The organism is Pseudomonas sp. MUP55 (assembly GCF_034043515.1).
GTDB lineage: Bacteria > Pseudomonadota > Gammaproteobacteria > Pseudomonadales > Pseudomonadaceae > Aquipseudomonas.
In genome coordinates, this window is the sequence record NZ_CP138214.1 from 5,483,885 (window position 1) to 5,540,084 (window position 56,200).

Below are 56,200 nucleotides of genomic sequence, written 5' to 3' on the forward strand. Positions count from 1 at the left end.
GGATTCGAAACATCACTGCCGATCTGATCGAAATCTGGCCCAAAAAAAACCGCATTGCTGCGGGTTTTCCTTAGGCGACGAAAGAACAAAGAATCCCGCGCCCTTATTCCTGAACAGGCAATGTGAACTTGGCAGGCCCCTTTGAGTTCATCAGCTCAAAAGCACAGTCCGTGACTTTGCTATTTTCACACTCTTTATTCTCATTCCAACCAGAACCTTTAGCCACGGGGGGCAAGACAAACCGCTGAGACAACCTCAAATAATCGTCCTTGCCTTTCCCACTGTAATTACAGATTACATAGTGATAAGGCAATTTCGTTTCGCTGTCTGCACCTTGCTTGATCGCTGCGCCCAGGAACTTGAACCCCTCAGCTCCAGAATAATCGTCAACCAGCTGTTCGCCGTTCCATTGCTGCTCTTGCTCTCCACCTGAAAACTGAATGTTCACAACCTTGATAGTCGAAGAGTCCGGACAAGACAACTGCGCCGCCTGCCCATTCCCCATCAGCAACCACGCACCCGCAGCCGTAAAAAACCGACGCCACTTAAGAGTTGAATGTGACATAGCGTGTTCCCCTTCTTGGATGAGTGAGCCAAGAATGCGAAAGATGGGTAACTGGCGATACCGTCAACATTGACAGTTTTTAATACAATTAACTCAATCGCAAGATTTCGAGCCCTATCTGTCTATCTACCGCCACTTACCTTCAATTCCAAAATAGTATAAGACACTGTCATACTTCACAGGTTTCATGCAGACCAACTATCTATAGCCTTACAAAAACGGCAAAACTAAAAATGCGCCGTTTTAAACTTGTCCTTTATCAAACATAATAGGGAATATTATCATGGCAAAGACACCTACCATCAATCCCGTCAACACCGACGCCTATCCTCCTCCACTTGGCGCACACCCACGAATCTGGGGAACGGCAGAGCCCAATTACAGCGTTGAGATCGTTGATGCTAATGCTACGAAAACTGTCTATGGGAAAGGCGTCGCTGGCCCAGATGGGCAATGGGTTAGCGACTTGACCGTTCCAACAGATAGGAATGTAAAAGTTAAAGCTCGGTGTTACGTCAGCCCAGGCGACAGCACAACGTCAGCCTGGAGTAACTCTATAGATATACAAAACAAATGACGGTCTTATTTCAACGATGTAAAGCTCACTGCTTTGCTGTTTGATTAAGCAAATGTCCGCACCCTGAGGCGCGGGCATTTTTTATAATGAAGAAGGGTCTATTTATTGCTGATAAAAATAACCATGTCCGCTATGACGGACACTTCAAACGCCTTACGTTCGCTGGATGCGCATCCAAAAAAAAGCCCGCATCGCTGCAGGCTTCTTTTTAAACACCCAAGATTCAGTTGACCTTAGCGTTCAACTCACCCTTCAAATACCGCTGATACATCGCTTCCAACGAGATCGGCTTGATCTTCGAAGCATTACCGGCAGTACCAAACGCTTCATAACGTGCAATACACACATCACGCATCGCGGTCACGGTGGCGCCGAAGAATTTGCGCGGGTCGAACTCGCTCGGGTTGGTTGCCATCAGGCGACGCATCGCACCGGTGGAGGCCAGGCGCAGGTCGGTGTCGATGTTGACCTTGCGCACGCCGTGCTTGATGCCTTCGACGATTTCTTCAACCGGTACGCCGTAGGTTTCTTTGATGTCGCCGCCGTACTGGTTGATGATCGCCAGCCACTCCTGCGGTACCGAGGAAGAACCGTGCATCACCAGGTGGGTGTTGGGGATGCGTTTGTGGATTTCCTTGATGCGGTCAATGGCCAGTACGTCGCCGGTCGGTGGCTTGGTGAACTTGTAGGCGCCGTGGCTGGTGCCGATGGCGATGGCCAGGGCGTCCACTTGGGTCTTCTTGACGAAGTCGGCGGCTTCTTCCGGGTCGGTCAGCATCTGGCTGTGATCCAGCACGCCTTCGGCGCCGATGCCGTCTTCTTCACCGGCCATGCCGGTTTCCAGGGAGCCCAGGCAACCCAGTTCGCCTTCAACCGACACGCCGCAGGCGTGAGCCATGGCCACGGTTTGCTGGGTAACACGTACGTTGTATTCGTAGTCGGTTGGGGTCTTGCCGTCTTCGCCGAGGGAACCGTCCATCATCACCGAGCTGAAGCCCAACTGGATGGAGCGCTGGCACACGTCAGGGCTGGTGCCGTGGTCCTGGTGCATGCACACCGGGATGTGCGGGAATTCTTCGATGGCCGCGAGAATCAGGTGACGCAGGAACGGCGCGCCGGCGTATTTGCGGGCACCGGCCGAAGCCTGGACGATCACTGGGGAGTCGGTCTTGTCAGCGGCTTCCATGATGGCGCGCATCTGCTCAAGGTTGTTGACGTTAAAGGCTGGGACGCCGTAGCCGAACTCGGCTGCGTGGTCCAGCATTTGACGCATGCTGATAAGTGCCATTGTGTTGTCTCTCCCGGTCGAGGGTCGTTAATCGTGCAAGCCTGCCGTAGCGGCGGCTGCTATTCAAGTTATTGCAGATCAAGGGGTTGAGCCTTGTGCTGCTGAATCGTTATTGCTGATGTAGCCGACTCAAATTCCAAGTTGAAACCGAATCAATGTGGGAGGGGGCTTGCCCCCGATAGCGGTCATCCTGACACCCATGTGCCGGCTGACCCACTGCAATCGGGGGCAAGCCCCTCCCACATTTGGATCTCATCTCATGACAGATCTCAGTTGGCCTTACAGCCACGCCCGATCAAATCATCCGTGGCCGTCCAGTAAATCAGGCCTTCCTCGCCTTTTGTGTGAAACGCCAATTGGTCGTTGGCATACAGCACACCCGAAGCCGCCACGTCCTGCTTGAGTCGATAAACCTGGTCCGAGCCGCCAAGGCGCACATCCACCTCGGAGCGGGCCGCATTGGCAAAGCGCCAGTTGACCTCGGCCTTGCTGTCGCAGGTCCAGGTTGTCCATTTACCTTCCGGCTCTGCCTTGTCGAACATGTTCATGCTGCTGCAACCGGCCAACAAGGCCAGTGCTGCCAGGGCGATAACGCCTTTCATTGCCAATCCTCGCAGGGCGACCTCGGGCCGCCGTTGCTGTGGGTTAGTGGATCAGACCCGTCAAGGGCAACCCTGTTCCTGACCGTTGGGCGCGGAGTCGTATTTCTCCAGCCGCTCGTTGCCAATGCGCTTGTTGATCACCGGCATGGTCTCGGCTTGCCAGTCAGCCTGGTAGCAGCTTTTTTTCAGCGGCGCCGAGGCTTTATCCGCCTCGGGCGCCGCGTTCGGCGTGCTGCCGCAGCCGGCCAGCAGGCCCACTGCAATCACCAGTGCCAACGACTTGATCATGGGATGCTCCTTTTTCCTGATCACGCGCGCCTTAACCTTTGGCTCGGGTTTCCAGCACTTCCACGGCCGGCAGTACCTTGCCCTCGACGAATTCGAGGAACGCACCGCCACCGGTAGAAATGTAGGAGATCTGGTCGGCAACGCCATATTTATCGATAGCCGCCAGGGTGTCGCCGCCGCCGGCGATGGAGAACGCCGAGCTTTCGGCGATGGCTTTGGCCAGCACTTTTGTACCGTTGCCGAACTGGTCGAACTCGAATACGCCGACCGGGCCGTTCCACAGGATGGTCTGCGAAGCTTTGAGCAGCTCAGCGAAGTTGGCCGCGGTTTGCGGGCCGATATCCAGAATCATGTCGTCGGCGGCCACGTCAGCGATGAGCTTGACGGTGGCTTCGGCGCTTTCGGCGAATTCCTTGGCAACGACCACGTCCACCGGCAACGGCACGCTGACTTTGGCGGCGATGGCGCGGGCGGTGTCGAGCAGGTCCGGCTCGTACAGGGACTTGCCCACCGGGTGGCCGGCGGCAGCCAGGAAGGTGTTGGCAATGCCGCCGCCAACGATCAACTGGTTGCAGATCTGGCTCAGGCTGTTGAGGACGTCCAGCTTGGTGGACACCTTGGAACCGGCCACGATGGCCGCCATCGGTTGTGCCGGAGCGCCCAGGGCCTTGCCCAGTGCATCCAGCTCGGCCGCCAGCAGCGGGCCGGCGGCAGCGACCTTGGCGAACTTGGCCACGCCATGGGTCGAGCCTTCGGCGCGGTGAGCGGTGCCAAAGGCGTCCATCACGAACACGTCGCACAGCGCAGCGTATTGCTGGGCCAGCTCGTCACTGTTTTTCTTCTCGCCCTTGTTGAAGCGCACGTTTTCGAACAGCACGATGTCGCCGGCTTTCACCTCGACGCCGCCCAGGTAGTCAGCCACCAACGGCACTTCGCGGCCCAAGGCCTTGCTCAGGTATTCGGCCACCGGCTTGAGGCTGTTTTCAGCCGAGAACTCGCCTTCGGTCGGGCGACCCAGGTGGGAGCAGACCATCACGGCCGCGCCTTTTTCCAGGGCCAGCTTGATGGTCGGCAGCGAGGCCAGGATTCGCGCATCGCTGGTGACAACACCGTCCTTGACTGGGACGTTGAGGTCTTCGCGAATCAGTACGCGCTTACCTTGCAGATCGAGGTCGGACATCTTCAACACGGTCATGGGTCGCAGTTCCTGAATTACTGTTGAGGTTGTTTTGAAGCCACTTGCAGATAGTGTTCCGCAACGTCGAGCATTCGGTTGGCAAAGCCCCATTCGTTGTCGAACCAGGCCAGGATGTTCACCAGCCTCGGGCCGGAAACGCGGGTCTGGCTGGCATCGACAATCGCCGAATGCGGGTCATGGTTGAAATCGCAGCTGGCGTGGGGCAACTCGGTGTAGGCCAGCAAGCCTTTGAGCGGGCCGCTGGTGGCGGCGTCGCGCAGGATCCGGTTGACCTCCACGGCATCGGTGTCGCTCACGGTTTGCATGGTGATGTCCAGACAGGACACGTTCACCGTCGGCACCCGTACCGCTTTGGCCTGGATTCGCCCGGCAAGTTCCGGCAGCAGGCGTTCGATGCCCCGCGCCAGGCCGGTGGACACCGGAATCACTGACTGGAACGCCGAGCGTGTGCGGCGCAGGTCTTCGTGATGATAGGCGTCAATCACCGGCTGGTCGTTCATGGCCGAGTGAATCGTGGTGATCGACACGTAGTCCAGGCCGATTGCCTGATCCAGCAGGCGCAACAGCGGCACGCTGCAGTTGGTGGTGCAGGAGGCGTTGGACACCAGCAGTTCATCGCCGGTCAGGCAATCCTGGTTGATGCCGTAGACGACGGTGGCGTCCACGTCCGCCTCGCTGGCCATCGGCTGGGAAAACAGCACACGCGGCGCGCCGGCGTCGAGAAAACGCTGGCCATCGGCACGGGTGTTATAGACACCGGAACACTCCAGCACCAGGTCGACGCCCAGTGCTTTCCAGTCGATGCCTTCTGGCGTGGCACTGCGCAAGACGTGCACGCAGTTGCCTTTAATATGCAGACAATCGCCTTCGACCCGCACTTCGCCGGGGAAACGGCCATGGGTGGAGTCAAAACGTGTCAGGTATTCGATGCTGGCCATATCCGCCAGATCGTTGATCGCAACAATTTCAAACCCGGCCGCCGCCCCTCGCTCGAACAGAGCACGCAAGACGCAACGACCAATGCGGCCGTAGCCGTTGAGTGCAACTTTGTAGGGACGCGGTTGGGGCATGGGGTTCTCGCAGTAGGGGCGACACAAACCACTGTAGGAGCGAGCTTGCTCGCGAAGAACTTGAGAGCGCCGCGTCAAACCAGAAACGCTGCGTTATCGTTAACGATCTTCGCGAGCAAGCTCGCTCCTACAGTAGAGGCGGTGGTCAGTGGGCCACCGCGTTAGCGCCTTAGTCTTCCAGCAGCTCTTCAGCCTGGCCCAGGATGTTTTCCAGGGTGAAACCGAACTCTTCGAACAAGGCTGGCGCCGGCGCCGACTCACCGTAGGTGGTCATGCCGATCACACGGCCTTCCAGGCCTACGTACTTGTACCAGTAGTCGGCGTGGGCCGCTTCGATGGCGATACGCGCGCTGACCTGCAACGGCAGTACCGATTGCTTGTAGCCGGCGTCCTGGGCTTCGAACACGCTGGTGCACGGCATGGACACAACGCGTACGTTGCGGCCTTGCTCGGTCAGCTTGTCGTAGGCCTGAACGGTCAGGCCCACTTCGGAACCGGTGGAGATCAGGATCAGCTCCGGCTCGCCGATGCAGTCCTTGAGCACGTAGCCGCCACGGCTGATGTCGGCGATCTGCGCGTCGGTACGCACCTGGTGCTGCAGGTTCTGACGCGAGAAGATCAGCGCCGAAGGGCCGTCCTTGCGCTCAATCGCGTGCTTCCAGGCCACGGCGGATTCCACCGCGTCGGCAGGGCGCCAGCAGTCCAGGTTCGGCGTGGTGCGCAGGCTGGTCAATTGCTCGACCGGCTGGTGCGTCGGGCCGTCTTCGCCCAGGCCGATGGAGTCGTGGGTGTAGACGTGGATCACGCGCTTCTTCATCAGCGCCGCCATGCGTACCGCGTTACGCGCATATTCCATGAACATCAGGAAGGTCGCGCCGTAAGGCACCAGGCCGCCGTGCAGGGACACGCCGTTCATGATGGCGCTCATGCCGAACTCGCGTACGCCGTAGTACATGTAGTTGCCGCTGGCGTCTTCGGCCGACACGCCTTTGCAGCCTTTCCACAGGGTCAGGTTGGAACCGGCCAGGTCAGCCGAACCGCCGAGGAACTCAGGCAGCAATGGGCCGAAGGCGTTCAGGGTGTTCTGGCTGGCTTTACGGCTGGCGATGGTCTCGCCCTTGGCCGCGACTTCGGCGATGTAGGCCGAGGCTTTTTCCGAGAAATCGGCAGGCAGGTCACCGGCCAGACGACGCACCAGCTCGTTGGCCAGCTCAGGGAATTCGGCGGAGTAGGCGGCGAAGCGCAGGTCCCACTCGGACTCGGCAGCCAGGCCTTTTTCCTTGGCATCCCACTCGGCGTAGATGTCAGCCGGGATTTCGAACGGGCCGTGGTTCCACTTCAGCGCTTCGCGGGTCAGGGCGATTTCCGCGTCACCCAGTGGGGCGCCGTGGCAGTCTTCCTTGCCTTGCTTGTTCGGCGAGCCGAAGCCGATGGTGGTCTTGCAGCAGATCAGGGTCGGCTGTGCGCTCTTGCGCGCGGTGTCGATGGCGATCTTGATCTCTTCCGGATCGTGGCCGTCGACGTTGCGGATCACCTGCCAGTTGTAGGCTTCGAAACGCTTGGGGGTGTCATCGGTGAACCAGCCTTCGACTTCGCCGTCGATGGAAATGCCGTTGTCATCGTAGAAGGCAATCAGCTTGCCCAGGCCCAGGGTGCCGGCCAGGGAGGCGACTTCGTGGGAAATGCCTTCCATCATGCAGCCGTCGCCCAGGAAGACGTAGGTGTGGTGGTCGACGATGTCGTGGCCAGGGCGGTTGAACTGCGCGCCCAGGACTTTTTCAGCCAGCGCGAAGCCAACGGCGTTGGCCAGGCCTTGGCCCAGGGGACCGGTGGTGGTCTCGACGCCTGGGGTGTAGCCGAATTCCGGGTGGCCCGGGGTGCGGCTGTGCAGCTGGCGGAAGCTCTTGAGGTCATCGATGGTGACGTCGTAGCCGGTCAGGTGCAGCAGCGAATAGATCAGCATCGAGCCGTGGCCGTTGGACAGCACGAAGCGGTCACGGTCGGCGAACGACGGGTTGCTCGGGTTGTGCTTCAGGTAATCACGCCAAAGTACCTCGGCGATATCCGCCATGCCCATCGGGGCACCGGGATGGCCGCTGTTGGCTTTTTGCACGGCATCCATGCTGAGGGCACGAATGGCGTTGGCACGCTCACGACGGCTGGGCATCGCTGATCTCCTGGGGGCTTGAATAAAGAAACGGAAAAAAGGACCGGCATTTTCCCTCAGCCACCGCCTGCGGGCAATGACAGATAGTCACTTGAGCGGTTTTTCCTGTGGTTTGCGCGCCAATCCTTTGCAGAATGCCCACGCGGGTTCGTCTAAAGGTTATAGCGGCTGCTTATAACTGCCACTTATCGATCAATATCAAAACTTTTTGATATTGGCCTTGCAGCGATTCCCACCCGTCACTAGACTGCTGGCCTTATGAACCTACCCGTGCCCTCACTGCGTCCTGACGACGGCGATGAACTGGCAGCCCTTTGCAAGGCTGCGGGTGACCCGTTGCGTCTGAACGTATTGCGCGCACTGGCCAATGACTCTTTTGGTGTGCTGGAACTGGCGCAGATCTTCGCCATCGGCCAGTCCGGCATGAGCCATCACTTGAAGGTACTGGCCCAGGCCGACCTGGTGGCGACGCGCCGCGAAGGCAATGCGATTTTTTACCGTCGCGCCCTGCCCCACACCGAGTTGCTTGGCGGCAAATTGCACGCCGCCCTGCTCGAAGAAGTGGACAACCTGGCCCTGCCGAGCGACGTACAGTCGCGCGTCAGCCAGGTGCACGGGCAACGCGCCGCCGCCAGCCAGGATTTCTTCGCGCGGGTTGCCGAGAAATTTCGTGCCCAGCAAGACCTGATCGCCAGCCTGCCCCAGTACCGCGAAAGCGTGCTGGCGCTGCTGGACAAGCTGAGCTTCAGTCAGGGGGCCACGGCCCTGGAAGTCGGCCCTGGCGACGGCGGTTTCCTGCCGGACCTGGCGCGACGCTTTGGCCAGGTCACCGCGCTGGACAACAGCCCTGCGATGCTTGAACTGGCGCGCCAGCTGTGCGAGCGCGAAGCGTTGGGCAACGTCCACCTGCAACTGGCCGATGCCCTGAGTGACACCAGCCTGCAGGCCGATTGCGTGGTGCTGAACATGGTCTTGCACCATTTTGCCGCTCCCGCCGACGCGCTCAAGCAAATGGCCGGGTTGCTGCATCCCGGCGGTAGCCTGCTGGTGACGGATTTATGCAGCCACAACCAGAATTGGGCCAAGGAGGCCTGCGGTGATCTCTGGTTGGGTTTTGAACAGGACGATTTGGCCCGTTGGGCCACCGCTGCGGGACTCGTTCCCGGGGAAAGCCTCTATGTAGGTTTACGTAATGGTTTCCAGATCCAGGTCCGCCATTTTCAGCGGCCGGCTGGCGACACTCACCATCGGTAAATATCAGGAAAACATCGAGATGAGCGAATACTCCCTTTTCACCTCCGAGTCCGTGTCTGAAGGGCATCCGGACAAAATCGCCGACCAGATTTCTGACGCGGTGCTGGACGCCATCATTGCTGAAGACAAGTTCGCCCGTGTGGCGTGCGAGACTCTGGTGAAAACGGGCGTGGCGATCATCGCCGGCGAAGTCACCACCACTGCCTGGGTCGACCTGGAGCAGATCGTGCGTGACGTGATCACCGACATCGGCTACACCAGCTCCGACGTCGGCTTCGACGGCGCGACCTGCGGCGTGATGAACATCATCGGCAAGCAGTCCCCCGACATCAACCAGGGCGTCGACCGCGCCAAGCCTGAAGATCAAGGCGCTGGCGACCAGGGCCTGATGTTCGGCTACGCCAGCAACGAAACCGACGTGCTGATGCCTGCGCCGATCACCTTCTCTCACCAGCTGGTGCAGCGCCAGGCCGAAGCGCGTAAGTCGGGGCTGCTGCCATGGCTGCGCCCGGACGCCAAGTCTCAGGTCACCTGCCGCTATGAAGGCGGCAAAGTGGTGGGTATCGACGCCGTTGTACTGTCTACCCAGCACAACCCGGACGTCTCCAACAAAGACTTGCGCGAAGGCGTGATGGAGCTGATCGTCAAGCACGTGCTGCCTGCCGAACTGCTGAGCAAGGACACCCAGTTCCACATCAACCCGACCGGCCAGTTCATCATCGGCGGCCCGGTGGGCGATTGCGGCCTGACCGGTCGCAAGATCATCGTCGACAGCTACGGCGGCATGGCCCGTCACGGCGGTGGCGCGTTCTCCGGCAAGGACCCATCCAAGGTTGACCGTTCCGCCGCCTACGCCGGCCGTTATGTGGCCAAGAACATCGTCGCCGCCGGCCTGGCCGAGCGTTGCGAGATTCAGGTGTCCTACGCCATTGGCGTGGCCCAGCCTACGTCGATCTCGCTGAATACCTTCGGCACCGGCAAGATCAGCGATGACAAGATCGTCAAGCTGGTGCGTGAGATCTTCGACCTGCGCCCTTACGCGATCACCACCATGCTCGACCTGCTGCACCCGATGTACCAGGAAACCGCAGCCTACGGCCACTTCGGTCGTACCCCTGCGCAGAAGACTGTCGGCGACGACACCTTCACCACGTTCACCTGGGAAAAAACCGACCGCGCCGACGACCTGCGTATCGCTGCCGGCCTGTAATCGCTCGCGATGCAGGAAGCCCTGCCGGGTTCGCTCGGCGGGGCTTTTTTACGCGTTGAATTCAGGCCAACAAAAGCAGCAACAAAATCGCTGAAACTCAAGCCGGAATCGACGCGGGCCAGCAAAAGCAGGCGCTTCAGCCTGGAAATCACGACGCGACGCAAGCGTTGGGCGGTCCGTTCAAGCAAGCAGAAACACCTGGTAAAAAGCCCCGCTGAGTCGGGGCTTTTTTGTGGCGGTGCGGATCACTTAGGCTGAGCGCCCTTTTCGAGCAAGGACGCTCACCATGCGCTTGTTAATGGTTCTTCTGGTCGGCTTTCTCCCGTGCTGGGCCTGGGCCGAGGGCTGCCCCGATGATCCCCGATCGCAAATCGACACCTTGGCCAGGCAGGTCAGCCAGTGGGATGACGCCTACCACCGACAGGGCCAAACCCCCGTCAGCGACGAACTTTACGACCAGGCCCACCGACGCCTGGCCCAGTGGCGCAAATGTGCGCACCAAACCACACCCAAAACTGAAAACCCGCTGGCAAGCTCACGCGGCACGCTTCGCCATCCGGTTGCGCATACCGGGCTGGAGAAGCTGCTGGATGCGGCCGAGGTAGGTGACTGGCTCAGCACCCGGCGGGATGTCTGGATTCAGCCAAAGGTCGACGGGGTAGCCGTGACCCTGGTGTATCGGCGAGGCCAGTTGCACCAGGTCATCAGCCGTGGCGACGGCCTGCTCGGTCACGACTGGTCAGTTTCCGCGCGCAAGATTGCCGGTATCGTTCAGCAACTTCCGGAGCCCGTCGATGCAGTGCTGCAAGGCGAGCTCTACTGGCGCCTGGAAGGCCACGTACAGTCTGAAAACGGCGGGCTCAACGCACGCAGCAAAGTGGCCGGCTTGATGAACCGACGGCAACTGAGCGACATCGAGGCCGGTGGCATCGGACTGTTCGTCTGGGCGTGGCCCGAAGGCCCGGCGAGCTTCACCGAGCGCCTGGCCATCCTGGCGCGATGGGGTTTCATCGACAGCCAGCGCTATAGCCAGGCCGTCGGCAGCCTCAGCGAGGCCACGCATTGGCGAGCCCATTGGTACAGCCATCCGCTGCCATTCGCCAGCGATGGCGTGGTGCTTCACCAGGCTGCGCGCGCCCCCGCCAAACGCTGGCAAGCCAACGCACCTTACTGGGCGGTGGCCTGGAAATATCCGGCGACCAAAGCGCTGGCGCTGGTGCGCAAAGTGCAGTTCAGGATCGGGCGCACCGGGCGCATCACGCCGATTCTCGAACTGGACCCCGTCCGCCTGGATGACCGGCAAATCAGCCGTGTCAGCGCCGGCTCACTGAAGAATTGGCAGCGCCTGGACATTCGTCCCGGCGATCAGGTGTCCATCAGCCTTGCCGGCCAGGTCATTCCTCGGCTCGACGAGGTGATCCTGCGCAACGAGACCCGCGTGGAGGTGGCCGTACCCGATTCCCGAGACTTTCACGCCCTGAGCTGTTGGCAACTGGACCCTGGGTGCGAGGAGCAACTGCTCTCGCGCCTCACCTGGCTGAGCAGCAACCAGGGCCTGGCCTTGCCACATATGGGCCGAGAAACCTGGAACGTATTGATCCAGGCCGGTCTAATCGCAGGCTTTCTCGATTGGTTAACCCTGGATGCGGCAGAGCTTGCTAACATTGATGGTTTGGGCGAACGCACCCGCGCGCGAGTGCTCGACAGTATTCAAAGCGCCCGGAAGCGCCCCTTTGCACAATGGCTGAAAGCATTGGGCGTGCCGCCCGCGGCGCGCAACAACCTGGAGGGCGACTGGCATACGCTGGTCGCCAAAGACACCCAAGCCTGGCTGGCCACTGACGGCATCGGCCCGGGACGTGCGGCGCAACTGAGCGCCTTTTTCCGCGACCCGCAGGTACAGGCCTTGGCTGAAACATTACGTGGCGCCGGCATAGACGGTTTTTGAACCCGGCCCCACCCTCTGATTGCTACTCTGGAGCCCGTATATGAAATTGCTTGCCCCTCTTGCCTTACTGACTTTCGCAAGCTTCATGGCCACGCCGCTGCTGGCCGCCGACGAAACATCGCCATTGACAGGCTGCGCTGCCAAGCGCCAAGCCATCAGCATCCAGATCGAACAGGCCAAGGCCCATGGCAACAGCGCCCAACAGGCCGGTCTGGAAAAAGCCCTGAGCGAAGTCACCGCCAACTGCACTGACGCATCGCTGAAGAAAGAGCGCGAAAACAAGGTGCTGGACGCCAAGCACGAAGTCAGCCGCCGTCAGGCCGACCTCGACAAAGCCATGAAAAAAGGCGATGCGGACAAGATCAACAAGCGCAAGGACAAGCTCGCCGAATCGCGCAAAGAGCTGCAGGATGCGGTGGAAGAACTCGACCAGTAAAACCGGTCAGTGGTCCCGGAACTGCTTATGGCAAGCGCTGCACGCATCTTCGACTTTCTGCATCGCCGGTTGAAGGCTGCTGGCCTTATAGGGCTGGGTCTGGCTGGCGATCACCAATTCACCGGTGGCTGCCTCAAGGTCGCGAGCCATTTGCAGAAATTGCGCCTGCTTTTGCCACACCTCGTCCCGGGCGCTGGTGTGATCCTCTTCCCGCACGCTCGGGAAGTGCTGCCAGGGTTGATGGGACAACGTATCCAGCTTGACCGCGCCGTCGGCGAACCGGGCGCCTTCAAAAGGGATGCGCCCGCGCAACATGCCGCCCAGGCCTTCGCTGGTCTGGAGCATTTGTTTGAAGATCGCCTTGCGCTGACCCAAGGGAGAGTTGGGGTCCACACCGCCGCAGGCAGACAAGGCCAGGCAGGCCAGCACTACAACCGAAATGTTTTTGAAAGTCATGGTGGCTCAGGGTCACGGAAAACGGTGGCCAGTATCCTCGCCCCGTCCGCAAAGACCAATAGCCCTATTAATAATAAGGGTTGCCCGAGCGCGTTCAGGCACGGGCAATCGCTTCAGGAATTACGTGCATGAATGTCAATTGGAAACCCTGGAGCCGCCTGGCGTGGGCTCTGCCGATGATCGCGCTGCTGGCCGGTTGCGACCTGGGCAAAGACGCTGGCAAAGAGACTGCCAAAGAAGAACCCGTCAAACCCCATGCCGTCGCCACCTACGTGAGCGCTCCATGGGAAGCGTTGCCAGCCGTTTCCGACAGCGACTTGCTGGCCGGTTTCGAATCCTGGCGCAGTGCCTGTCAGCGCCTCAAGGCCGATCCGATCTGGGGCGCGACCTGCGCTGCGGCAGCCAGCGTACCGGGCGATGCCTTGGCGGTGCGCGGGTTTCTCAAGGAGCGCCTGGATGTGTTTGGCCTGCGCTCAGCCGACAACACACCCAACGGCCTGATCACCGGCTACTACGAGCCGGTCTACCCCGGCAGCCTGACCGAGACCGCCACCGCCCACGTGCCGGTGTACGGTGTGCCGGATGATCTGATTATCGTCAACCTGGAAGCCATCTATCCCGAGCTCAAGGGCAAACGCCTGCGCGGCCGCCTGGAGGGCCGCGTACTCAAGCCGTATGACGATGCCAGCACCATCAACGGCCAGGGCTCGACCGCCAAACCCATCGCCTGGCTGACCGACCCAATGGACCTGCAGTTCCTGCAGATCCAGGGCTCCGGGCGCATTCAACTGGCCGGTGGGCGTCAACTGCGCGTGGGTTATGGCGACCAGAACGGCTATCCCTACCGCCCTATCGGCCGCTGGCTGGTCGAGCAAGGCGAGTTGAAGAAGGAAGAGGTGAGCATGGGCGCCATCAGCGCCTGGGCCAAGGCACATCCGCAGCGCATTCCGGAACTGCTGGCGAGCAACCCCAGCTATGTGTTCTTCAGCGCCCGCCCCGACAGCAATGAAGGGCCGCGCGGTTCGCTGAACGTGCCATTGACTGCGGGTTACAGCGTGGCGGTGGACCGCAAGGTGATTCCGCTGGGGAGTTTGTTGTGGCTGTCGACCACCAAACCTGACGGTTCAGCGCTTACCAGGCCCGTCGCAGCCCAGGACACCGGGGGCGCAATCACCGGCGAAGTGCGCGCAGACTTGTTCTGGGGCACGGGCACCGCAGCGGGCGATCTGGCAGGAAACATGAAGCAACAGGGACAGATCTGGATGCTGTGGCCCAAGGGTATGGCGCTGCCACAAGTGCCGGATGCACCCAGCGGAACCTGACAGATACTGAAGATCACATGTGGGAGGGGGCTTGTCCCTGCCTCATTGATGATCGTTCCATACGCTCTGCGTGGGAATGCGGCCCTGGACGCTCCGCGTCCGCCATAAAAGGCGAGACGCAGAGCGTCTCAGCAGGCATTCCCACGCGGAGCGCGGGAACGATCAGAGAAGGCGCCGTTTTCAGATCGAGACGAAGAAGAAGCTCGCGATCAGCGCCATCCCCACGACCCACACCAGCGAACGCAGCAGCGCCCAGTCCGCCAGGTAGCAAATGATGTAGAGCAGGCGGCTGGTGATGAACAGCACCGCCAGCACATTGATCGTCACCAGATCGGCGGTACCGGCCAGGTGAGCGATGATCACTGCCGCGGCAAAGGCCGGGGTGACTTCAAAGCCGTTGAGTTGCGCGTTGTGGGCGCGCTTGGAGACACCTTCGACCGTTTCCAGGAATGCACGCGGGTCGTGGTTATGTTTGGGCCCGAACTTGCCTTCGCTGAACTTGGCCACACCGGTACACAGGTACGGCAGAAAAATGGCGATCAACACACACCAGAAAGCTACGGTCATCAGTCATTCCCTTTTTTGGTTTTATCAAGGCAGTCAGGGCTTCATTACCCATGTGCCGATCGGCGCGAACCCTCAAGCTATGAGCCGTGTTCGGTTGAAAGGTTCTTTCGCACAAGGGCACCTGTTTATACTAAACAACGTCTCGACGCACGCTGTGCGCCTACATTCCCCCGCCCCAAGGACCCCGGATGCTTGAGCTTGTCGCCGCTTTCATTTGCCTCACCACCCTGCTCACTTATGTCAATTTCCGTTTTATAGGCCTGCCGCCCACCATCGGCGTAATGGTCACTGCGCTGCTGTTTTCGCTGATCCTGCAAGGCCTGAGTTTTATCGGCTATCCCGGTCTGGAAGAGCACATTCAGCAACTGATCGGGCAGATCGACTTCGGCGATTTGCTGATGAACTGGATGCTCTCGTTCCTGCTGTTCGCCGGCGCGTTGCACGTCAACTTGAGCGACCTGCGCAGCTACCGCTGGCCCATCGGACTGCTGGCGACCTTTGGCGTACTGATCGCCACCGTGGTGATCGGCAGCCTGGCGTACTACATCTTCGCCCTGTTCGGCTGGCACGTGAGCTTCCTGTATTGCCTGCTGTTCGGCGCGCTGATCTCGCCGACCGACCCGATTGCGGTGCTGGGCGTGCTGCGTACGGCCAATGCCTCAAAACCGCTTAAAACCACCATCGTCGGCGAATCGCTGTTCAACGACGGCACGGCGGTGGTGGTGTTTACCGTCCTGCTGGGCATCGCGCAGTTGGGTGAAACACCGACGGTGGGCGCCACGGCCATGCTGTTCGCCCACGAGGCGATTGGCGGCGTGGTGTTCGGTGGGCTGATCGGCTACCTCGTGTACCTGATGATCAAGAGCATCGAGCAATACCAGATCGAAGTCATGCTGACCCTGGCGCTGGTGATCGGCGGCTCGGCGATGGCGACCGAATTGCACGTCTCTGCACCGATTGCGATGGTGGTGGCGGGGCTGATCATCGGCAACCTGGGCCGCAAGCTGGCAATGAACGACATGACTCGGCGCTATCTGGACGGTTTCTGGGAGTTGCTCGACGACATGCTCAACGCCCTGCTGTTTGCGCTGATCGGCATGGAACTGCTGCTGTTGCCGTTCAACTGGCTGCACGTACTGGCAGCCAGCTTGCTGGCCGTGGCGATCCTGCTGTCGCGCCTGCTGACCGTGGCCCCGGCGATTCTGCTGCTGCGGCGCTGGCGCACGGTACCCCGTGGCACCATCCGCATCCTGACCTGGGGCGGTTTGCGCGGCGGCGTCTCAGTCGCGCTGGCGCTGGCGTTGCCCCTGGGCCCGGAACGCGACCTGCTGCTGAGCATCACCTATATCGTGGTGCTCTCGTCGATCCTGCTCCAGGGCTTGAGCATCGGCAGGCTGGTCAAGCGCGTGACCCAGGGCGAAACCGAGACCACGCCCGCGACTCACTGATCCTTTTCGCCGGGCTGCGGATGCCTCGGATCCGCAGCTTTGCCCGGCAAGCTGCCCTCGCTGCGGATCTGCGCATGGCTGATCAACGCAAAGATGAAACTGCCACCGATGATATTGCCGGCCAGGGTCGGGCCGGCGAATATCAGCCAGAAGTCATGCCAGGACAGTTCGCCAGCAAACACCAGGTATGACACTTCCGCCGAGCCCACCACGATGTGAGTGAAGTCGCCCAGGGCCATCAGATAAGTGATCAGGATGATGATCCACATCTTGGCGCTTTCCATCGACGGGATCATCCACACCATGGTGGCGATCATCCAGCCGGAGACGATGCCCTTGGCGAACATCTGGCCGGCGTCGTTTTCCATGATCTTGCGCCCGATGTCCAGGAAGGCTATGTCGGTCTTGGTGTCGAAAATCGGCAGGTGCAGCATGACGTAGGCCACCAGCAACGTGCCACACAGGTTGCCGACGAGCACTACCGTCCAGAGCCGCAACAGGCGCCCGGCATTGGCCAGGGTCGGCTTGCTCATCACCGGCAACACGGCGGTGAGGGTGTTTTCGGTAAACAGTTGCTGGCGCGCCAGGATCACCGCCAGAAAACCCGCGCAATAGCCAAAGCTGGCGATGACCTTGAACGCTTCGCCGTCGGGCAAGCGCGAGTTGAGCAGTCCCATGGCCATCAGCGACAAGCCCATGGTCAGCCCGGCAGCCAGGGCCGACCACCACAGCGCCGCGACACTGCGTTCCAGCTCCTGGTCGCCCTGGGTTCGAATGATTTCATGCAGCACCGCCGCACGGGGCGGCTGGTTCTTGTCTACGTCCTTCTGCTCTTCGTGCGACAGATTGGGGGTTTTGCCTGCTTCGTCGGTGGCCATGATGATCCGGAGTCCAAGGGGGGCGTGTAGCTACGACACGCCGCCACAGTGGCTGTTCAGTGGCCAGGCAACTAAACACGCATCTTCCAGGCCTTGGCCATCTCCACCGTGGCTGAGGTCCCAAGGTTTGTTACGCGCCTTTGGTGATCGCACAGCGTGTCTCAATGCCGCTGGCGATCAGCGCTTTGTTACTCGGGAAGGCTGTCGTCCTGGAACTGATCCTTAACGTACTTGATTTCGGTGCGACCATGAGGCGCCGGCAGCCCATCTTCGCCAAGGTTGACGAAGACCATTTTCTCTACGGTCAGGATGCTTTTGCGGGTGATTTTGTTGCGCACTTCGCACGTCAGGGTAATGGAGGTGCGGCCGAACTCGGTGGCGGTGATGCCCAGCTCGATGATGTCGCCCTGGCGCGAGGCACTGACGAAGTTGATTTCGGAAATGTACTTGGTCACCACACGCTGGTTGCCCAACTGGACAATCGCATAGATCGCCGCTTCTTCGTCGATCCAGCGCAGCAGGCTGCCACCGAACAGGGTGCCGTTGGGGTTGAGGTCTTCGGGTTTTACCCACTTACGGGTGTGGAAGTTCATGGCGGCTCCGCGGTTGAGGTGGGTGAACGATAGTGTTGCGCCGCCAGCTTCAAGCTTCAAGCCACAAGCTGCAAGTTAAAAGCAGATTCGCTTTTACTTGCCGCTTGTAGCTTGTCGCTTGCCACTAGCCGGTCATAGACCGTTATAATCGCCCCCGATTCAGAACGGCTACTACCGTTCTCCCGCCACCTGTCCGAGGGGCGCTGCAGCAGGTTCAACCTGTCAGGCTCGGATGGGGCGTTGTCCGGCCCGGTACACCGGCCTGATACTAAACGCACAACGGCGCCCATTCGCACACTACGAATGGAGGCTCTTCATGAGCGCTGTAATCACGCCTGCAGAATTCAACGACTACAAAGTCGCCGACATGTCCCTCGCTGCCTGGGGCCGTCGCGAAACCTTTATCGCCGAATCCGAAATGCCAGCCCTGATGGGCCTGCGTCGCAAATACGCCGCTGAGCAGCCGCTCAAGGGCGCGAAGATTCTCGGCTGCATCCACATGACCATCCAGACTGCCGTGCTGATCGAAACCCTGGTTGCCCTGGGTGCCGAAGTGCGTTGGTCGTCCTGCAACATTTTCTCGACTCAAGACCAGGCCGCTGCCGCTATCGCTGCCGCCGGCATCCCGGTGTTCGCCTGGAAAGGCGAGACCGAAGAAGAGTACGAGTGGTGCCTGGAGCAAACCATCCTGAAAGATGGCGCGCCATGGGATGCCAACATGATCCTCGACGACGGCGGCGACCTGACCGAGCTGCTGCACAAGAAATACCCGCAGATCCTGGACCGCGTCCACGGCGTGACCGAAGAAACCACCACCGGCGTTCACCGTCTGCTGGACATGCTGGCCAAGGGCGAGCTGAAGATCCCGGCCATCAACGTCAACGACTCGGTGACCAAGAGCAAGAACGACAACAAGTACGGCTGCCGTCACAGCCTGAACGATGCCATCAAGCGCGGCACCGACCACCTGCTGTCGGGCAAGCAAGCCCTGGTGATCGGCTACGGTGACGTGGGCAAGGGTTCGTCCCAGTCCCTGCGTCAGGAAGGCATGATCGTCAAAGTCTCCGAAGTTGACCCGATCTGCGCCATGCAAGCCTGCATGGACGGTTTCGAAGTGGTTTCGCCGTTCATCGACGGCGTCAACGACGGCACCGAAGCGAGCATCGACAAAGCCCTGCTGGGCAAGATCGACCTGATCGTCACCACCACCGGTAACGTGAACGTCTGCGATGCGAACATGCTCAAGGCCCTGAAGAAGCGCGCAGTAGTGTGCAACATCGGTCACTTCGATAACGAGATCGACACAGCTTTCATGCGCAAGAACTGGGCATGGGAAGAAGTGAAGCCACAGGTTCACAAGGTACACCGCACCGGTGCAGGTACTTTCGACCCGCAGAACGATGACTACCTGATCCTGCTGGCCGAAGGCCGCCTGGTGAACCTGGGTAACGCGACCGGCCACCCAAGCCGCATCATGGATGGCTCGTTCGCCAACCAGGTACTGGCGCAGATCTTCCTGTTCCAACAGAAGTACGCCGACCTGTCGCCTGCCCAGAAAGCCGAGCGCCTGACCGTGGAAGTACTGCCGAAGAAACTCGACGAAGAAGTGGCCCTGGAAATGGTCCGCGGCTTTGGCGGCGTGGTGACCCAACTGACCAAGACCCAGGCCGACTACATCGGCGTGACCGTTGAAGGTCCGTTCAAGCCGCACGCTTATCGCTACTGATATGCCTGCTGCCCGCTCCCCCTGTGGGGAGTGGGCTTTAAATGTGGGAGGGGGCTTGCCCCCGATGCGGTGGGTCAGTCGATATGTTTACTAACTGACGCTCCGCCATCGGGGGCAAGCCCCCTCCCACATTGACGGTGTACACATTCCGCAATTCCGAGTTTCCAAGGGTATTACTATGTCCCAAGACCGTCGCTACAGCTTCGAGTTCTTCCCGACCAAGACCGATGCTGGGCATGAAAAACTGATGGCCACTGCCAAGCAGTTGGCCGGCTATCAACCCGACTTTTTTTCCTGCACCTACGGCGCCGGCGGTTCGACCCGTGACCGCACGATCAACACCGTGCTGCAGCTCGAAAGTGAAGTCAAAGTTCCCGCCGCTCCGCACTTGTCGTGCGTGGGCGACAGCAAAGCCGACCTGCGCGGCCTGCTGACCCAATACAAGGCCGCTGGCATCAAGCGCATCGTCGCCCTGCGTGGCGACCTGCCATCCGGCATGGGCATGGCCAGCGGCGAGCTGCGCTACGCCAACGATCTGGTGAGCTTCATCCGCGAAGAAAGCGGCGATCACTTCCATATCGAAGTGGCTGCTTACCCGGAGATGCATCCCCAGGCGCGCAATTTCGAAGACGATCTCAAGAATTTCGTGCGCAAGGCCAACGCCGGCGCCGACAGCGCGATCACCCAGTACTTCTTCAACGCCGACAGCTACTTCTACTTCGTCGAGCGGGTACGGGCCATGGGCGTGAACATCCCGATCGTGCCGGGCATCATGCCGATCACCAACTACAGCAAGCTGGCGCGCTTCTCCGACGCCTGCGGTGCCGAGATCCCACGCTGGGTGCGCAAGCAACTGGAAGCCTATGGCGATGACGTCAAAAGCATCCAGGCGTTCGGCGAGCAGGTCATCACCGAGATGTGTGAACAATTGTTGCAAGGTGGCGCGCCAGGGTTGCACTTCTATACCCTGAACCAGGCTGAACCCAGCCTTGCCATCTGGAACAACCTCAAGCTGCCACGCTGAGGCTTGCCCGGTTGTGCCAAGGCCCTCGTTCAGACGAGGGCCTTTGTCGTTTTACATACCCACGGAACCCCGCAGTCCATGAATACAGTGTCTTCCACTTCCCGCCCGCAGCTGGTCTACCTCGTCTTCGGCGCCGAGACGTACCATCAGGAAGCGGTATTCAGCATCGCCAGTGCCCTGGCTTTCCTGCAGGACACCCCCGACGCGGCCGTGGACATCCAGGTGTTCAGCGACAACCCCGAACCCTATCGCCTGCTGCCGGTACGTGTGCGCCCGCTGGACGAGGCCACCCGCAAACGCTGGAGTGAGCCCCACGGTTATCACTTCCGCACCAAACACGTGGTGCTGCGCCAGGTGCTGCAAGAGTCGCCGGTAGCGTTGCTGATCGACACCGACACGTTTTTTCACCGCTCGCCCATGGCCCTCTTCGAGCGCGTGCAGCCAGGCACTCTGCTGTGCAACGCCTTCTACACCAAGTATGGCGACAACCACGAAAGCATCCTCTACACCGCGCTGCGCCAGCGTCTCCTGGAGATGGGCGTGGCCGACGATGACATGATGACCCTCAACTCCGGCGTGATGGGCCTGACCCAGCAGGACGCGCACATCCTCGACCGTTCGATCGAGTTGATGGATGAGCTGTTTCCTCACGCCCAGGGTGCCTACACCCTGGAAGAGTTCTGCCTGTCCATCGCCGCCTACCGCACCGTCAATGTGCGCGAGTGCCCGGACCTGATCCACCATTACTGGAGCCGCAAGCAGCTGTTCCGGGCCAAGGTCAAGGCGTGGATCGCCAAGCACGCCGCCGCGCCCACCAGTGCGCTGGCCCTGGCCGACACCCGCCAGGTCTCGGCCCACCTGCCGCGCCCGCCGCGCTTGCAGCGCACGCTGTACAAGCTCATTACCCTGCTGTTGCCCAAGCACCAGCAGCAGTTCATCCGCGAAATTCTCTACGGCTGCTATGAACACGAAAACGAGTTCGACCAGGCCTGTGGGCCGGTTTGGTGGGACAAGGCTCGGCAAAACCAGGAAGAGCGCCAGAAACGCCCGATTGACGAACACCAGCTCGAACACTGGTTCGCCAACCCGGTGGTGCGCCTGATTCTTGGCGAGCGACGTGCGGCGATTCATGCCCACCTGATGGACGCGCCAGTAAAATAGCACCCGTCGCCAAAGCGCGTGCCAGAGCTTCTCTTTATCCCGGGAGCATCGTAACCTCAGGGAATGCCCGTCATTTCCAAGTTGTTGATTGCTGCGTTTCTCACTTGCCTGAGCCTGGCCGCTTATGGCGAGAAACTGCGCATTGTCACCGAGCCCTGGGCGCCCTACGTCTACGATGACAACGGCAGCATGCGTGGCCTGGACTACGAAACCACGGTGATCGTGTTCCAGCGTCTCGGTGTGGAGGTGCAGTGGCAGTTTCTGCCCTGGAAGCGTTGCCTTGCCATGCTTGACCAAGGCCACGCCGATGGCGCGCTGGATATTTTCCACAGCCACGAGCGCGACGCCTTGCTGCTCTACCCCGCCGAACCCTTGTCGGCGGTCGAGTTCGTGCTGTTCTACGCCAACCAACGTGCGCACCCCGCCGAAACCCTTGACGATCTGCGCGGCCTGACCGTAGGCACCTCCCCTGGTTACCTGTATGGCGAAGCCTTCAGTGGGTCCACCGCCTTCACGCGTGAACCGGCCCCCAGCCACGAAGCCAACTTCGGCAAGCTCATGCTGGGGCGCGTTGATATGGTGGTCACCGATCGTCGCGTGGGGCAGCACCTGATCAAGGAATTGGGGCTTGAGGGCAAAGTCAGCCAGGCGCCATGGGTGGTCAGCCGCCAGCAGCAGTTTCTCGCGGTGCGACGTGGCGCGGGCATGGACCTGCTGGTGCAGCGCTTTGCCGCCGAGCTCAAGCGCTTCAAGCAAGAGCCGGCCTATGCCGCGTTGAGCGCCAAATACGGCGGTAGCCAGGTGCAAACGGGCACTGTCAGCGCGTCCGGATACACCGTTGAGCAGCAGGAAAGCAGCGCGCAGTGATTGCTCTGTTATACTCCGGCCTTTCCGCCAGGCTTACGCCCGGCCGCTGAGGTCTTGAAAAAGGCACCCAACCCCGCTACAGCGCAGCTTTGCAGCCCGCGCGAGCCGGTGGAGTGCCCGCCAGACGCAGCAGGACCGGACGGGATTACGCTCCCCTAAGCGCCATTCACGCCCGGCAAGATTATCCCTTTGGGCCAAGCCCTAACTAAAACAGGATTACTCATGTCCTTTGCTTCCCTCGGTCTCTCCGAGGCTTTAGTCCGCGCCATCGAGGCAGCGGGCTATACCGAGCCTACTCCGGTGCAACAGCGGGCCATTCCCGCCGTGTTGCAAGGTCGCGACCTGATGGTTGCGGCGCAGACAGGTACCGGTAAAACCGGTGGTTTCGCCCTCCCGATTCTGGAGCGGTTGTTCCCCAACGGTCACCCGGACAAATCCCAGCGTCACGGCCCGCGCCAACCGCGCGTACTGGTCCTGACCCCCACCCGCGAACTCGCAGCCCAAGTGCACGACAGCTTCAAGCTGTATGCCCGCGACCTGAAGTTCGTCAGCGCCTGCATCTTCGGCGGCGTCGGCATGAACCCTCAGGTTCAGGCCATGTCCCGCGGTGTTGACGTGCTGGTGGCGTGTCCGGGTCGTTTGCTCGACCTGTGCGGCCAAGGCAGCGTCGATCTGTCCCACGTGGAAATCCTCGTGCTGGACGAAGCCGACCGCATGCTCGACATGGGCTTTGTCCATGACGTGAAAAAAGTCCTCGCCCGCCTGCCGGCCAAACGTCAGAACCTGCTGTTCTCGGCCACGTTCTCCCAGGACATCACTGCCCTGGCCGGCAAGCTGCTGCACAACCCTGAGCGCATCGAAGTCACGCCGCCCAACACCACGGTCGAGCGTATCGAGCAGCGCGTATTCCGCCTGCCCGCCAGCCATAAGCGCTCGCTGCTGGCGCACCTGATCACCCACGGTGCCTGGGAACAGGTGCTGGTGTTCACCCGCACCAAGCACGGTGCCAACCGCCTGGCAGAGTACCTGGACAAGCACGGCCTCACCGCCGTCGCCATCCACGGTAACAAGAGCCAGAACGCGCGCACCAAAGCCCTGGCCGACTTCAAGGCCGGCACTGTGCGCATTCTGGTCGCCACCGATATCGCCGCACGCGGCCTGGATATCGACCAATTGCCGCACGTGGTCAACTTCGAGCTGCCGAACGTCGACGAAGACTATGTGCACCGTATCGGCCGTACCGGCCGTGCCGGTCGTTCAGGCGAGGCCATTTCCCTGGTCGCACCGGACGAAGAAAAACTGCTGAAAAGCATCGAGCGCATGACCAAGCAGAAAATCGCCGACGGCGACCTGATGGGCTTCGATGCCAGCACCGTGGAGGCCGAGAAGCCTGAGGCGCGCGAGCGCCCGGACGTACGCAACCCACGCAACCCACGCGGTCCGAAGGGCGATGGCCCGAACGGCGGCGGTGGTCGTCGCGACAAGGGTAAGGACAAGGGCAAGGAAAAATCCGCCACCAGCAGCCGTGGCGAACGCCCGGCCCGTGAGCAGAAGCCCCGTGAAGGCACCCCGGCCCGCGAACAGCGCCAGCCGAGCCAGCCGCCACGCGCCGCTGCCGATCGCGCTCCGGACGAATTCCTCGACGACGATGTGGATAACTTCGGTAACCGCGTCGACTACGTGCCCCAGGCCAAGCCGGCCCAGGGCCGTGGCCGTCGTCCGGGCGCCCCTGCACAGGGCACTGGCGCCGGTGCCCCACGTGGCGGCCAGCCACAGGGCGCACGTCAGAACGGCCCGCGCAACAGCAGCGGCGGCACCACGGGTACGCCGCCAGCCAAGCGCAACGGCCCACGCAGTGGTGCACCGCGTGACGGTCAGGCCCGTCGCGAGGACTCGCGCAGCAACAACCGCCGCCCGGCCCGTGACGAGCAGCCACGTTCGTCCGAGCCAGCGGTGCAAAACCCGCGCGGTGGCCCGGCGCCGAAGATCATCCACAAGGAGTCGAAAGCGGATCGCTTCCCGACACCCGAGCAGTTGGATCAACTGCCTGGCCGTCCTCGTGGCGAGAAGCCAGCGCTGCTGACCCGCAACCGCTGAGGTTCAAGGCGTCATAAAAAATGCCCCGTATCTTTGGATACGGGGCATTTTTTTGGCTCGTTCAGAGCAAATGTGGGAGGGGGCTTGCTCCCGATAGCAATGGATCAGCCAGCACATGCAGTGGCTGACACACCGCTATCGGGAGCAAGCCCCCTCCCACAAAGGTCCGCGTTGTCAGGCGGACATTACTTCTGCTTCACGCCTTCCAGCGAAATATCCAGGTCCACGGTCTGCGAAGTCGGGCCTGGGCCTTTCACGCCGAAATCGTTCAGGTCGATCGTGGTCTTGGCGTTGAAGCCAGCACGTTCGCCGCCCCATGGATCCTTGCCCTCACCGTTGAAGGTGGCCTTGAAGGTCACAGGCTTGGTCACACCGTGGAATGTCAGGTCGCCGGTCACGTCAGCGGTTTTGTCGCCGGTGGATTTAACCGCGGTGGACACGAACTTGGCGTCGGCAAACTTGGCCACGTCGAGGAAGTCTTTGCTGGCGATGTGCTTGTCACGTTCAGCGTGGTTGGACCACAGGCTGGCGGTTTTCACGTCGACTGCGATTTTGCTGGCTTCCGGCTTAGCCGAATCCCAGCTGAAGGTGCCATCCCAATCCTTGAAGGTACCGTGGATGTAGCTGTAGCCCAGGTGGCTGATTTTCCAATCGATAAAGGCGTGCTGGCCTTCTTTGTCGATCTTGTAGTCAGCGGCCATCGCCGAACCTGCGGACAGCAGGGCCGAACCGATTGCCAGAGCAGCGAGAGTCTTTTTCAACATACTTTCTTTTCCTTGTGAGTCGAGGTTGAACATCAGGCTTTGCGACCCAGCATGCGTGTCAGGGTCACATCACGATCGATAAAGTGGTGTTTCAGTGCCGCCACGCCGTGCAGGCCGGCGAATACAACCAACACCCAGGCCAGATACAAATGAATCCAGCCCGCGGTGTCTGCCTGGTCCGGTAGACCGGAAACCAGGGCAGGTATTTCAAACAAGCCAAACACCGGGATACCGACACCGTCTGCGGTGGAAATCAGGTAGCCGGCAATCATCACGGCGAACAGCCCGAGATACAGGAACACATGACCAAACTTGGCACCGATGCGGGTCAACCGGCTGTAGCTGGCCAACGGCGCAGGCGGCGGGCTGATCAGACGCCAGACAATACGCACCAGCATGACAGCGAACAGCGTGATGCCGATACTCTTGTGCAGGTCCGGCGCGTCTTTGCGCCAGGCGCTGTAGTAATCGAGGCCGACCATCCACAGTCCCAGGGCAAACAATCCAAATACCACCAGGGCCACGCCCCAGTGCAAAACCATGCTGACCCAGCCATAGCGGGCCGGTGAATTGCGTAGCTGCATGTACTTAATCCCGTAAGAACTGTGCCAAGACTAGCGTTTTACCTATCGAATTAAAGCGGAAAAATTCGCTTTCAAATATCGAGAAATGTGATGAAGAGGCTATGCATCATAAATTAACAAGGGATTAAGACTATTCCCAAGAAACGTGACAGACCGTCCTGCATTTACCGCGAATTTCCCCACAATGGCTTGTGACCCGCGCCACCATTGCATAGGCTTGCGCGATTGTTTCGCCCGCGCAGGCTGCGGGACCGCTTCGAGGAAATCACCGATGGGCTTGAATAACCAGTGGATGCAGCGCGACCTCGCGGTGGTGTGGCATCCCTGCACACAGATGAAAGACCACCAGCAGCTGCCTCTTGTGCCCATCAAGCGCGGGGAAGGCGTATGGCTGGAAGACTTCGAAGGCAAGCGCTACCTCGATGCCGTCAGCTCCTGGTGGGTCAACGTGTTCGGCCACGCCAACCCGCGCATCAACCAGCGCATCAAGGATCAGGTCGACCAACTGGAGCACGTGATCCTCGCAGGTTTCAGCCATCAGCCGGTGATCGAGCTGTCCGAGCGCCTGGTCGCCATGACCCCCGAAGGCCTGACTCGCTGCTTCTATGCCGATAACGGCTCATCGTGCATCGAAGTCGCGTTGAAGATGAGCTTCCACTACTGGCTCAACCGTGGCCTGCCGGACAAGAAGCGCTTCGTCACCCTGACCAACAGCTACCACGGCGAAACCATCGCGGCGATGTCGGTGGGCGACGTGCCGCTGTTTACCGAGACCTACAAGGCGTTGCTGCTCGACACCCTCAAAGTGCCGAGCCCTGACTGCTACCTGCGCCCCGAGGGCGTGAGCTGGGAAGAACATTCACGCACGATGTTTCTGGCCATGGAGCAAACCCTGGCCGAGCACCATGACAGCGTCGCCGCCGTCATCGTCGAGCCGCTGATCCAGGGCGCCGGCGGCATGCGCATGTATCACCCGGTGTACCTCAAGCTGCTGCGCGAAGCCTGCGACCGCTATGGCGTGCACCTGATCCACGACGAAATCGCCGTGGGTTTTGGTCGCACGGGCAGCATGTTCGCCTGTGAACAGGCCGGCATCCGACCGGACTTCCTGTGCCTGTCCAAAGCCCTGACCGGCGGCTACCTGCCGCTGGCCGCCGTGGTCACCACCGACGACGTCTACAACGCCTTCTACGACGACTACCCGACCCTGCGTGCCTTCCTTCACTCCCACAGCTACACCGGCAACCCGCTGGCGTGTGCGGCGGCCCTGGCCACCCTGGATATTTTCGAAGAAGACAACGTCATCGAAAACAACAAGGCGCTGGCCCAGCGCATGGCCAGCGCCACGGCGCACCTGGTGGACCACCCGCACGTCTCTGAAGTGCGCCAGACCGGCATGGTGCTGGCCATCGAAATGGTGCAGGACAAAGCCACCAAGGCCCCCTACCCCTGGCAGGAACGCCGTGGCCTTAAGGTATTCGAGCATGCCCTGGAGCGCGGCGCGCTGTTGCGGCCGCTGGGCAGCGTGGTGTACTTCCTGCCGCCGTATGTGATCACGCCGGAGCAGATCGATTTTCTCGCCGAGGTCGCGAGTGAAGGCATCGATATCGCCACCAACAGCAAGGTCAGCGTTGCAGTGCCGAAGGACTTTCACCCAGGCTTTCGCGACCCGGGATAGTGTCCTGAAACCCTGTAGGAGCGAGCTTGCTCGCGAAGGTATTCCAGGCACATCGCGGCGTCGGCTATACGTTTTTCGCGAGCAAGCTCGCCCCTACAGAAAGACAGAAAATGTGTATGCATAACTTTTCCAGAGAAACGCAATGAGACTGTCCCGCTTTTTTACCGACACCCCACTGAGCCTCGGCGACCACGAGCTGCCTGAAGCCCAGGCGCATTACATCAGCCGTGTGTTGCGCATGGTCGAAGGCGACGCCGTGCAACTGTTCGACGGCTCGGGCCAGGAGTTTCTGGGGCAGTTGCTGGAAGTCGGCAAAAAACGCGTCACCGTGCAACTGACCGAAAGCTTCAAGGGCCAGACTGAATCGCCGCTGCATATTCATCTCGGCCAGGGCCTGTCGCGGGGCGAGCGCATGGACTGGGCGATCCAGAAAGCCACCGAACTGGGGGTCAACGCCATCACGCCGATTTTCAGCGAGCGCTGTGAAGTGCGCCTCAAAGACGAACGCGCCGACAAACGCCTGCTGCACTGGCGCCAGGTGGCGATCAGCGCGTGCGAGCAATGCGGGCGGTCGACGGTACCGGTGATTCACCCGCCGCTGTTGTTGGCCGATTGGCTCAAGCAAGCCGAGGCCGACTTGAAGCTGGTGTTGCACCCGGTGGCCGAGCCGATGGTCAGCCATGCCAGGCCTGCCAGCCTGGCGTTTTTGATCGGGCCGGAGGGTGGGCTGACCGACGGCGAAGTCGCAACCGCCCAGGCCGCCGGCTTCCATGCCGCCCGCCTCGGCCCGCGGGTATTGCGCACCGAGACGGCACCAGTGGTGGCGCTGGCCGTCGCACAGCAACTCTGGGGTGACTTCTAACCCCCCCGTTCAAACTCAATCCAAACTGTGGGAGGGGGCTTGCCCCCGATAGCGGTGTGTCAGCTGGCGAATGTACCAACTGATGCACAGCCATCGGGGGCAAGCCCCCTCCCACATTTGGATTGGGTTGCTCTCGCCTACTCCACGGGGTCGCTGACAGGGTTGGCAATGATCGCCTTCAATTCGCTGGTCATCGGGAACTCCAGGTTCAACCCCTTGGGCGGAATCGGCTGTTCAAACCAGCGCTGGTAAATCCCATTGATCTCTCCACTGCGGTACAGCTCTGCGAGTGTCTCGTTGACCACTGCCAGAAACTGCGGGTCGTCCTTGCGTACCATGCAGCTGTAGATTTCCCGCGATTGCTCCTGCCCCACCACCACCCAGTTATGTGGGTCTTTTGCCTTGGCCCGCTCACCGTAGAGCAGCGCGTCATCCATATAGAAGGCCGCCGCGCGGCCAGTTTCGAGCATCTTGAAGGCTTCGCCATGGTCCTTGGCGCTGATCACGAACATATCGGCCTTGTGCTCGGCGTTGTAGCGCTTGAGAAAGCGCTCGTTGGTGGTGCCGGCGGTGGTCACCACGTTCTTGCCCTTGAGGTCGTCAAAGCCTTGGATCCCGCTGTCCCTGGCGGTCAGCAATTGGCCCTTCACGTAGATAAACCCGTAGGAAAACGCCACCTGCTGTTGCCGCTCAGCCGTCACGCCGGTAGAGCCGCACTCCAGGTCCACCGTGCCGTTCTGCACCAGGGGGATTCGGGTTTGAGAGGTCACCAGGTTGTAGTTCACCTTGAGGTCCGCCACGCCGGTTTTCTCCTGGATACGCGCCACGATCCTGTTCGCCAGGTCCACCGAATAGCCCATGGGTTTGCCACTGCTGTCGGCCACATAGGAAAACGGCACCGACGCATCGCGATAGCCCAGGGTGATGGACCTGGTGCTGGCGATCTTGCCCAGGGTGCCGTCCTGCGGCACTTGCGTTGCCTGCGCCTGTGCGCCGAACAGAAGGCCCAGGGTGCAGCCGGTCAACAGGATTGTTTTCATTGTTATTCTCCGTTGGTTTCGGGTGGTCGAGATTCAAGCGGCGCGGGGCGTCAGGCCCTGCAGGTCGATGGAGGGCGTGCGCTGGTCGATCAGCTCGGCCAGCAGTTGGCCGCTGCCGCACGCCAGCGTAAATCCCAGGGCGCCGTGGCCGAGGTTAAGCCACAGGTTGCGGTAGCGGCTGGCGCCAATCAGCGGTACGCCGGTCGGCGTGGCCGGGCGCATGCCGGCCCATTCCACCGCGTGGGCGTAGTCGCCAGCCAGGGGAAATGTCTCCAGGGCCTGGCGCTTGATCAAGGCCAGGCGCTTGGGCTCAAGGCCGGCGTCGAAGCCGACGATATCCACCATGGCCGCAACCCGCAGTTGCTCGCCGATACGGGCGTAGACGATCTTGCGGTCATAGTCGGTAATGCTCAAGTTCGGCGCCCGGTGCTCGGCGCCAATCGGCACGCTCAGGCTGTAACCCTTGAGTGGATACAGCGGCAGTGCCAGCCCTGGCAAGCCCAACGCGGCGCTGCGGTGCCCGGCTGCCAGCACCACGTGTGCCACCGACATCACCTCATGCCCCAGCTCGATGGCCTGTACGGCACCGTCGACATGGCGCAGCCCGGTGACCTTGCGCCCCAGCATGAACCTACAGCGCCCCGACGCCTCAAGCCGGGCCGCCAGCCGCTGGCAGAAGGCATGACAATCAGCGACTTCCTCGTTCGGCGTGTAGATACCGCCGACAAAATCCGCCGCCGCCAATGTCGGCTCCAGCAGCGCGCAATCGCGCGTCGACAACACCTGCTGCTGCAGCACATCGGTGACCTTGCTGCGCGCCTGCTCGAAGGTGGCGGCATTACGGAAGGTCACCAGCTTGCCATTTCGGCGCCAATCGAACCCCTCCAGGCGGTCATCCTCGCGCCATTGCTGCAACGTGGCCTGACTCAAGGACGCAAGGCGCAACAAATGGGCAGCATTACGCTTGTTCACCGAACCCCGGCAGGCGGCCATGAAGGCGGCCATCCAGCGCCATTGTTGGGGGTCCAGCCGTGGGCGCAGCTTCAACGGCGAGTCACCGCGCAGCAACCAGCCAAGCGCCTGCAGCGGCACGCCGGCATCCGCCAACGGCGCCACATAGCGATAGGACAGCTGCCCGCCATTGGCGAAGCTGGTTTCGCTGGCCAAGCTGTCGCGGGCGTCGATCAGCGTCACTTCATGGCCGGCACGCACCAAGGCATAAGCGCTCGCCAAGCCGATAACTCCACCGCCGATGATACAAACCTGCCTGGCCATCCTCGCCTCCCGCCTACGATTAAGAGCGCTCAGCGTAGAGCCAGGTGACAGGCCACCGACAATGAATAAAGATGGCTCACCTATAAACAAAGGTTATGGGACTCGCCATGCGCTTGCGTCATATCGAAATCTTCCAGGCCATCCGCCAGACCGGCTCCATCAGCGCCGCCGCGCAGTTGCTGCATGTCTCGCAACCGGCCGTGACCAAAGTGTTGCAGCACGCCGAATTGCAGCTGGGCTTTGCGCTGTTCCTGCGGGTACGTGGCAAATTGCTACCCACGCCGGAAGCCCTGGCGCTTGAAAGCGAAGTCGAGAAAGTCAGCGCAAGCCTGCAAGGCGTGCGGCGCCTGGCCAACAGCTTGCGCCGCGAACCTGGGCAAAGCATCCGCATCGGCGCGATCCCCGCGTTGGCGCTGTCGCTGCTGCCGCCGTCGATCCTTCAATGGAAACGCGATTACCCGGACGTCGCCTGCGAGCTGTCCAGCGACCATAGCCGCGAACTGGTGCAGAAACTGCTGATGCGCGAGATCGACCTGGCGCTGACCCTCAGTTTCTCCGGGCATCCGGGGCTCACCACTCAGGTACTGGCCAACGGTGTGCTGGTGGCGCTGGCGTCAAAAGGCTATTGGCCGGACGCCGAGCGGCACAAGCCCTTGCCGTTGGCCGAACTGGCCGGCGCGCCCTTGATCGGCCTGTCCAGCGCCGACCCGCTGGCGGCGAAGCTGGGCAGTTATCTGGAAAATGTCGAGCCCGCGCCTCGGGTGACGATCTCGGTGCAAACCTATTCACTGGCCCGTGCGATGGTCGAATCCGGCGCCGGCCTGACCGTGATCGACCCGTTCACTGCCCTGGGTGCCTCAACGGCCACGACGGACATCCGCACGCTCACCCCGCCGCTGCCGATCACCCTCTACGCGCTGACCCGCGCCAACGAGCCACCGCCGCACATGCTGGCCCGTCTGCTGGAGATTGTCGGCAGTCGCGCCGGTGAGCTGCTGGAACGCCTCAAGTGACACCGAACATCCAATGTGGGAGGGGGCTTGCCCTGATGCCAGCCACTTAAGGTATTTATGTAGGAGCGAGCTTGCTCGCGAAGAATTCCGGCCCCCCGCGTTTATCCAGAATGGACGCGTCGCCTGGACGTTTTTCGCGAGCAAGCTCGCTCCTACAGTGAACTCCCACATTCACAGCACGTAATGCATGATCGCCACAAAATGCAGCAGGCTGCCGCCAATCACAAACAAGTGCCAGATCCCATGGGAATGGCGCAGGCGATCCTCCAAGGCAAAAAAGATAATGCCCACGGTGTACAGCACCCCGCCCGAGGCCAGCCACACAAACCCGGCCGTGCCCAACGCCGCGAGCAGCGGCTTGACCGCCACCAGCACGATCCAGCCCATCACCGCATAGATCACGATGGACAGGATGCGCGCCTCCGAGCGTGGCTTGATCTCCTGCAAAATGCCGATCACCGCCAGGCCCCACACAATCCCGAACAGCGTCCAGCCCCACGGCCCGCGCAGTGTCACCAGGCAAAACGGTGTGTAGCTGCCGGCGATCAGCAGGTAGATCGAAAAATGATCGACCTTTTGCATGATCTCTTTTCGCCGCCCTCGCACGCTGTGATACACCGTCGAAGCGCTGTACAACACGATCAGCGTAAAGCCATAAATCGCCACGCTGACGATCTTCCAGGGGCTGCCATCCATAGCCGCCACCACCAGCATCCACACCGCGCCAATGCTCGCTGCGACAGCACCGAGCAAATGGCTCCATGCGTTGAAACGTTCCCCGTGATACATCTGTCGTTGACCTCCCATCACCCTTGACGGCTGGCGGCAAGCCTCCCGCCTTGCGCATCAGAGTGCAAGCGCCGTGTGACGTTCCGGCGACGCCGCAAGGTTTTACGGGCACAATCGAGGGCATTCGAACAAGAGCCGCGGCCATGTTGATCGACGAAGAATTCACCCTCAAAAAGCTGGAAATCTTCCTGGCGTTCATGCGCACCGGCAACCTCGCGCGCGCCGCCGCCGAGCTGCAAACCAGCAATGTCAGCGTGCACCGGGCCATTCATTCGCTGGAAAATGCCCTGCGCTGCCCGCTGTTCAAACATGAAGGGCGCAACCTCACACCGCTGGAAAGCGCCTACGTACTCGAAGAGCGCGCACAGAAACTGGTGGCCGACGTCGTCGACAGCGTGCGCCTGACCCGCGAAGCCGCCGGTTTCTCCGCCGAACGCTTCAAGCTGGGCTCGCTGTATTCGCTGACGGTCAAGACCGTGCCGCAACTGATCATGGGTCTGAAAATCCGCCGCAGCGAACTGAATATCGACTTGATCCTGGGCTCCAATTTCGACCTGCTCTACAAGCTCAAGAACATGGAAGTGGACGCGATCCTCATCTCCCTCGACGATCACGCCAACGACCCGGACTGTGAGCAGATCGCGCTGTTTTCCGACGATATCTTCCTCGCCACCCCGGCCGACTCGCCCTTCGACCGCGAACGGCAGATCGACCTGGCCGACGTGTGCGAGGCAACCTTCATCACCCTCACCCAGGGCTTCGCCACCCATCAGGACGGCAACCGGGTGTTCAAGCAGGCGGGGTTCGAGCCGAAGGTGGCGATGCAGGTCAACGACATCTTTACGTTGCTGAGCATGGTCAGTTCGGGGGTGGGATATGCGTTGCTGCCGGGGCGGATCGCGGCGGTGTACGAGAACCGTGTGAAGCTGATACCGCTGCAGCCCAGGTATCGGCTGCAGCAGCATATCGGCGTGGTGTTCCTGAAGGCCAAGGAGCGTGACCCGAACCTGCTGGCGTTGCTGGCGGAGTGTCGGATGTATGCCAATCGTCAGGCGCCAGCCTGACACGCCGCTATCGGGGGCAAGCCCCCTCCCACATTTTGACTGCGTTCCCAGGTTGGAACTCGGTCAAGTGTGGGAGGGGGCTTGCCCCCGATGAGGTCAGACCAGACAACGCACATTCGGAACTCAGCCCACCAACCCACGCACAATGAAATACAGCAGCGAAGGCCCGAGCAAACACCCAAGCCCGGTATGAAACGTCGCCGTCAGCGCGCCATAGGGCACCAGCCGCCGATCTGTCGCCGCCAGCCCCGCCGTTACCCCGCTCACCGTGCCGGCCAAGCCACCGAACACCATCGCCGAACGCGGGTTATCCAGGCCCATCCAGCGCGCCGCCACCGGCGTGCCGACCATCACCAGAATCGCCTTGATCAAGCCGGTGGCAATCGACAGCGCCATCACATCCGAGGTCGCGCCAATCGCCGCGCCGGTCACCGGGCCGACGATATAGGTCACGGCGCCCGCGCCAATGGTGGTCATGCTGATCGCATCGCGATAACCAAAAGCCCAGGCCATGCTCGCGCCGACGATAAACGGCAGGACCGTGCCCAGCAGCAGGGCAATCACACCGATCATTCCGGCTTTGCGCGCCTCGGTGGCCTGCACTTCAAACGCCGTGGCAACGATGGCGAAGTCACGCAGCATCGCGCCGCCCATCAGGCCGATGCCGGAGAACAATGCCAGGTCCGCCAGGCCCTTCTGCCCACCCGTGATCGTGCCGCCGACCCAGGCCAGCACCAGGCCGATGACAATGGCAATCGCCGAGCCGTGGATGCGCCCGAAGGTAAGGCGCTTGGACAGCACCATCGAAATCCACATCACCACGCCCACAAAGGCAAAGGCGGTGATCAGGCCGTTGTGTTCCAAACCTTTCTCGATGAGGTCCCCCATATCAGCGGCCTCCCGCAGCAAGGATCAGCGGCTCTTCGGGGGGCAGCGGCTCGCCCTTGTGCGTGCGGCTGATCAAGGCGATGGTGCAACCACACACCACCACCGAACCGATGGCCGCCAGCACCGCGACGGGGCCGCCGTGCAGTGCGGTGACCACGTTCTGTTGCGCGGCCATCGCCACCACCACCGGAATGTACAGGGCGCCCCAGAAGCCCACGCCCATCTCGCAGTCCTTGGTCATGCCACCGCGCTTTTGCATCCACAAACGCGCGCAGATCAGCAGGATCATGGCGATGCCCACGCCGCCCACGTTGGATTTGACGCCGAGCAACACGCCCAGCATGTCGCCCATGATCACGCCCGCGAGCGTGCAGATCGCCAGCAATGCCACACCGTAGATAATCATTGTCGTTGTCCTCAAAGTGCTCGTTCGAAATTGTTGTTGTTGTGCTTCGAAAGCCTTGAATGCTGCTTTATCGGTGGCGGCGCTCCTCCTCTTGCAGCAGGGCCTGCAGGGTGTCCAGGCGTGCGCCTTCGCAGGCGATCACCGTGCCTTGTTCGAAGACGCGGCGAGACAGGCCGGTGAGCACCGCGCCTGGGGGCAGTTCGATCTGCAGGCGCACGCCACGCTCGTAGGCGCTTTGCACGGTGCCGCGCCAGTCGACGACGCGACACAGGTTGAACGCCAGGTCATCGCGCAGTTGCTCGGGGTTATGGATGGGCCGCGCGCGGGTGCTGCTCAGGTAGGTGATGCGCGGCGTCTTGAGTGGGACGAAAGCCTCGGCGAGGCGCTGGGCGGGTTCGTCCAGCAGCGCGCAGTGGGACGGCACGCTGACGGCCAGGCGCCTGGCGATGCCGTTGCCTTTGATGCGCTCGGCGACAAGCTTCATGGCCGCATCGCTGCCGGCAATCACGGTCTGGTTATCGGCGTTGATGTTGGCCAGGTATACCGGCGTTTGCGGGCTGTGGATCTCGGCCAGCAAGGTTTCGACGGTGGATAACTCCGGGCCTATCAGCGCGGTCATGCCGTAGCCCTGTGGATAAGCCTGCTGCATCAGCTCACCACGCAGGCTGACCAGTCTGACCGCGTCGGCGAAGTCCAGCGCGCCGGCGATGACGGCGGCGGGATAGGCGCCGATCGACAAGCCCGCAACGTAATCCGGGGTGTGCTGCAACGCTCGTGCATGGGCCACCCCCGCGATCAGCAGGCACAGTTGCACCGCGCGGGTGCTCGCCAGTGTCTGCGCCGAATCGAGCAGGCGAACGTTCTCGCCCAAGGTGTCACTGGCTTGTTCGAGCACCGGTTCCGCAAGGTGCTGGAGCATGCCCGGCCGTTGGGCGCCCTGCCCCGGAAACACCAGGAGGCTGCTCATGCCACGTTCTGCCAGGGGTCGAGCACAAGGTGCGCACCGCGGGCGGTTTTGATCAGCACGCGGCGCGATGCACCGGCCCATTCACGCAAGGCAACAGCGCCAAACGGGGTTTGCAGTTGCAGGTCCACGGCGCACGGCGCGGCATCCAGTTTTGCCAGCAACGCCCGCGCCTCAAGGCGACTCAGTGGCTCGGGCGCCTGCAGAATCAAATCCAGGTCACTCAGGGCATGCAATGCTTCGACGCCACTTGCCAATTCAAACCCGGCACTGCCGCTGACGCCCCAGTTTTGCTGCGCCAGCACCGGCCGCAGTTGCTCGAGCGCGCGTAGCGCCGGTAGATCTCGAGATGATGTCACCTCGCGCAACGCTTCCGGCGTCACCCGCCGTTGCACCGCCGCCACCGGCATCAGCGCGGCATACCGCTGCTCGCGCAAACGCCCACGCACACCCACCGCCACCTGCCCCTGCGCGGCGATGGCACGGCGCACCACCACCGGGTGGCCGGCACTGACGGCGTCCACCACCCAGCCGGGCGCATCGGCGGGCAGGTGCGCTGGGGTCATGCCCCAGAGCAAATCGTGAGCGTTCACCACTGCTCCCGCAGCAGCTGGCGCACGTGACTGGAAGCGGCACGGTTGGTCGCGCCCAGGCGCCCGCTCAGATCGGGGGTGTGGATGTCCTTGATCGCGTGCACCAGGCAATCGCAGACCCGTGCCACATCGTCTGCCGTGGGCTGCTCAATCTGGCTGACGGTCAATGTCTCCCAGAGCAAACCCAGGCTGGCATAGCTGTCGATGTCGTACGCCATGGGCGGCACGCTGGCGGCCAGGGCTTCCAGCTCTTCGACGCTGCGCAGGGTGACCCGCGCCGCCGAGGCCTTGCCCATGGCGTGCACCATCACGCCAGGGTCGCGCAGGGCAATCAGGCGATTGGCTTGGTAACCGTGAGCGAGGAACGCGCCGGACATGGCCTTGCCGACCAGCAGCGCAATCACCGGATGCCCGGCCAGGCGTGCGCGTGCGTAGCTGTCGGCGGCGGCGGCCAGGGCCTGATGGATACCCAGGGCTTCTTCGCGGCGGCCGTAGGCCTGGCTGGGCACATCGACGATGCCGATCAGCGGGCGCTTGTCGCCCAGCGCGATGGCCTCATCGACGGCCTTGGCCAGGCCCCAGCCTTCGAGCAGGCCGACTTCGCCATTGCGGGCGCGGGGGAAACGGTTGTTCGGGTCGGTGACCACGGCGATAAAGCGCACGCTCTGACCGTTCAATTGGCCGTCGGCGACCTTGAGCGAGTCGGGCAGCCCTTGCACCGGCGTCGCGCCGACGCTTAACGCGTTAAACCACTGCAAACCTCTCATGGGCGTTCTCCCTGATACAGCGCGCGCACGGTCGCCGGCTCGATCTGCGGCGTGGCGTCGAGTTCGGCCAGGCGCGCCAGGTAGAACTGGGCGCGGCGGCTGCGTTGTTGTTGCGGCACGCCCTGTTGCAGCAGTGCGCTGACGGTCTGCTGGATCTGCGCCACGTCGTCTGCCACATAACGGTCGGCCAGGCCGCTGTTGAAGCGCTGCTCGCCGCCAGTGAGGCTCCAGATGAAGGGCCGGTCGCGGGAGTCGTATTCGTCCAGCCCGGCTTCCTGCTCGATGACTTGCGGGCCGTTCAGGCCCAGCCGTGCTTCGCGGGTGACCACCAGGTAGCTGCATAACCCTGCCGCGATGGACATGCCACCGAAGCAACCGACACTCCCCGCCACCACGCCGATCACCGGCTGGTACTGGCGCAGATCGACAATCGCCGCATGGATGTCGGCAATCGCCGCCAGCCCCAGGTTGGCTTCCTGCAGACGCACGCCACCGGTTTCCAGCAGCAGCACGGCGCGGGTCGGAATGCCGTTGCGATTGTCTTCAGCCGCCAGCTCCAGGGCGCCAGCGATCTTGGCGCCGCCGACTTCACCGAGACTGCCGCCCTGGAAGTTGCCTTCGATCGCAGCGATCACCACCGGCAGGCCTTCGACGCTGCCCTTGGCGATCACCACGCCGTCATCGGATTGGGGCACCACGCCCTGACGGCTGAGCCAGGGCGACATGACGCGTTGGAACGGGTCAATCAGTTCACGGTAAGTGCCAGCATCCAGCAACGCCTGGGTGCGCTGCCGTGCACCGAGCTCGACAAAGCTGTGTTTGGTGAGCAAGTCAGTCATGACCGATCTCCTCGAAACCTTGCTCCAGGCGCAGACGCACCACGCCGGGGGTGGCGCCGAAATCGTGAATATCGATGTTCAAGGCCGGTGGCGTCTGCTCCAGGAAGATGCGCTCGAACAGGTGCCGCCAACGTTGCTCGGCGCCATTGACCGAGGTTTGCACCTGGATCGTCAGCGTGCCGGCGATGCCCGGTTCCAGCAGCACTTCAAGGTCGCCGGAGCCGACACACCCCACCAGCGCACGGCCGGTTGGCGGCTGCCCGGCGCGGAATTCAAAGGATAAGGTTTCCATCACAACGCTCCGTCGAGGCGGTCGATAAACAGGCAGGCGGCCAGCAGGTCGGCGGCGCCGCCAGGTGAGGCATTCAGGGCCAGCAGTTGCTGGTCCAGCGCGTGCAGCTGGCGGCGACCGGCAAGGGTCGCGCTGCCGCCGGCGTCGAGCACGGCCTGAGCGCCGCGCTGCATGGCCAAGAGGCCTTCGGGGCCGGCGCGGTAGAGCACGCAGGTGTCGGCCAGGTCGGTCATGATCGCGAGCAAGGCATCCAGGCGTGCGTTCTGTTCGCCCGCGTTTTGCTGGCGACTCTTATGCAACTGCGGCAGGCCGCGTTGCGTCACCGAAGGAAAGCCCAACTGCGCTTCTTCACGGGCACCGCGTGCGCCATAACGTTGGGCGACCTGAGCACCGTGACTGAGCGTGGCTGGCGCGTAGGCGTCGTTGAGCAGGGCCAGTCTGGCAGCGTTCAGCGTTACGCCGCGTGGTGCGAGCGCCGCCGAGGCGGTGAGCAAACCGATGGCCCAGATCGCGCCGCGATGGGTGTTCACGCCGCCCGTGGTCGCGAGCATCGCCTGCTCACCGTCACGACCGATTCGCCCGAGGGCTTCGCGCAAGGGCAAACCGACTTCACCGATCTCGAGGGCCGCTTCGGCCATTTCCTTGAACATCGGCCACAGCGACAGGGCCGAGGCGTGCATCAGGCCCAGGTGCAAATCGCTGTGCGCGCCGTTGCCGCGCCGGTCCACCAGGGCAGGTTTGGGCGACAGGTCCGCTTCATCGATCAGCGCATCGACGGCCATATCGGCCAGACGATCCGCCAGGCTGAGTTCATGCAGTTTGAGCGCGCGCATTTACCAGCTCCTGAATTTGGCGGGTGGGTTGTACAGGCCGCCGGACCAGTCCACCAGGTCGGCCACGCTCTTGGCGGCCAACAGCTCGCGGGTGGCGTCGGTGCGGCGGATGCCCAAGTCTTCGGGCAAGGCAATCAAGCCTTCGCGGCGCATGCGTGCGGTGTCCTTGGGGTTGTGGCGCAGGCCGATGGCAGTCACCCCGGCCACAGCGGCAATCATCGCCTGGCGCTCCTCCAGCGAGCGGGCCTTGTACAGGTAGGCAATGCCTTCTTCGGTGAGCAGGTGGGTGACGTCGTCGCCGTAGATCATGATCGGCGCCAGGGGCATGCCGCTTTTGCGCGCCACTTCCACCGCGTCGAGGGTCTCGACGAAGGTGGGCTTGCCGCCTTCCTGGAACGTCTCGACCATTTGCACCACGAGTTTTTTACCGCGTTCGAGCAAGGCTTCCGGCGCGTCGTCGTGGCGCATGTCCAGCCAGGCGGGTGTGCCGTGGCGGCGACCGCGTGGGTCGTGGCCCATGTTCGGCGCGCCGCCAAAGCCGGCCAGGCGGCCGCGAGTCACGGTGGAGGAATGCCCGTCGCCGTCCACTTGCAGGGTGGCGCCGATGAACAGGTCCACGGCGTACTGGCCGGCGAGTTGACAGAACATGCGGTTGGAGCGCATCGAACCGTCACGACCGGTGAAGAACACATCCGGGCGTGCGGCGATGTAGTTTTCCATGCCCAGCTCGGTGCCGAAGCAATGCACGCTTTGCACCCAACCGCTTTCAATCGCAGGGATCAGGGTGGGGTGCGGATTGAGGGTCCAGTTGCGGCAGATCTTGCCCTTCAGCCCCAGGGATTCGCCGTAGGTGGGCAGGATCAATTCGATGGCGGCGGTGTTGAAACCGATGCCGTGGTTGAGGGACTGCACATTGTGTTTTTCGTAGATGCCACGGATCGCCATCATCGCCATCAGCACATGCACCGGCTTGATATGGCGCGGGTCGCGGGTGAACAGCGGCTCGATGTAGAACGGCTTGTCGGCCACCACCACGAAATCGACCCAACTGGCGGGGATGTCGACGCGGGGCAAGTCCGTCACGTCATCCACCAACTGGTTGACCTGGACGATAACGATGCCATCGCTGAACGCGGCGGGCTCGATCAGCGCCGGGGTGTCTTCGGTGCTGGCGCCGGTGTAAATGTTGCCGGCACGGTCGGCCATGAAACCGGCGGAGAGCACCACGTTGGGGATCAGGTCCACCACCAGCCGTGCGTAGAGTTCGATGTAAGTATGGATCGCGCCGATTTCCAGCAGGCCGTCTTCCAGCAACTGGCTGATGCGCAGGGATTGGGTGCCGGCAAAAGAAAAATCCAGTTTGCGGGCGATGCCCTTTTCAAACAGGTCCAGGTGCTCGGAACGCCCGACACTGGGCATGATCATGTGCAAATCGTGGAGCTTGGCCGGGTCGGCCTTGGCCAGGGAGCGCGAGAGGAAATCGGCCTGCTTCTGGTTGTTGCCTTCGAGCACCACGCGGTCGCCGGGGAGGATCAGCGCTTCAAGCGCTTCGACGATCTTGTCACTGGGCAACACCGCCCCGTCCGCATACTTTTTGACCAGCCCGAGCCGCCGCTGCTTCTCGTCGCGCCGCCGCGTCCAGCGCGAGTCGGGGGTGATGGTTGCTGTCATGGTCGCTCCACGGGGTTTGCTGTTGTGGGGCTTACCTTAGGAGTGAATCTTGGGGCCATCAATCAAGCTGGGCAGCAAACCGTTACGCCTGGAGTAACGAAGACCAAAATGTGGGAGGGGGCTTGCCCCCGATTGCGGTGGGCCAGCTAATAAATATTTGGCCGATACACCGCTATCGGGGGCAAGCCCCCTCCCACATTTGCTCAGTAGCGCCTGTTAGATAGCGATCCCAAACGAGGACCGATCAGTCCTTATTTGGGATCGCTTTAAAATTCGGCGAAGGACTGATTTGCTCCAGCGCTCTATCGACCAGCAACTGCCCAAACTCTGCCATTTGCTGAATCCCGAGCATGAGGGCGCGTTGGGAAGTATCCAGGTCGAAGGCGAGATTGCAGGTGAGTGCGTTGAGGGAGGACAGGGTTTCGCTCGCGTTGACCAGCAGGGTTTCGGTGTCTTGGTGGGGGTTGACGGTGAAGAGGGGCGGATTGGGGGTAGGTTTGATCATGATTGACAGCTCCGATATGTGATGGAAGCTGCCCTCTTCCGCTTGCACGCGAATGAAGGTGGCAGCTGTGCGCAGGTGTGCAAGACCGGGCATATCGGACCCCGGCAGACCCCGAAGAATCTCCCACGCACAGCCGCCATAACGAGTACAGCAGGCATAAAAAACGCCCGTTGAATGGCTATGGGCGTTGGTGCGCCGACATGTAACCGGACTTGCACGTCCGTGTCACCGTTTTTTGCGATGACGGGACGAAGACTAGGCGCGTAGGCCTCTCATCACAAGTTCATGCACGGCCCAAAATCTTGCAGGAAAAATCCGAGGCTGGCCCATCACAACACCATCATCACCTTGACCTTTCCCAGGCCTTCCAGTGCATAACTGTGGTACTCATACACTTCCCCCTGAATAACCAGATGCAGGGCCCCCCCGTCATTATTGACTTGGACATCCGGCTCTTTTGTTTTGAGAAAAGGAGGTGCAGACACTAATGCGCTGAGTATTTCCTGATCACTTCCCAAATCCTTATGCACGTAATACCTGTAGGAAAAACCCACCGTCGCACCACCTTGGCTATCTCGCGCACCATAGATCGACATACCGTTGCCCAGGGAATGCCTTAACACCACTTCATCCAGGTCCGGTGTTCCGGGCGACAGGATCCAACTGCCGCCGATATAGATCAGGCAGACCACGAGCAGGCAATTGCGCAGAACGGGCATGAGGCGCTCAGTGGCCTTGCGAAATGGCATATTCAATACCTCTTCTTATCCAATATTGGTCCCGTGGGCCATCACCAAAAGGCTCACCACCCCACCATGATCCAAAATCCGGACGGGTCGTTTTGGCGACGGTTTGAGCGACACCGGCGGCTCGCAACAACACATCTTCGGGAATGCCCAGCACCGTTCCCGTAGCACCGTAATTGAAGTTACCAAAAGCTTCGTACTGACGCCCCCGCTTCTTGTAGTTCCAAGGGCCGGCTGCACGGACCTGGGAGTAAAACCAGGAATAGGCGAAAGCCGAGCCGGGCTTGAGATGAATGCGCTTGCAGTTGGATATCGCCATGTTTTCAAGCATTGAAACACCAGGCGGCATTAGTGGTACGGCCATTTGCGGATCCTTGCTGGCATTGAGGAGCGCAGAACTTAGCCACCCCGCTCCGGCCAGAAAACCCAATAAATCCAAATGCAGAATTAGCCGACAACAAACACATCCCACTCCTACAAGATGCTTAGGTTGTTGCTCGGAACCTGTTTTCTTGATCGTTCCCACGCTCCGCGTGGGCAATGCCGCCTGGGACGCTCCGCGTCCCGCCAGCCAGCGCAACGCAGAGCCCTGCGCCAGGGTGACGCGGAGCGTCACGGGATGCATTCCCAGGCAGAGCGTGGGGACGATCATCGAAAATCCGAAGTATCCGCCTATCTGATCGTTCCCACGCTCCGCGTGGGCAATGCCGCCTGGGACGCTCCGCGTCCCGTTAGCCAGCGCAACGCCAGAGCCATTCGCCAGGGTGACGCGGAGCGTCACGGGATGCATTCCCACGCAGCGTGGGGACGATCAGTTCAGGCCAGGCCGGACTCGGCCAGCAAGGCTTCAAGCCCCATCAAATCCGGCACCTTCGCCACATGCTCACCTACCTGCACCGCCGCCAGTTCCAGCGGGCACAGCGGCACGTCCACGTAGCTCAATTCGCTGTCCAGCTTGTACGAGCGCGGAATTCCCTGGATCACCAGCGCAATGAACTTCAACGTCGGCCGCCCGCCGAGTGCGTTGAGCACCACGATGCGTGAGCGTTCGCCGGTTACGCTGGCTTCGCCGCACACGGCTTCGAAGCTGATCAAGGGTATCTGCCGGTCCCTCCAGGTGACTTGCCGCAGGTACCACGGCGGCGCATCGCTGGCCGGTTCGCCGCGCTGGAAGTCGATCAACTCGGCCACCGCGACATTGGGCAGTATCAAGTGGCGGTCAGCCAACGGCAGCAGCAGCCCGGTGAGTTGGCTTGCGCGGTGGTCAAGCATGGGACTTGCTCCAATAAGCGATGCTTTCCAGCAGCACCGACTCCTGGTACGGCTTGCCCAGGTAGTCGTTGACGCCGATGGCCATGGCGCGGTCGCGGTGTTTCTGGCCGGTGCGCGAGGTGATCATGATGATCGGCAGGCGCATCAGACGCGGGTCGTTGCGCACCTGGATCGCCACTTCGAAGCCGTCCATGCGCGGCATTTCAATGTCGAGCAGCATCAGGTCCGGGGTGTGTTCTTCGAGCACGGCCAGGGCGTCGACGCCGTCCTTGGCGGTCAGCACGTTCATGCCGTTGCGCTCCAGCAGGCGGCTGGTGACTTTGCGCACGGTGACCGAGTCGTCCACCACCAGCACCAGCAGCGGGCGCTTTTTCAGCGGGTCGTTGAGGATCAGTGGCGCATCCACCGACTGCGCCGGCAACATCGGTTGTCGCGCGCGGATATGTGCCAGCAGGTCGATGATCAGCACCACGCGGCCATCGCCCAGGATGGTCGCGCCGGACAAGCCCTGCACACCGGCAAACTGCGGCCCCAGGCCCTTGACCACAATCTCGCGCGTCCCGGCCATGGCATCCACATGCACTGCCAGGTGCCGCTCGTTGCACTGCACCAGCAACACCGGCACCGGCTGGTATTGGCCGAGAAGTTTGGGACGGCTGACGGTGTGCAGCAGGTCGCCGAGGTAAAACAGCTCGTACTGTTGCCCGGCATATTCGTAGCGTGGCGGATCTTGCTGGTAATGCCCCGCCAACTCATGGGGCAGCACACGCACCAGGCCTTCGATGGTGTTAAGCGGAATCGCATATTGATCGTCCGCGCACTGCACCATCAGGGCCCGATTGACCGACACGGTGAACGGCAGGCGAATCCGGAAATGCACACCCTCGCCCGGGATGGAGTCGATCACCATCGAACCGCCGAGTTGGCGCACTTCTTCGTGCACCACGTCCATACCCACCCCGCGTCCGGATATCTGAGTGATTTTCTCTGCGGTGGAAAAACCCGGTTGCAGGATGAACTGCAGCACGTCGCGGTCGCTGATCTCCTGATTGGGGGCGAGCAGGCCGCGTTTGATCGCCTTACGGCGCACGGCTTCCAGGGGCACACCGGCGCCGTCGTCGCGCATGTCGAAGACGATATCGCCGCCTTCGTGGGTCAGGTCCAGGGTGATGCGTCCCTTCTCCGGCTTGCCCGCCTGCAGGCGCACCTCGCGGGACTCCAGGCCATGGTCGACGGCGTTGCGCAGCATGTGTTCCAGCGGCGCCGCCATACGTTCCAGCACGTTGCGGTCCATCTCGCCCTCGGCGTTGCCGACCACGAATTCCACGTCCTTGCCCAGCTCGCCGGCGACCTGGCGCACGATGCGCTTGAGGCGCGGCAACATGCGCTCGAACGGCACCATGCGCGTGCGCATCAGGCCTTCCTGCAGCTGGGTGTTGATGCGCGCCTGTTGCTGCAACAGGTCATGGGCGTCCTGGTTGCGGCGCTCGAGGGTTTCCTTGAGGTCGAGTAGATCGGAGGCCGATTCGGACAGTGCGCGGGACAACTGCTGCAGCTGCGAATGACGATCCATTTCCAGCGGGTCGAACTCCTCGTAGCCCAGACGCTCGGCCTCGGCCTGCTGGCGGCTGAACAGACGGCTCTGGGTTTCAGTGTCGAGGCGGCGCAGTTGGTCGCGCATGCGCTCGATGGTGGTTTCCACTTCCGTGAGCGCCGTGCTTGCATCGTTGACCTGCTGCTCGATACGGCCACGGAAGATCGAGGTTTCGCCGGCCAGGTTGACCAGGTCGTCGAGCAGTTCGGCGGAAATCTTCACCATGTCGGCGGCCGGATCGACCGCGGCTTCGGCCTTGCCCACCGGCAACGCCACCGGTACTACCGGCTCGTCGCTGGGGTGTACCAGGCTTTTGATGCGTTCGATCAGCTTGTCCACCGAGCCCACCGGCAAGCCGTCCGCCACCGCATCGATCATCTGCGCCAGTCGGTCGTGACAGCCTTGCAGCAGCGCGAACAGTTCGGGCGACGGCGCAAGCTGACCCGCAGACAGCCCTTCGTAGAGAAACTCCAGCTCGTGGGCCAGGTCGCCAATCGGGCCGATCTCGACCATGCGTGCGCCGCCCTTGAGGGTGTGCAGGTCCCGCAGCAGGTTTTCCACTTCCTGGCGGTTGCCGGGCTCGGCTTGCCAGCGCAGCAACGCGCTGCCTGAGCTGTCGAGAATATCGGCGGCTTCCTCAAGGAAAATATCCAGCAGTTCGGGGTCGGCGCTCGAGGCTTTGGGCGTCGCAACCGGGGCCGCCGAAGGGCTGTTCTGGCGCAGTTCGCGCAGTGTGGCGATCAGCTCGCTGCTGTCGCTCAAGGGCTGATGCTGGTGCAGTTCGTCCAGGTGCAAGGCCAGGCGCTCATGGCTGGCCATCAGTGCCTGGGACAATGGGGTGGAGTAGCTATAGCGGCGGTCTACCAGCCCCTCGTAGACGCATTCGAGCTCCTGGGCCAGATCGCCCACCGCGTCGATTTCGGCCATGCGCGCGCCACCCTTGAGAGTGTGCAAATCCCGCTGCAACGAAGACAACGGCGCCATGCCATCGGGCTCCAGCAGCCAGCGCTTGAGGGACTGCCCGGCGCTGTCGAGGATGTCCACGGCCTCCTCAAGAAAGATGTCGACGATCTCATCGTCAATGTCCGTTTGCTGGCTCAGTTGCTCGGTGGCAGCCCCCAGCTCGGCGATACTCAGGGCGCGGCTGCCGTCGCTTTTGATCAGGCCGGTGGCGGACGGATCAAGGGCGTCATCCAGCAACTCGCGCAGGGCCTGTACCCGTGCCGGTGCCGGGCTGATTTCCTGCCCGGCCGCCAGTTGGTCGAGCATATTGATCAGCGCTTCATGGGCCTGCTCGGCCTCGTGGAAAAACCGCTCGCTGACCGCCAGGCTGCTCTCTTCCACCGCGCCGTAGAGGTCGAGCAACGCTTCGCATAACTCATCGATGGGATGCAGGTCGGCAAGGTGCGCGCCCTCGCCCAGGGTGGTCAGCTCGTCCAGCAGCGCGGTCAGTTCCTGACGCTCGCCGGGGTGTTGCTGCCAGCGGCGCAGCAAGCTTTCGGCGTCGAGCAGGATGTCCATGCCCTGGGCCAGGAAGTTGCTGATCAGTTGCGGATCGCGCTTGATGCGCAGGCCGGTGTCGGGGGCGTTGAGCAGGGCTTGGAGCTGTTGGTCCAACAGGCTTTGGGTGCGTTTGATCAAGCCCGCCGCGCCCTGGATCGGCGCGAGGGGATCGCTGTCCAGATCCCGCAGCCCTTGTTGGAACAGGCCTTCGGCTTCGAGCAACAGCTCGACTTCATCCAGGTCCAGCGCCAGGCGGTGAGCCTTGTATTCGCGGGTCAGGTGGTCGAGCGGCCGCGCCAGCTCGGCAATCGGCAACACGCCGGCCATGTAGGCGCTGCCCTTGAGGGTGTGCAGAGCGCGCTGCAGTTCATCGCTGACCTGCAGCGGCATGTGTTCGGCGGCCTGATGCAGAAACTGATTGAGGCTGTCCAGGTGACTCTGGGCTTCGTTGCGAAAGATCTCCAGCAACATCGGGTCGTGCGGTTCGCCAACCGCTGCCCGGGCGCCGCTGGCCAACGCATGGGCGCGGGCCGCGAGGGCGTCGACCTCATCGCGCTGACGCTGGTCGTTGGTGGCAAAGTCGGCGATCACTTCCGGCAGCACCGCCACCGCTTCATCCAGCACCTGCTGCACTTCGGGGCCCATGGCCACGCTGCGCTCCAGCACGCGGTTCAGCAGGTTTTCCACGGCCCAGGCCAGCTCGGCCACTACCAGGGCGCGCACCATGCGGCCGCTGCCTTTCAAGGTGTGAAAGGCGCGGCGCATTTCGCTCTGGGCGGTTTTTTCCGTGCTGTCGGGCAGGTAACGGTGCAGCACCTCGAGCACTTCATCGGTTTCCTCAAGGAAAACTTCGCGCAGCTCATCGTCAACCGGCTCTTCATCAGGCGGGGGCGGCAGCAGGCTACCCGGGCGTTGCAGGGCCGGAGGGTTGAGGCGCGAGGTGGGGCTGGCCAGCGCATCGAATTGGGATTGGCTGGGGGCGGCATCGCCGGACAGCGCACCGTCGGGTGCCGCCAACGCTTGGCGCCAGGGCTTCTCTACCGGCAGGTAGCCCAGCGCGCTCAGGCCCTGGGTGGCCAGCTCCAGCACTTTTTCCCCTGCGGCATCGGGGTCCTGGAGCATGCGTTCCAGGTAGTACTCCAGGCTGCTGATCACCTCGGCGAAATGCTCCAGCTGCACTTGGCTGGGCGCCGTATCGTTGACCATCAGCTGTTCATCGACGTAATCGGTGCAACCGCGCATCAGGCTCGCCGCGCGGGGCAGTGGAATCATCGCCAGGGCGCCGCGCACCTGGCTCAACAGCTCAGGCAGGGACTCCAGGCGCTGGCGGTCCCAATCGGCCTCGATGCAATCGATCACCAATTCTTTGGCCTGGCGCAGACACTGGCAGGATTCGCGGATCACCAACTGGTGGATCTGGGTCAGGTCGGTGGTTGGCAGCCGGCTTTCTTCGCGGCTCTCCGGTTCCACCGTGCCGACCATGCCGGCCAACGTCGCTTCGACGTAGAGCAATGCCCCGGCCACGTCCATCAATACGGCATCGCTCGGTTCGCGCTGCCCCTGGACCAGGCTCAGGACCACCGCGAGCTGGTCGATGATCACTTTGCGCGGCTGGCCGAAACCGAGCACCGCCAGGGTGTCGGCAATCTGGCGCAGCGGCGCCAGCAGCGGGTCAAGGTCCTGGGTGTGCTGACGGTCGCTGCGCACGAACAGATCGAGGCGCTCCTTGACCCGTACCAACTCTTCGCACAAGGCGCCGAGCACCGAACCCATGGCGTTGCGGTCCGGCCCGGCCAGGCGTGCACGTTCGGCATCGACCACGGCGCTGTCGGGCAGCGCCTCATCCAGGCCGTAACGTTCCTTCAGGCTTTGCATGCGCGGCGTCGGGCGGGTGACTTTGGCGACGTAGAACAGCAGGCTCTTGAGCAGCTCATCCGGCGCCGGCTGGTTGATCCCGTCGATGCCCTGGGCCAGCAGGCGCTTGAGCTGCTTGCCGCTGGCCTTGAGCAGGCTGCGCAGGGCCGGGCTGTTGGCGACCACTCCGGTGAGCATGCCTTCGACCAGCGCCGAAGTGACCTGCCACAACGGCAACAGCGGCGCGCCCTGGCACAGCGCTTCCAGGCGTGCGAAGACCCGCGCCATGTCTTCCAGATTGCTGGGGCCGTGGTCCTCGCGCAGCAAACCAGCCAGGGCCTGTTGCAGCAGTGAGTGCCACTGGCGCAGGTGTTCGTGCAGGTCCGGCGCGGTGCGTTGGGCCAGCGCCTCAGCCGGCAGCGGCGCGATCGTCAACAGTTGCGGGCTGAACAGGCTGGTTTCCGACAGCAGGCTTTCACCCCGGGCGCTGCGCAGGTCGTTGAGCAGCGGCAACACCACCAGCGGCAGGTCGCGGCGGGCACTGTGCACGCGGTCCAGGTACAGCGGCAATTGGCCGAGGGCCTGTTGCAGCAGGCGGATGCTTTCGTCGCGCTGGCTGACGTGCCCGGCCTGCAATGCCAGCCCCAGGGCTTCGATCTCTTCAGCCAGCAGGGCCGCGCCGTAGAACTCCACCATCTGCAGCGCGCCGTGCACTTGGTGGATAGCCGCCAGGCACTCGTTGATGGCGTCGGCGTCATGGCTGTCGACGTACACGTCCAGCGCCGAACGGGCCTGTTGCAGGGTTTCGGCAATGTCGCCCTTGACCCATTCGAGGGCCACGTAGTCGTGCCGATCAACCATAACTGCTCCGCTTAGAATTCATGGGTTGCTGGTGTTCTTGAAACCAATGGAGATTAAGTGTGGGAGGGGGCTTGCTCCCGATGGCGGTGTACCAGTCACTTGATCCATCGGCTGAACCACCGCCATCGGGAGCAAGCCCCCTCCCACATTTGGACCGCATTTCAGTCATCTGTCTGCTTGGCGGCTGGCAAGGTAAAACCCGACACCGACCTGCGCAACTGGCTCGCCATTTTCGCCAGGTTACCAATGCTCTCGGCGGTCGCCGTGGAACCGGACGAGGTCTGCGTAGTGATCTGCTGAATCACATTCATGGTCAGCGAAATCTGCCCCGCCGACGAGGTTTGCTGCTGCGCCGCGTTGGAGATGCTCTGGATCAGCGCCGCGAGGGTTTTGGATACGCCCTCGATCTCTTCCAGCGCCACCCCGGCGTCCTGGGCCAGTCGCGCGCCGCGCACCACTTCGGTGGTGGTCTGCTCCATGGAAATCACGGCTTCGTTGGTGTCGGCCTGGATCGCGCGCACCAGGGTTTCGATCTGCCGCGTGGCGGCCGACGAGCGTTCGGCCAGCCGTTGCACTTCATCGGCCACCACCGCGAACCCACGCCCGGCATCCCCGGCCATGCTCGCCTGAATCGCGGCGTTCAAAGCGAGGATGTTGGTCTGGTCGGCGATGTCGTCGATCAGGCTGACGATGTCGCCAATCTCCTGGGACGACTCACCCAGGCGCTTGATGCGCTTGGCAGTGTCCTGGATCTGTTCGCGAATGTTGTCCATGCCATGGATGGTGTTGTGCACCACCTCGTTGCCCTTGTTGGCAATCTCCACCGAGCGTTCAGCCACCGCCGAGGACTCGGCGGCATTGGCCGAGACCTGGTCGATGGACTGGGCCATCTGGTTGATTGCGGTGGAGGCTTCGGCGATCTGCTGGGCCTGATGCTCCGAGGCCTGGGCCAGGTGCATGGCGGTGGCCTGGGTGTCCTGCACCGCGCCGGCGACTTGGCCGGCGGTGAGGTTGATGGTGGCCACCAGGTCGCGCAGTTGGTCCACCGAATAGTTGATCGAGTCGGCGATGGTGCCGGTGAAGTCTTCGGTGACCGAGGCCGTAACAGTCAGGTCGCCGTCGGCCAGGTCTTCGATTTCGTCCAGCAGACGCATGATCGCGTTCTGATTGCGCTCATTCTTTTCAGCGGTTTCGTGCAGTTGGCGGTTGGTCTCACGCACCATCACCAGGCCGATCAGGATGATCGAGGCCAGCGCCAGCAACCCCAGCACATAGCCGCCGAGGGTATCCAGGCTGCGCCCGCCGGCCAGGTTTTCGAAACCGGTGGCCAGGTGCGAGGCTTCATCGAGCAGGGTTTGCGACAGGTTGAAAATACGGCTCGCCGAAGCGCGTACCTGGAACAGCTGGGGCGAGGTTTCGAGAATTTCATCCACGGAACCCGAGACGAATTCGAACAGTTCGGCGATTTCGCCCAACCGCGCACGGGCGTCGGGGTCTTCAACCTGGGTGATGCGCAGGCCCGGGTTGCCATTGAGCATGCCATTGAGCACCACGCCAAAGCGATTGGCGTCGCGACCAAAGGCATCGGCGGCCTGCACGGCGGTTTCATCGCCGGCAAGCACGGTGTTGACCGCGCCGAGGATGCGCTCGGCCAGCAATGACTGGCGCTGGGCCAGTGCCACCTGGCTCGCCGGGGCGCCGCGCTGAAGCAGAATGTCGACGACTTTTTCCGACTCTATCTGCAACTGCGGCACGGTTTCGGCCAGGGTGGCGGCCACTTGGTGCAACGACAGCACGGTCTGTTCGCTGGCCAGAATGGCGTCGGTGTTTTTCAGCAGGGCTTCCCAGTCGGTCTGCACCGCACGCATTTCAGCGCGCACGGCAGTGGGCGCCGCCGGCAGGCCGGTTTGCGGGTCGCCTTTTTTCAGGTAGCCCCAGCGCTGCGCAAAGTCATTGCGCGCCTCGCCCAACAGTTTGAACGCGGCGGCCTTGCCGGCGGCGGCTTCGGTGGCGTTCTTGGCGATGCGCTGGGACAGCACCCGCAGCTCGCCGGCGTGGCCGATGTACTGTTTGTCGTAGGTGGACTGGGTGTTGAGGTAGGCGAAGTTGGCGAACAGCAGCATGATGAACACGATCAGTGCAATAAACAGCACGATGATCTGGGAACGGCTGCGCGAGGCGGCCTGGGGCTTGGGCGTGGTCACGGTGGTCATGCGGCAACATCCATGAAGCCTGGGGCCTGGGCCAGGGCGAAGGGACTGAAGACCTGCCACTGCGGGTCGCCATCGAACTGGCCCTGAATAAACGGCGCGCCGCTGGCGGTGCTCGCCACCCAAGCGTCCAGTGCAAAATGCTGCATGCCCACCACCTCGTCCACCAGCAACCCGACAAACAGGTCGTTGAATTCCACCACCAGCACTCGCCGTTGCTTGCGCGCCTTGGACAATTCCTGGCCGAGAAACCCGCCCAGGTCCAACACCGGCAGCAAGCGCCCGCGCAGGTTGGCCACGCCTTTGACCCAGGGTTTGACTCCCGGCATCAGGGTGCAGCGCGGCTCATGCAACACTTCGGCGACTTCGCCCATGGGCGCCACATACCAGTGCTGCCCCAGGCGAAAGCCAATCCCGCTCCAGCGTTGCAGGCGGGTTTCCTGGGACGGCAGGTCGGCAGCCAGCAGGCGGCAGCGGCGGTCGATGTCCAGCAGCAGCTCAAAGGCGGTTTGCGACTCGGTCATGATGGCGTGCCGTCAGCCGGCCAACACCTTGTTCAGCGTGGCGATCAGGGTTTCTTCATCGACCGGCTTGGTCAGGTAGTCCTTGGCACCCTGGCGTGCACCCCAGATCTTGTCGGTTTCCTGGTCCTTGGTGGTGATGATGATGATCGGGATGCCGTTGGTTTCCGGCTCCTTGGACAACTGGCGCGTGGCCTGAAAGCCGTTGAGGCCCGGCATCACGATGTCCATCAGCACGGCGTCGGGTTTTTCCTGGCGGGCCAGGGCCACGCCGTCCGCGCCATTCTCGGCTTTCAACACCTGGTGGCCGTGCTTTTCCAGCATGCCGGTCAGTTTGTACATTTCGGTCGGCGAATCGTCGACGATCAGAACACGTGCCATGGTTTTCCCCGCTACATTGGTCGGCGCCGGCCCTCGGGGGGCGGCGTCAGTGTGCTTGTTCTACTGCGGCGAAGGCAGGCACATAGGCCTTGATCGCGCTCAGCAGTTCTTCCTTGCTGAAAGGCTTGGTCAAAAACTGATCGACACCCACGATACGCCCCTTGGCCTTGTCGAACAGGCCATCCTTGGAGGACAGCATGATCACCGGGATCGACTTGAACGCCGGGTTGTTCTTCACCAGGGCGCAGGTCTGGTAGCCATCCAGGCGCGGCATCATGATGTCGACAAAGATAATGTGCGGGTGATGGTCCACGATTCGGGCCAGGGCATCGAAACCGTCGATGGCCGTGATGACCTCGCACCCCATGTTCTTCAACAGCGTCTCGGCGGTGCGGCGGATCGTTTTCGAGTCGTCGATCACCATCACTCTCAAGGCGTTGGAATGCTGTTCCATAGTTGCTCTACCATCGCCACAGCGAATCGGTTTTCGGTGTGTAATGCCTGATGTCTCACAGGATGAGCGCTGCAAGCCTTGGAATTCAAGGGCTGCTGCGCCGTGGCAGTCTTTTTAGCACAGTCTCCGGGCGCAATCTATCGAGGCGCCCGCCTGGTGGTTTTTCCTTGACCCACAACAGCCGCAGCGCCACTCTGACGCCACTTTTATGCGCCCCAATTTGCTAGAGGAAATCCCCCATGAGCGTTCGCGTCGGCATTGTCATGGACCCTATCGCCAGCATTTCCTATAAAAAGGACAGCTCGCTGGCCATGCTCCTGGCCGCCCAGGCCCGCGGCTGGACCCTGTTCTACATGGAGCAGCGCGACCTTTACCAGGGCGACGGCGAGGCCCGCGCGCGGATGCGCCCGCTGCAGGTATTCGCCAACCCTGAAAAGTGGTTCGAACTGCAGGATGAAATCGACAGCCCCCTGAGCGATCTGGACGTGATCCTGATGCGCAAGGACCCGCCGTTCGACATGGAATTCGTGTATTCCACCTACCTGCTGGAGCAGGCCGAACGCGCCGGCGTGTTGATCGTCAACAAGCCGCAAAGCCTGCGCGACTGCAACGAAAAGCTGTTCGCCACCCTGTTCCCGCAGTGCACGCCGCCGACCGTGGTCAGCCGCCGTGCCGACGTGCTGCGTGAATTTGCCGCCAAACACGGTGATGTAATCCTCAAGCCGCTGGACGGCATGGGCGGCACCTCGATCTTCCGTCATCGCACCGGCGACCCCAACCTGTCGGTGATCCTGGAAACCCTGACCGCCCTGGGCACCCAGCAGATCATGGGCCAGGCTTACCTGCCGGCAATCAAGGACGGCGACAAACGCATCCTGATGATCGACGGCGAGCCGGTGGATTATTGCCTGGCGCGTATTCCGGCGGCCGGCGAGACCCGTGGCAACCTGGCGGCCGGTGGTCGTGGCGAGGCGCGGCCGCTGTCGGACAAGGACCGCTGGATCGCCGCTCAAGTCGGCCCAACCCTTCGCGAAAAAGGCCTGCTGTTCGTAGGACTTGATGTAATTGGCGAGAACCTCACCGAAATCAACGTCACCAGCCCGACCTGTATTCGCGAAATTGATAACGCTTTCGGCACCAATATCGGGGAAATGTTGATGGCTGTGATTGCCGAAAAGCTGCAAGTTGCAAGCTACAAGCCGCAAGCTTAAGGCAAACCGCGTTTAAGCCTGCAGCTTGCAGCTTGCAGCTTGTAACTTGTAGCTTGAAGCTAAAAACCAACATTGCGCTATCATGCCGAACCCCGATACACGTGATGTTGGTTTTTATGCCTCTGCCGTCCGAACTGCCCCCAGAACTCTCCCATAGCGGCGTGCGCCCGGCTGATCGGCTCGGATTTACCCTGTTTCTGGCGGCACTGATTCACCTGGCACTGATCCTCGGCCTGGGTTTTACGATGGTCGAACCCAAGCAGATCACCAAAACCCTGGAAATCACCCTGGCCACCTTCAAGAGCGATAAAAAGCCCGAGAAGGCCGACTTTCTTGCCCAGGAAAACCAGCAAGGCAGCGGCACCCTCGACAAGAAGGCCGTGCCCAAGACCACCGAAGTGGCGCCGTTCCAGGACAACAAGGTCAACAAAGTCACCCCGCCGCCGGCACCCAAGCCGCAAGTCAAACAGGCCACGCCCAAGGCTGCCGTGACCACGGTTGCGCCCAAACCGCAAAAAGCCCCGACCCAGCGCGAAAAGACCAAGACCGAACCCACACCCGAGCCCGTCAAGCCGGCGCCAACGTTCGACAGCTCGACGCTCTCCGACGAAATTTCCAGCCTGGAAGCCGAACTGGCCCACGAACAACAGCTCTACGCCAAACGCCCGCGCATCTACCGCTTGAACGCCGCCTCCACCATGCGCGACAAAGGCGCTTGGTATAAGGATGAGTGGCGCAAGAAAGTCGAGCGCATCGGCAACCTCAACTATCCGGAGGAGGCACGTCGCCAGCAGATCTACGGCAATTTGCGTTTGCTGGTGTCGATCAACCGCGACGGTTCGCTCTATGAAGTGCAGGTATTGGAGTCGTCCGGCCAGCCATTGCTGGACCAGGCCGCCCAGCGCATCGTGCGCCTGGCCGCGCCCTTCGCGCCGTTTACCGGCGATTTGAACGACGTGGACCGCCTGGAAATCATCCGCACCTGGAAATTTGCCAGGGGCGATCGGCTTTCCAGTAACTGAATCGCCTCGCCTCCTGTAGGAGCGAGCTTGCTCGCGAAAAATTCAAGACCGACGCCTCCATTCAGAACGAGCGCATAATCGTTGACGATCTTCGCGAGCAAGCTCGCTCCTACACTTGTCAGTTCGCCCCTCCAACGCCACACTAGTGGGCATGAAAAATGTCAGCCCGACCTACCTCAAGCACCATTTCCTGATCGCCATGCCCCATATGGCCGACCCGAACTTTGCGCAGACCTTGACCTATATCGTCGAGCACACCGCCAATGGTGCCATGGGGCTGGTGGTGAACCGCCCGCAGGAGCTGAGCCTGGCCGATATCCTTGAGCAACTGCGCCCGGAAATCGATCCTCCCGCCAGCTGCCAGGGCGTGCCGATCTACATTGGCGGGCCGGTGCAGACCGAGCGCGGTTTCGTGTTGCACCCCAGCGGGCCGAAATTCCAGGCCACGGTCGACCTTGAAGGTGTCTCACTGTCCACGTCCCAGGACGTGTTGTTCGCGATTGCCGACGGCGTCGGCCCCGAGCAAAGTGTGATCACCCTGGGCTATGCCGGTTGGGAAGCAGGGCAACTGGAGGCCGAACTGACCAGCAATGCCTGGCTGACATGCCCGTTCGACGCCGACATCCTGTTCAACACCGCCAGTGAACTGCGCCTGGAGGCCGCCGCCGCCAAGCTGCGGGTCAACCTCAGCCTGTTGACCAGCCAGGCGGGGCACGCCTGATGGCCTTGCGTCTGATCCTGGGGTTTGACTACGGCACCAAGCAGATCGGCGTGGCGGTAGGCCAGGTGATTACCGGCCAGGCCCGCGAGCTGTGCACATTGAAGGCCCAGAACGGCGTGCCGGACTGGAACCAGGTCGAAGCACTGATCAAGGAGTGGAAGCCCGACGCAGTCGTGGTCGGCCTGCCCCTGAACATGGATGGCACGCCCAGCGATATGTGCCTGCGCGCCGAAAAGTTCGCGCGTCGCCTCAATGGCCGCTACAACCTGCCCTTCTATACC

54 protein-coding genes, 1 pseudogene and 1 riboswitch (2 of these 56 cut by a window edge) are annotated in these 56,200 nt (G+C 62.0%); of the genes and pseudogenes, 21 read left to right on the forward strand and 34 right to left on the reverse strand.

The features are described from left to right. Positions 1-27: pseudogene (locus SC318_RS24775) on the forward strand (fructose-bisphosphate aldolase); it begins 268 nt to the left of the window's first position. Positions 28-103: 76 nt separating this feature from the next. Here the strand turns inward: SC318_RS24775 and SC318_RS24780 are convergent. From SC318_RS24780 to tkt, 7 genes are all read right to left on the reverse strand, one after another. Further along, positions 104-565 carry a DUF3757 domain-containing protein gene (locus SC318_RS24780; RefSeq protein WP_320428817.1) on the reverse strand — a complete coding sequence of 154 codons (462 nt, stop codon included), beginning with the start codon at positions 563-565 and terminating at the stop codon, positions 104-106. Between the two features lie 800 nt (positions 566-1,365). Then, positions 1,366-2,430, reverse strand: coding sequence for a class II fructose-bisphosphate aldolase (gene fba / locus SC318_RS24785; protein WP_003234513.1), 1,065 nt, complete (start codon positions 2,428-2,430; stop codon positions 1,366-1,368). A 269-nt stretch (positions 2,431-2,699) separates the two neighbouring features. Beyond that, positions 2,700-3,032, reverse strand: a complete 333-nt coding sequence (locus tag SC318_RS24790) for an MliC family protein (protein WP_320428818.1) — start codon at positions 3,030-3,032, stop codon at positions 2,700-2,702. A 60-nt stretch (positions 3,033-3,092) separates the two neighbouring features. Continuing rightward, positions 3,093-3,320, reverse strand: coding sequence for a hypothetical protein (locus tag SC318_RS24795; RefSeq protein ID WP_124388548.1), 228 nt, complete (start codon positions 3,318-3,320; stop codon positions 3,093-3,095). Positions 3,321-3,351: 31 nt separating this feature from the next. Beyond that, the gene (locus SC318_RS24800; RefSeq protein WP_320428819.1) at positions 3,352-4,515 is read right to left on the reverse strand and encodes a phosphoglycerate kinase; all 1,164 of its coding nucleotides are present in this window, start codon (positions 4,513-4,515) and stop codon (positions 3,352-3,354) included. A gap of 17 nt (positions 4,516-4,532) precedes the next feature. Then, a complete protein-coding gene (epd, locus tag SC318_RS24805) occupies positions 4,533-5,588 on the reverse strand; it encodes an erythrose-4-phosphate dehydrogenase (protein WP_320428820.1) in 1,056 nt (351 codons plus the stop codon). A 169-nt stretch (positions 5,589-5,757) separates the two neighbouring features. Beyond that, the gene (tkt, locus tag SC318_RS24810) at positions 5,758-7,755 is read right to left on the reverse strand and encodes a transketolase (RefSeq protein WP_320428821.1); all 1,998 of its coding nucleotides are present in this window, start codon (positions 7,753-7,755) and stop codon (positions 5,758-5,760) included. Between the two features lie 258 nt (positions 7,756-8,013). Between tkt and SC318_RS24815 the strand changes: the two genes are divergently transcribed. The 5 genes from SC318_RS24815 to SC318_RS24835 are packed head-to-tail and all read left to right on the forward strand — an operon-like array spanning position 8,014 to position 12,603. Next, a complete protein-coding gene (locus SC318_RS24815) occupies positions 8,014-9,009 on the forward strand; it encodes an ArsR/SmtB family transcription factor (RefSeq protein WP_320428822.1) in 996 nt (331 codons plus the stop codon). Between the two features lie 19 nt (positions 9,010-9,028). Beyond that, positions 9,029-10,219, forward strand: a complete 1,191-nt coding sequence (gene metK / locus SC318_RS24820; protein ID WP_306490682.1) for a methionine adenosyltransferase — start codon at positions 9,029-9,031, stop codon at positions 10,217-10,219. 9 nt (positions 10,220-10,228) lie between these two features. Next, positions 10,229-10,477 carry a hypothetical protein gene (locus SC318_RS24825; RefSeq protein WP_320428823.1) on the forward strand — a complete coding sequence of 83 codons (249 nt, stop codon included), beginning with the start codon at positions 10,229-10,231 and terminating at the stop codon, positions 10,475-10,477. Between the two features lie 28 nt (positions 10,478-10,505). Then, positions 10,506-12,167 (forward strand): NAD-dependent DNA ligase LigB, encoded by a 1,662-nt coding sequence (ligB, locus tag SC318_RS24830; protein ID WP_320428824.1) that lies wholly within the window; start codon positions 10,506-10,508, stop codon positions 12,165-12,167. Between the two features lie 40 nt (positions 12,168-12,207). Next, positions 12,208-12,603 carry a DUF1090 domain-containing protein gene (locus tag SC318_RS24835; RefSeq protein ID WP_320428825.1) on the forward strand — a complete coding sequence of 132 codons (396 nt, stop codon included), beginning with the start codon at positions 12,208-12,210 and terminating at the stop codon, positions 12,601-12,603. A gap of 6 nt (positions 12,604-12,609) precedes the next feature. On the opposite strand, the gene SC318_RS24840 is transcribed toward SC318_RS24835, so the two are convergent. Further along, positions 12,610-13,059: a c-type cytochrome gene (locus tag SC318_RS24840; RefSeq protein WP_320428826.1), complete on the reverse strand. Its 450-nt coding sequence runs from the start codon at positions 13,057-13,059 to the stop codon at positions 12,610-12,612. 128 nt (positions 13,060-13,187) lie between these two features. Between SC318_RS24840 and SC318_RS24845 the strand changes: the two genes are divergently transcribed. Further along, the gene (locus SC318_RS24845; protein ID WP_320428827.1) at positions 13,188-14,381 is read left to right on the forward strand and encodes a murein transglycosylase A; all 1,194 of its coding nucleotides are present in this window, start codon (positions 13,188-13,190) and stop codon (positions 14,379-14,381) included. 180 nt (positions 14,382-14,561) lie between these two features. Here SC318_RS24845 and SC318_RS24850 read toward each other — a convergent pair whose 3' ends face one another. Next, on the reverse strand, positions 14,562-14,948 hold the full coding sequence (locus SC318_RS24850; protein ID WP_320428828.1) for an MAPEG family protein: 387 nt from the start codon (positions 14,946-14,948) through the stop codon (positions 14,562-14,564). A gap of 188 nt (positions 14,949-15,136) precedes the next feature. Between SC318_RS24850 and SC318_RS24855 the strand changes: the two genes are divergently transcribed. Next, the gene (locus tag SC318_RS24855) at positions 15,137-16,396 is read left to right on the forward strand and encodes a cation:proton antiporter (protein ID WP_320428829.1); all 1,260 of its coding nucleotides are present in this window, start codon (positions 15,137-15,139) and stop codon (positions 16,394-16,396) included. Here the strand turns inward: SC318_RS24855 and SC318_RS24860 are convergent. Both SC318_RS24860 and SC318_RS24865 read right to left on the reverse strand, forming a co-directional pair. Continuing rightward, complete coding sequence (locus SC318_RS24860; RefSeq protein ID WP_320428830.1) at positions 16,390-17,274, reverse strand: formate/nitrite transporter family protein; 885 nt, start codon at positions 17,272-17,274, stop codon at positions 16,390-16,392. The genes SC318_RS24855 and SC318_RS24860 overlap by 7 nt on opposite strands. 188 nt (positions 17,275-17,462) lie before the next feature. Further along, the gene (locus tag SC318_RS24865) at positions 17,463-17,867 is read right to left on the reverse strand and encodes an acyl-CoA thioesterase (protein ID WP_065871910.1); all 405 of its coding nucleotides are present in this window, start codon (positions 17,865-17,867) and stop codon (positions 17,463-17,465) included. Positions 17,868-18,056: 189 nt separating this feature from the next. After that, a riboswitch (S-adenosyl-L-homocysteine riboswitch) is annotated at positions 18,057-18,162 on the forward strand. Between the two features lie 21 nt (positions 18,163-18,183). Here SC318_RS24865 and ahcY point away from each other — a divergent pair. The 5 genes from ahcY to SC318_RS24890 all read left to right on the forward strand — a co-directional run bounded on the left by ahcY (position 18,184) and on the right by SC318_RS24890 (position 24,742). Continuing rightward, on the forward strand, positions 18,184-19,593 hold the full coding sequence (gene ahcY, locus SC318_RS24870) for an adenosylhomocysteinase (protein WP_320428831.1): 1,410 nt from the start codon (positions 18,184-18,186) through the stop codon (positions 19,591-19,593). A gap of 178 nt (positions 19,594-19,771) precedes the next feature. Beyond that, positions 19,772-20,617, forward strand: a complete 846-nt coding sequence (gene metF / locus SC318_RS24875) for a methylenetetrahydrofolate reductase [NAD(P)H] (RefSeq protein WP_124388562.1) — start codon at positions 19,772-19,774, stop codon at positions 20,615-20,617. Positions 20,618-20,695: 78 nt separating this feature from the next. Further along, complete coding sequence (locus SC318_RS24880) at positions 20,696-21,778, forward strand: hypothetical protein (protein ID WP_320428832.1); 1,083 nt, start codon at positions 20,696-20,698, stop codon at positions 21,776-21,778. Positions 21,779-21,841: 63 nt separating this feature from the next. Further along, complete coding sequence (locus tag SC318_RS24885; RefSeq protein WP_320428833.1) at positions 21,842-22,645, forward strand: substrate-binding periplasmic protein; 804 nt, start codon at positions 21,842-21,844, stop codon at positions 22,643-22,645. Between the two features lie 222 nt (positions 22,646-22,867). After that, on the forward strand, positions 22,868-24,742 hold the full coding sequence (locus tag SC318_RS24890) for an RNA helicase RhlE2 (protein ID WP_320428834.1): 1,875 nt from the start codon (positions 22,868-22,870) through the stop codon (positions 24,740-24,742). Between the two features lie 185 nt (positions 24,743-24,927). On the opposite strand, the gene SC318_RS24895 is transcribed toward SC318_RS24890, so the two are convergent. Then, positions 24,928-25,506 (reverse strand): YceI family protein, encoded by a 579-nt coding sequence (locus SC318_RS24895; protein ID WP_306490695.1) that lies wholly within the window; start codon positions 25,504-25,506, stop codon positions 24,928-24,930. Positions 25,507-25,538: 32 nt separating this feature from the next. After that, positions 25,539-26,090, reverse strand: coding sequence for a cytochrome b (locus SC318_RS24900; RefSeq protein WP_320428835.1), 552 nt, complete (start codon positions 26,088-26,090; stop codon positions 25,539-25,541). A gap of 271 nt (positions 26,091-26,361) precedes the next feature. Here SC318_RS24900 and SC318_RS24905 point away from each other — a divergent pair, with 271 nt between their 5' ends. Both SC318_RS24905 and SC318_RS24910 read left to right on the forward strand, forming a co-directional pair. Next, a complete protein-coding gene (locus tag SC318_RS24905) occupies positions 26,362-27,768 on the forward strand; it encodes an adenosylmethionine--8-amino-7-oxononanoate transaminase (protein WP_320428836.1) in 1,407 nt (468 codons plus the stop codon). Positions 27,769-27,910: 142 nt separating this feature from the next. After that, positions 27,911-28,630, forward strand: coding sequence for a 16S rRNA (uracil(1498)-N(3))-methyltransferase (locus SC318_RS24910; RefSeq protein WP_320428837.1), 720 nt, complete (start codon positions 27,911-27,913; stop codon positions 28,628-28,630). A gap of 137 nt (positions 28,631-28,767) precedes the next feature. Here SC318_RS24910 and SC318_RS24915 read toward each other — a convergent pair whose 3' ends face one another. Together SC318_RS24915 and SC318_RS24920 are read right to left on the reverse strand one after the other, a co-directional pair. Next, entirely contained in the window at positions 28,768-29,670 is a 903-nt protein-coding gene (locus SC318_RS24915) for a transporter substrate-binding domain-containing protein (RefSeq protein ID WP_320428838.1), read from the reverse strand. Positions 29,671-29,703: 33 nt separating this feature from the next. After that, positions 29,704-30,978, reverse strand: a complete 1,275-nt coding sequence (locus SC318_RS24920; RefSeq protein WP_320431288.1) for a D-amino acid dehydrogenase — start codon at positions 30,976-30,978, stop codon at positions 29,704-29,706. Positions 30,979-31,052: 74 nt separating this feature from the next. On the opposite strand from SC318_RS24920, the gene SC318_RS24925 reads away from it, so the two are divergent. After that, positions 31,053-31,958 (forward strand): LysR family transcriptional regulator, encoded by a 906-nt coding sequence (locus SC318_RS24925; protein ID WP_320428839.1) that lies wholly within the window; start codon positions 31,053-31,055, stop codon positions 31,956-31,958. A 171-nt stretch (positions 31,959-32,129) separates the two neighbouring features. On the opposite strand, the gene trhA is transcribed toward SC318_RS24925, so the two are convergent. Next, complete coding sequence (trhA, locus tag SC318_RS24930) at positions 32,130-32,747, reverse strand: PAQR family membrane homeostasis protein TrhA (protein ID WP_124388573.1); 618 nt, start codon at positions 32,745-32,747, stop codon at positions 32,130-32,132. 143 nt (positions 32,748-32,890) lie between these two features. On the opposite strand from trhA, the gene SC318_RS24935 reads away from it, so the two are divergent. Beyond that, positions 32,891-33,811: a LysR family transcriptional regulator gene (locus SC318_RS24935; RefSeq protein ID WP_320428840.1), complete on the forward strand. Its 921-nt coding sequence runs from the start codon at positions 32,891-32,893 to the stop codon at positions 33,809-33,811. Positions 33,812-33,934: 123 nt separating this feature from the next. Here the strand turns inward: SC318_RS24935 and madM are convergent, their stop codons facing one another. The 18 genes from madM to pilG all read right to left on the reverse strand — a co-directional run bounded on the left by madM (position 33,935) and on the right by pilG (position 52,965). Then, positions 33,935-34,699 carry a malonate transporter subunit MadM gene (gene madM / locus SC318_RS24940; RefSeq protein ID WP_320428841.1) on the reverse strand — a complete coding sequence of 255 codons (765 nt, stop codon included), beginning with the start codon at positions 34,697-34,699 and terminating at the stop codon, positions 33,935-33,937. A gap of 1 nt (position 34,700) precedes the next feature. Then, positions 34,701-35,105 carry a malonate transporter subunit MadL gene (gene madL, locus SC318_RS24945; protein ID WP_003234565.1) on the reverse strand — a complete coding sequence of 135 codons (405 nt, stop codon included), beginning with the start codon at positions 35,103-35,105 and terminating at the stop codon, positions 34,701-34,703. A 67-nt stretch (positions 35,106-35,172) separates the two neighbouring features. After that, entirely contained in the window at positions 35,173-36,072 is a 900-nt protein-coding gene (mdcH, locus tag SC318_RS24950; RefSeq protein WP_320428842.1) for a malonate decarboxylase subunit epsilon, read from the reverse strand. Continuing rightward, complete coding sequence (locus tag SC318_RS24955; RefSeq protein ID WP_320428843.1) at positions 36,069-36,665, reverse strand: malonate decarboxylase holo-ACP synthase; 597 nt, start codon at positions 36,663-36,665, stop codon at positions 36,069-36,071. Before SC318_RS24955 ends, mdcH begins: the two co-directional genes overlap by 4 nt. Beyond that, on the reverse strand, positions 36,659-37,429 hold the full coding sequence (mdcE, locus tag SC318_RS24960) for a biotin-independent malonate decarboxylase subunit gamma (protein ID WP_320428844.1): 771 nt from the start codon (positions 37,427-37,429) through the stop codon (positions 36,659-36,661). The genes SC318_RS24955 and mdcE overlap by 7 nt, the downstream gene beginning before the upstream one ends. Further along, positions 37,426-38,268, reverse strand: a complete 843-nt coding sequence (locus SC318_RS24965) for a biotin-independent malonate decarboxylase subunit beta (protein ID WP_320428845.1) — start codon at positions 38,266-38,268, stop codon at positions 37,426-37,428. The genes mdcE and SC318_RS24965 overlap by 4 nt, the downstream gene beginning before the upstream one ends. After that, positions 38,261-38,560 (reverse strand): malonate decarboxylase subunit delta, encoded by a 300-nt coding sequence (locus SC318_RS24970; RefSeq protein WP_320428846.1) that lies wholly within the window; start codon positions 38,558-38,560, stop codon positions 38,261-38,263. The genes SC318_RS24965 and SC318_RS24970 overlap by 8 nt, the downstream gene beginning before the upstream one ends. Then, on the reverse strand, positions 38,560-39,393 hold the full coding sequence (locus SC318_RS24975) for a triphosphoribosyl-dephospho-CoA synthase (protein WP_320428847.1): 834 nt from the start codon (positions 39,391-39,393) through the stop codon (positions 38,560-38,562). Before SC318_RS24975 ends, SC318_RS24970 begins: the two co-directional genes overlap by 1 nt. Next, positions 39,394-41,064 (reverse strand): malonate decarboxylase subunit alpha, encoded by a 1,671-nt coding sequence (mdcA, locus tag SC318_RS24980; protein ID WP_320428848.1) that lies wholly within the window; start codon positions 41,062-41,064, stop codon positions 39,394-39,396. Between the two features lie 244 nt (positions 41,065-41,308). Further along, positions 41,309-41,569, reverse strand: coding sequence for a DUF6124 family protein (locus tag SC318_RS24985; protein ID WP_320428849.1), 261 nt, complete (start codon positions 41,567-41,569; stop codon positions 41,309-41,311). Positions 41,570-41,898: 329 nt separating this feature from the next. Continuing rightward, positions 41,899-42,318 carry a hypothetical protein gene (locus SC318_RS24990; RefSeq protein ID WP_320428850.1) on the reverse strand — a complete coding sequence of 140 codons (420 nt, stop codon included), beginning with the start codon at positions 42,316-42,318 and terminating at the stop codon, positions 41,899-41,901. Then, the gene (locus tag SC318_RS24995) at positions 42,296-42,967 is read right to left on the reverse strand and encodes a polymorphic toxin type 44 domain-containing protein (protein ID WP_320428851.1); all 672 of its coding nucleotides are present in this window, start codon (positions 42,965-42,967) and stop codon (positions 42,296-42,298) included. The genes SC318_RS24990 and SC318_RS24995 overlap by 23 nt, the downstream gene beginning before the upstream one ends. A gap of 164 nt (positions 42,968-43,131) precedes the next feature. Then, positions 43,132-43,587, reverse strand: coding sequence for a chemotaxis protein CheW (locus tag SC318_RS25000; RefSeq protein ID WP_124388584.1), 456 nt, complete (start codon positions 43,585-43,587; stop codon positions 43,132-43,134). Beyond that, the gene (locus SC318_RS25005; protein WP_320428852.1) at positions 43,580-49,399 is read right to left on the reverse strand and encodes an Hpt domain-containing protein; all 5,820 of its coding nucleotides are present in this window, start codon (positions 49,397-49,399) and stop codon (positions 43,580-43,582) included. Before SC318_RS25005 ends, SC318_RS25000 begins: the two co-directional genes overlap by 8 nt. Positions 49,400-49,560: 161 nt before the next feature. Further along, a complete protein-coding gene (locus SC318_RS25010) occupies positions 49,561-51,612 on the reverse strand; it encodes a methyl-accepting chemotaxis protein (protein ID WP_306490718.1) in 2,052 nt (683 codons plus the stop codon). After that, the gene (locus tag SC318_RS25015; protein ID WP_124388587.1) at positions 51,609-52,133 is read right to left on the reverse strand and encodes a chemotaxis protein CheW; all 525 of its coding nucleotides are present in this window, start codon (positions 52,131-52,133) and stop codon (positions 51,609-51,611) included. Before SC318_RS25015 ends, SC318_RS25010 begins: the two co-directional genes overlap by 4 nt. A 12-nt stretch (positions 52,134-52,145) precedes the next feature. Continuing rightward, positions 52,146-52,511: a twitching motility response regulator PilH gene (gene pilH, locus SC318_RS25020; RefSeq protein ID WP_014720320.1), complete on the reverse strand. Its 366-nt coding sequence runs from the start codon at positions 52,509-52,511 to the stop codon at positions 52,146-52,148. A gap of 46 nt (positions 52,512-52,557) precedes the next feature. After that, positions 52,558-52,965 carry a twitching motility response regulator PilG gene (gene pilG, locus SC318_RS25025; RefSeq protein WP_124388588.1) on the reverse strand — a complete coding sequence of 136 codons (408 nt, stop codon included), beginning with the start codon at positions 52,963-52,965 and terminating at the stop codon, positions 52,558-52,560. 239 nt (positions 52,966-53,204) lie between these two features. Here pilG and gshB point away from each other — a divergent pair, with 239 nt between their 5' ends. From gshB to ruvX, 4 genes are all read left to right on the forward strand, one after another. Next, complete coding sequence (gshB, locus tag SC318_RS25030) at positions 53,205-54,176, forward strand: glutathione synthase (protein WP_320428853.1); 972 nt, start codon at positions 53,205-53,207, stop codon at positions 54,174-54,176. 116 nt (positions 54,177-54,292) lie between these two features. After that, positions 54,293-55,198, forward strand: a complete 906-nt coding sequence (locus SC318_RS25035; protein WP_306490721.1) for an energy transducer TonB — start codon at positions 54,293-54,295, stop codon at positions 55,196-55,198. A gap of 151 nt (positions 55,199-55,349) precedes the next feature. Then, positions 55,350-55,919: a YqgE/AlgH family protein gene (locus tag SC318_RS25040; protein WP_320428854.1), complete on the forward strand. Its 570-nt coding sequence runs from the start codon at positions 55,350-55,352 to the stop codon at positions 55,917-55,919. Further along, a protein-coding gene (ruvX, locus tag SC318_RS25045; RefSeq protein WP_003195067.1) for a Holliday junction resolvase RuvX crosses the window boundary here: on the forward strand, positions 55,919-56,200 show its 5' portion. Its footprint extends 156 nt past the window's final position; the window shows 282 of its 438 coding nt (coding positions 1-282); it begins with the start codon at positions 55,919-55,921; the stop codon falls past the right edge of the window. Before SC318_RS25040 ends, ruvX begins: the two co-directional genes overlap by 1 nt.

Excerpts from the sequence above, each read along its gene's own strand:
- SC318_RS24780 (WP_320428817.1), bottom strand. The coding sequence starts at position 565 with ATGTCACATTCAACTCTTAAGTGGCGTCGGTTTTTTACGGCTGCGGGT.
- fba (WP_003234513.1), bottom strand. The coding sequence starts at position 2,430 with ATGGCACTTATCAGCATGCGTCAAATGCTGGACCACGCAGCCGAGTTC.
- SC318_RS24790 (WP_320428818.1), bottom strand. The coding sequence starts at position 3,032 with ATGAAAGGCGTTATCGCCCTGGCAGCACTGGCCTTGTTGGCCGGTTGC.
- SC318_RS24795 (WP_124388548.1), bottom strand. The coding sequence starts at position 3,320 with ATGATCAAGTCGTTGGCACTGGTGATTGCAGTGGGCCTGCTGGCCGGC.
- SC318_RS24800 (WP_320428819.1), bottom strand. The coding sequence starts at position 4,515 with ATGACCGTGTTGAAGATGTCCGACCTCGATCTGCAAGGTAAGCGCGTA.
- epd (WP_320428820.1), bottom strand. The coding sequence starts at position 5,588 with ATGCCCCAACCGCGTCCCTACAAAGTTGCACTCAACGGCTACGGCCGC.
- tkt (WP_320428821.1), bottom strand. The coding sequence starts at position 7,755 with ATGCCCAGCCGTCGTGAGCGTGCCAACGCCATTCGTGCCCTCAGCATG.
- SC318_RS24815 (WP_320428822.1), top strand. The coding sequence starts at position 8,014 with ATGAACCTACCCGTGCCCTCACTGCGTCCTGACGACGGCGATGAACTG.
- metK (WP_306490682.1), top strand. The coding sequence starts at position 9,029 with ATGAGCGAATACTCCCTTTTCACCTCCGAGTCCGTGTCTGAAGGGCAT.
- SC318_RS24825 (WP_320428823.1), top strand. The coding sequence starts at position 10,229 with ATGCAGGAAGCCCTGCCGGGTTCGCTCGGCGGGGCTTTTTTACGCGTT.
- ligB (WP_320428824.1), top strand. The coding sequence starts at position 10,506 with ATGCGCTTGTTAATGGTTCTTCTGGTCGGCTTTCTCCCGTGCTGGGCC.
- SC318_RS24835 (WP_320428825.1), top strand. The coding sequence starts at position 12,208 with ATGAAATTGCTTGCCCCTCTTGCCTTACTGACTTTCGCAAGCTTCATG.
- SC318_RS24840 (WP_320428826.1), bottom strand. The coding sequence starts at position 13,059 with ATGACTTTCAAAAACATTTCGGTTGTAGTGCTGGCCTGCCTGGCCTTG.
- SC318_RS24845 (WP_320428827.1), top strand. The coding sequence starts at position 13,188 with ATGAATGTCAATTGGAAACCCTGGAGCCGCCTGGCGTGGGCTCTGCCG.
- SC318_RS24850 (WP_320428828.1), bottom strand. The coding sequence starts at position 14,948 with ATGACCGTAGCTTTCTGGTGTGTGTTGATCGCCATTTTTCTGCCGTAC.
- SC318_RS24855 (WP_320428829.1), top strand. The coding sequence starts at position 15,137 with ATGCTTGAGCTTGTCGCCGCTTTCATTTGCCTCACCACCCTGCTCACT.
- SC318_RS24860 (WP_320428830.1), bottom strand. The coding sequence starts at position 17,274 with ATGGCCACCGACGAAGCAGGCAAAACCCCCAATCTGTCGCACGAAGAG.
- SC318_RS24865 (WP_065871910.1), bottom strand. The coding sequence starts at position 17,867 with ATGAACTTCCACACCCGTAAGTGGGTAAAACCCGAAGACCTCAACCCC.
- ahcY (WP_320428831.1), top strand. The coding sequence starts at position 18,184 with ATGAGCGCTGTAATCACGCCTGCAGAATTCAACGACTACAAAGTCGCC.
- metF (WP_124388562.1), top strand. The coding sequence starts at position 19,772 with ATGTCCCAAGACCGTCGCTACAGCTTCGAGTTCTTCCCGACCAAGACC.
- SC318_RS24880 (WP_320428832.1), top strand. The coding sequence starts at position 20,696 with ATGAATACAGTGTCTTCCACTTCCCGCCCGCAGCTGGTCTACCTCGTC.
- SC318_RS24885 (WP_320428833.1), top strand. The coding sequence starts at position 21,842 with ATGCCCGTCATTTCCAAGTTGTTGATTGCTGCGTTTCTCACTTGCCTG.
- SC318_RS24890 (WP_320428834.1), top strand. The coding sequence starts at position 22,868 with ATGTCCTTTGCTTCCCTCGGTCTCTCCGAGGCTTTAGTCCGCGCCATC.
- SC318_RS24895 (WP_306490695.1), bottom strand. The coding sequence starts at position 25,506 with ATGTTGAAAAAGACTCTCGCTGCTCTGGCAATCGGTTCGGCCCTGCTG.
- SC318_RS24900 (WP_320428835.1), bottom strand. The coding sequence starts at position 26,090 with ATGCAGCTACGCAATTCACCGGCCCGCTATGGCTGGGTCAGCATGGTT.
- SC318_RS24905 (WP_320428836.1), top strand. The coding sequence starts at position 26,362 with ATGGGCTTGAATAACCAGTGGATGCAGCGCGACCTCGCGGTGGTGTGG.
- SC318_RS24910 (WP_320428837.1), top strand. The coding sequence starts at position 27,911 with ATGAGACTGTCCCGCTTTTTTACCGACACCCCACTGAGCCTCGGCGAC.
- SC318_RS24915 (WP_320428838.1), bottom strand. The coding sequence starts at position 29,670 with ATGAAAACAATCCTGTTGACCGGCTGCACCCTGGGCCTTCTGTTCGGC.
- SC318_RS24925 (WP_320428839.1), top strand. The coding sequence starts at position 31,053 with ATGCGCTTGCGTCATATCGAAATCTTCCAGGCCATCCGCCAGACCGGC.
- trhA (WP_124388573.1), bottom strand. The coding sequence starts at position 32,747 with ATGTATCACGGGGAACGTTTCAACGCATGGAGCCATTTGCTCGGTGCT.
- SC318_RS24935 (WP_320428840.1), top strand. The coding sequence starts at position 32,891 with ATGTTGATCGACGAAGAATTCACCCTCAAAAAGCTGGAAATCTTCCTG.
- madM (WP_320428841.1), bottom strand. The coding sequence starts at position 34,699 with ATGGGGGACCTCATCGAGAAAGGTTTGGAACACAACGGCCTGATCACC.
- madL (WP_003234565.1), bottom strand. The coding sequence starts at position 35,105 with ATGATTATCTACGGTGTGGCATTGCTGGCGATCTGCACGCTCGCGGGC.
- mdcH (WP_320428842.1), bottom strand. The coding sequence starts at position 36,072 with ATGAGCAGCCTCCTGGTGTTTCCGGGGCAGGGCGCCCAACGGCCGGGC.
- mdcE (WP_320428844.1), bottom strand. The coding sequence starts at position 37,429 with ATGAGAGGTTTGCAGTGGTTTAACGCGTTAAGCGTCGGCGCGACGCCG.
- SC318_RS24965 (WP_320428845.1), bottom strand. The coding sequence starts at position 38,268 with ATGACTGACTTGCTCACCAAACACAGCTTTGTCGAGCTCGGTGCACGG.
- SC318_RS24970 (WP_320428846.1), bottom strand. The coding sequence starts at position 38,560 with ATGGAAACCTTATCCTTTGAATTCCGCGCCGGGCAGCCGCCAACCGGC.
- SC318_RS24975 (WP_320428847.1), bottom strand. The coding sequence starts at position 39,393 with ATGCGCGCGCTCAAACTGCATGAACTCAGCCTGGCGGATCGTCTGGCC.
- mdcA (WP_320428848.1), bottom strand. The coding sequence starts at position 41,064 with ATGACAGCAACCATCACCCCCGACTCGCGCTGGACGCGGCGGCGCGAC.
- SC318_RS24985 (WP_320428849.1), bottom strand. The coding sequence starts at position 41,569 with ATGATCAAACCTACCCCCAATCCGCCCCTCTTCACCGTCAACCCCCAC.
- SC318_RS24990 (WP_320428850.1), bottom strand. The coding sequence starts at position 42,318 with ATGCCATTTCGCAAGGCCACTGAGCGCCTCATGCCCGTTCTGCGCAAT.
- SC318_RS24995 (WP_320428851.1), bottom strand. The coding sequence starts at position 42,967 with ATGATCGTCCCCACGCTCTGCCTGGGAATGCATCCCGTGACGCTCCGC.
- SC318_RS25000 (WP_124388584.1), bottom strand. The coding sequence starts at position 43,587 with ATGCTTGACCACCGCGCAAGCCAACTCACCGGGCTGCTGCTGCCGTTG.
- SC318_RS25005 (WP_320428852.1), bottom strand. The coding sequence starts at position 49,399 with ATGGTTGATCGGCACGACTACGTGGCCCTCGAATGGGTCAAGGGCGAC.
- SC318_RS25010 (WP_306490718.1), bottom strand. The coding sequence starts at position 51,612 with ATGACCACCGTGACCACGCCCAAGCCCCAGGCCGCCTCGCGCAGCCGT.
- SC318_RS25015 (WP_124388587.1), bottom strand. The coding sequence starts at position 52,133 with ATGACCGAGTCGCAAACCGCCTTTGAGCTGCTGCTGGACATCGACCGC.
- pilH (WP_014720320.1), bottom strand. The coding sequence starts at position 52,511 with ATGGCACGTGTTCTGATCGTCGACGATTCGCCGACCGAAATGTACAAA.
- pilG (WP_124388588.1), bottom strand. The coding sequence starts at position 52,965 with ATGGAACAGCATTCCAACGCCTTGAGAGTGATGGTGATCGACGACTCG.
- gshB (WP_320428853.1), top strand. The coding sequence starts at position 53,205 with ATGAGCGTTCGCGTCGGCATTGTCATGGACCCTATCGCCAGCATTTCC.
- SC318_RS25035 (WP_306490721.1), top strand. The coding sequence starts at position 54,293 with ATGCCTCTGCCGTCCGAACTGCCCCCAGAACTCTCCCATAGCGGCGTG.
- SC318_RS25040 (WP_320428854.1), top strand. The coding sequence starts at position 55,350 with ATGAAAAATGTCAGCCCGACCTACCTCAAGCACCATTTCCTGATCGCC.